The sequence below is a fragment of the Paenibacillus amylolyticus genome (assembly GCF_047302515.1).
Taxonomy (GTDB): Bacteria; Bacillota; Bacilli; order Paenibacillales; family Paenibacillaceae; genus Paenibacillus; species Paenibacillus amylolyticus_G.
The window spans coordinates 692,055-749,725 of the sequence record NZ_CP168019.1; the positions used below are offsets into that span (position 1 = coordinate 692,055).

Annotated in this window: 54 protein-coding genes and 1 pseudogene (2 of these 55 cut by a window edge); 38 read left to right on the top strand and 17 right to left on the bottom strand. The window is 43.7% G+C overall.

Going from position 1 to position 57,671, the window contains the following annotated elements:
• On the bottom strand, positions 1 to 1,591 hold the 5' portion of the coding sequence (locus ACDJ59_RS03045) for an alpha-mannosidase (protein ID WP_413407590.1). It extends 1,559 nt beyond the left edge of the window; 1,591 of the gene's 3,150 nt are visible here — the first part of the coding sequence; the start codon lies at positions 1,589 to 1,591; the stop codon falls past the left edge of the window.
• 249 nt (positions 1,592 to 1,840) lie between these two features.
• Between ACDJ59_RS03045 and ACDJ59_RS03050 the strand changes: the two genes are divergently transcribed.
• From ACDJ59_RS03050 to ACDJ59_RS03090, 9 genes are all read left to right on the top strand, one after another.
• Complete coding sequence (locus tag ACDJ59_RS03050; RefSeq protein ID WP_413407591.1) at positions 1,841 to 3,655, top strand: cache domain-containing sensor histidine kinase; 1,815 nt, start codon at positions 1,841 to 1,843, stop codon at positions 3,653 to 3,655.
• Positions 3,652 to 5,211, top strand: a complete 1,560-nt coding sequence (locus ACDJ59_RS03055) for a response regulator (RefSeq protein WP_413407592.1) — start codon at positions 3,652 to 3,654, stop codon at positions 5,209 to 5,211. The genes ACDJ59_RS03050 and ACDJ59_RS03055 overlap by 4 nt, the downstream gene beginning before the upstream one ends.
• Before the next feature lie 285 nt (positions 5,212 to 5,496).
• Positions 5,497 to 6,402: an ABC transporter permease gene (locus ACDJ59_RS03060; protein ID WP_205524889.1), complete on the top strand. Its 906-nt coding sequence runs from the start codon at positions 5,497 to 5,499 to the stop codon at positions 6,400 to 6,402.
• Between the two features lie 22 nt (positions 6,403 to 6,424).
• Positions 6,425 to 7,381 (top strand): carbohydrate ABC transporter permease, encoded by a 957-nt coding sequence (locus ACDJ59_RS03065; RefSeq protein WP_413407593.1) that lies wholly within the window; start codon positions 6,425 to 6,427, stop codon positions 7,379 to 7,381.
• Positions 7,382 to 7,439: 58 nt separating this feature from the next.
• A complete protein-coding gene (locus ACDJ59_RS03070) occupies positions 7,440 to 8,939 on the top strand; it encodes an ABC transporter substrate-binding protein (RefSeq protein WP_413407594.1) in 1,500 nt (499 codons plus the stop codon).
• A 98-nt stretch (positions 8,940 to 9,037) separates the two neighbouring features.
• A complete protein-coding gene (locus ACDJ59_RS03075; protein ID WP_413407595.1) occupies positions 9,038 to 11,695 on the top strand; it encodes an endo-beta-N-acetylglucosaminidase in 2,658 nt (885 codons plus the stop codon).
• 258 nt (positions 11,696 to 11,953) lie between these two features.
• Positions 11,954 to 12,124 (top strand): hypothetical protein, encoded by a 171-nt coding sequence (locus ACDJ59_RS03080; RefSeq protein WP_413407596.1) that lies wholly within the window; start codon positions 11,954 to 11,956, stop codon positions 12,122 to 12,124.
• A gap of 41 nt (positions 12,125 to 12,165) precedes the next feature.
• Positions 12,166 to 12,297, top strand: a complete 132-nt coding sequence (locus ACDJ59_RS03085; protein WP_413407597.1) for a hypothetical protein — start codon at positions 12,166 to 12,168, stop codon at positions 12,295 to 12,297.
• Between the two features lie 12 nt (positions 12,298 to 12,309).
• Positions 12,310 to 13,137 carry a sugar phosphate isomerase/epimerase family protein gene (locus ACDJ59_RS03090; protein ID WP_413407598.1) on the top strand — a complete coding sequence of 276 codons (828 nt, stop codon included), beginning with the start codon at positions 12,310 to 12,312 and terminating at the stop codon, positions 13,135 to 13,137.
• 70 nt (positions 13,138 to 13,207) lie between these two features.
• Here the strand turns inward: ACDJ59_RS03090 and ACDJ59_RS03095 are convergent, their stop codons facing one another.
• The gene (locus tag ACDJ59_RS03095; protein WP_413407599.1) at positions 13,208 to 14,086 is read right to left on the bottom strand and encodes an SDR family NAD(P)-dependent oxidoreductase; all 879 of its coding nucleotides are present in this window, start codon (positions 14,084 to 14,086) and stop codon (positions 13,208 to 13,210) included.
• 136 nt (positions 14,087 to 14,222) lie between these two features.
• Here ACDJ59_RS03095 and ACDJ59_RS03100 point away from each other — a divergent pair, with 136 nt between their 5' ends.
• The 4 genes from ACDJ59_RS03100 (at position 14,223) to ACDJ59_RS03115 (ending at position 16,754) form a co-directional block, all read left to right on the top strand.
• Positions 14,223 to 14,696: a MarR family winged helix-turn-helix transcriptional regulator gene (locus tag ACDJ59_RS03100; protein ID WP_413407600.1), complete on the top strand. Its 474-nt coding sequence runs from the start codon at positions 14,223 to 14,225 to the stop codon at positions 14,694 to 14,696.
• A gap of 3 nt (positions 14,697 to 14,699) precedes the next feature.
• Positions 14,700 to 15,647: a helix-turn-helix transcriptional regulator gene (locus ACDJ59_RS03105; protein WP_413407601.1), complete on the top strand. Its 948-nt coding sequence runs from the start codon at positions 14,700 to 14,702 to the stop codon at positions 15,645 to 15,647.
• A gap of 67 nt (positions 15,648 to 15,714) precedes the next feature.
• Positions 15,715 to 16,251 carry a DinB family protein gene (locus ACDJ59_RS03110; protein ID WP_413407602.1) on the top strand — a complete coding sequence of 179 codons (537 nt, stop codon included), beginning with the start codon at positions 15,715 to 15,717 and terminating at the stop codon, positions 16,249 to 16,251.
• A gap of 26 nt (positions 16,252 to 16,277) precedes the next feature.
• On the top strand, positions 16,278 to 16,754 hold the full coding sequence (locus ACDJ59_RS03115; RefSeq protein WP_413407603.1) for an EVE domain-containing protein: 477 nt from the start codon (positions 16,278 to 16,280) through the stop codon (positions 16,752 to 16,754).
• Between the two features lie 42 nt (positions 16,755 to 16,796).
• Here ACDJ59_RS03115 and yidD read toward each other — a convergent pair whose 3' ends face one another.
• Positions 16,797 to 17,303, bottom strand: coding sequence for a membrane protein insertion efficiency factor YidD (gene yidD / locus ACDJ59_RS03120; protein WP_413407605.1), 507 nt, complete (start codon positions 17,301 to 17,303; stop codon positions 16,797 to 16,799).
• A gap of 16 nt (positions 17,304 to 17,319) precedes the next feature.
• The gene (locus ACDJ59_RS03125; protein WP_036617217.1) at positions 17,320 to 17,541 is read right to left on the bottom strand and encodes a hypothetical protein; all 222 of its coding nucleotides are present in this window, start codon (positions 17,539 to 17,541) and stop codon (positions 17,320 to 17,322) included.
• Positions 17,542 to 17,806: 265 nt separating this feature from the next.
• Between ACDJ59_RS03125 and ACDJ59_RS03130 the strand changes: the two genes are divergently transcribed.
• Positions 17,807 to 18,400: a YdeI/OmpD-associated family protein gene (locus ACDJ59_RS03130; RefSeq protein WP_413407606.1), complete on the top strand. Its 594-nt coding sequence runs from the start codon at positions 17,807 to 17,809 to the stop codon at positions 18,398 to 18,400.
• Positions 18,401 to 18,521: 121 nt separating this feature from the next.
• Positions 18,522 to 18,779, top strand: a complete 258-nt coding sequence (locus ACDJ59_RS03135) for a type II toxin-antitoxin system HicB family antitoxin (protein WP_413407608.1) — start codon at positions 18,522 to 18,524, stop codon at positions 18,777 to 18,779.
• A 155-nt stretch (positions 18,780 to 18,934) separates the two neighbouring features.
• Here ACDJ59_RS03135 and ACDJ59_RS03140 read toward each other — a convergent pair whose 3' ends face one another.
• The 3 genes from ACDJ59_RS03140 to ACDJ59_RS03150 all read right to left on the bottom strand — a co-directional run bounded on the left by ACDJ59_RS03140 (position 18,935) and on the right by ACDJ59_RS03150 (position 21,086).
• Positions 18,935 to 19,681, bottom strand: a complete 747-nt coding sequence (locus ACDJ59_RS03140) for an amidohydrolase family protein (RefSeq protein WP_413407609.1) — start codon at positions 19,679 to 19,681, stop codon at positions 18,935 to 18,937.
• Positions 19,675 to 20,130: an amidohydrolase family protein gene (locus tag ACDJ59_RS03145; RefSeq protein WP_413407610.1), complete on the bottom strand. Its 456-nt coding sequence runs from the start codon at positions 20,128 to 20,130 to the stop codon at positions 19,675 to 19,677. Before ACDJ59_RS03145 ends, ACDJ59_RS03140 begins: the two co-directional genes overlap by 7 nt.
• Before the next feature lie 344 nt (positions 20,131 to 20,474).
• Positions 20,475 to 21,086, bottom strand: a complete 612-nt coding sequence (locus tag ACDJ59_RS03150) for a TetR/AcrR family transcriptional regulator (protein ID WP_413407611.1) — start codon at positions 21,084 to 21,086, stop codon at positions 20,475 to 20,477.
• A gap of 1,033 nt (positions 21,087 to 22,119) precedes the next feature.
• Between ACDJ59_RS03150 and ACDJ59_RS03155 the strand changes: the two genes are divergently transcribed.
• The 9 genes from ACDJ59_RS03155 (at position 22,120) to ACDJ59_RS03195 (ending at position 34,526) form a co-directional block, all read left to right on the top strand.
• Complete coding sequence (locus tag ACDJ59_RS03155; protein ID WP_413407612.1) at positions 22,120 to 22,554, top strand: TIR domain-containing protein; 435 nt, start codon at positions 22,120 to 22,122, stop codon at positions 22,552 to 22,554.
• A 33-nt stretch (positions 22,555 to 22,587) separates the two neighbouring features.
• Positions 22,588 to 24,123 carry a TIGR02677 family protein gene (locus ACDJ59_RS03160; RefSeq protein WP_413407613.1) on the top strand — a complete coding sequence of 512 codons (1,536 nt, stop codon included), beginning with the start codon at positions 22,588 to 22,590 and terminating at the stop codon, positions 24,121 to 24,123.
• A gap of 30 nt (positions 24,124 to 24,153) precedes the next feature.
• A complete protein-coding gene (locus ACDJ59_RS03165; protein ID WP_413407615.1) occupies positions 24,154 to 25,383 on the top strand; it encodes a TIGR02678 family protein in 1,230 nt (409 codons plus the stop codon).
• Positions 25,384 to 25,394: 11 nt separating this feature from the next.
• The gene (locus ACDJ59_RS03170; protein ID WP_413407617.1) at positions 25,395 to 29,504 is read left to right on the top strand and encodes a TIGR02680 family protein; all 4,110 of its coding nucleotides are present in this window, start codon (positions 25,395 to 25,397) and stop codon (positions 29,502 to 29,504) included.
• 8 nt (positions 29,505 to 29,512) lie between these two features.
• Complete coding sequence (locus ACDJ59_RS03175; RefSeq protein WP_413407619.1) at positions 29,513 to 30,922, top strand: DUF2399 domain-containing protein; 1,410 nt, start codon at positions 29,513 to 29,515, stop codon at positions 30,920 to 30,922.
• 107 nt (positions 30,923 to 31,029) lie between these two features.
• Positions 31,030 to 31,299 (top strand): hypothetical protein, encoded by a 270-nt coding sequence (locus ACDJ59_RS03180; RefSeq protein WP_413407621.1) that lies wholly within the window; start codon positions 31,030 to 31,032, stop codon positions 31,297 to 31,299.
• A gap of 196 nt (positions 31,300 to 31,495) precedes the next feature.
• Positions 31,496 to 32,533 (top strand): ROK family protein, encoded by a 1,038-nt coding sequence (locus tag ACDJ59_RS03185; RefSeq protein WP_413407623.1) that lies wholly within the window; start codon positions 31,496 to 31,498, stop codon positions 32,531 to 32,533.
• A gap of 305 nt (positions 32,534 to 32,838) precedes the next feature.
• On the top strand, positions 32,839 to 34,038 hold the full coding sequence (locus ACDJ59_RS03190) for an MFS transporter (protein ID WP_413409704.1): 1,200 nt from the start codon (positions 32,839 to 32,841) through the stop codon (positions 34,036 to 34,038).
• Positions 34,039 to 34,142: 104 nt separating this feature from the next.
• Positions 34,143 to 34,526, top strand: coding sequence for a hypothetical protein (locus ACDJ59_RS03195; protein ID WP_413407624.1), 384 nt, complete (start codon positions 34,143 to 34,145; stop codon positions 34,524 to 34,526).
• Positions 34,527 to 34,696: 170 nt separating this feature from the next.
• Here the strand turns inward: ACDJ59_RS03195 and ACDJ59_RS03200 are convergent, their stop codons facing one another.
• Positions 34,697 to 35,302, bottom strand: a complete 606-nt coding sequence (locus ACDJ59_RS03200) for a DedA family protein (RefSeq protein WP_211082661.1) — start codon at positions 35,300 to 35,302, stop codon at positions 34,697 to 34,699.
• Between the two features lie 836 nt (positions 35,303 to 36,138).
• Here ACDJ59_RS03200 and ACDJ59_RS03205 point away from each other — a divergent pair.
• From ACDJ59_RS03205 to ACDJ59_RS03225, 5 genes are all read left to right on the top strand, one after another.
• On the top strand, positions 36,139 to 36,441 hold the full coding sequence (locus ACDJ59_RS03205; protein WP_215076301.1) for an AbrB/MazE/SpoVT family DNA-binding domain-containing protein: 303 nt from the start codon (positions 36,139 to 36,141) through the stop codon (positions 36,439 to 36,441).
• Positions 36,438 to 36,773, top strand: a complete 336-nt coding sequence (locus ACDJ59_RS03210) for a type II toxin-antitoxin system PemK/MazF family toxin (protein ID WP_017687002.1) — start codon at positions 36,438 to 36,440, stop codon at positions 36,771 to 36,773. The genes ACDJ59_RS03205 and ACDJ59_RS03210 overlap by 4 nt, the downstream gene beginning before the upstream one ends.
• Positions 36,774 to 37,072: 299 nt before the next feature.
• Complete coding sequence (locus tag ACDJ59_RS03215; RefSeq protein WP_413407628.1) at positions 37,073 to 40,240, top strand: GNAT family N-acetyltransferase; 3,168 nt, start codon at positions 37,073 to 37,075, stop codon at positions 40,238 to 40,240.
• Positions 40,227 to 41,105 (top strand): amidohydrolase family protein, encoded by an 879-nt coding sequence (locus tag ACDJ59_RS03220; RefSeq protein ID WP_289390083.1) that lies wholly within the window; start codon positions 40,227 to 40,229, stop codon positions 41,103 to 41,105. Before ACDJ59_RS03215 ends, ACDJ59_RS03220 begins: the two co-directional genes overlap by 14 nt.
• Positions 41,106 to 41,362: 257 nt before the next feature.
• Positions 41,363 to 42,526, top strand: a complete 1,164-nt coding sequence (locus ACDJ59_RS03225) for an iron-containing alcohol dehydrogenase (RefSeq protein ID WP_413407630.1) — start codon at positions 41,363 to 41,365, stop codon at positions 42,524 to 42,526.
• 156 nt (positions 42,527 to 42,682) lie between these two features.
• Here ACDJ59_RS03225 and ACDJ59_RS03230 read toward each other — a convergent pair whose 3' ends face one another.
• On the bottom strand, positions 42,683 to 43,108 hold the full coding sequence (locus ACDJ59_RS03230) for a hypothetical protein (RefSeq protein WP_413407632.1): 426 nt from the start codon (positions 43,106 to 43,108) through the stop codon (positions 42,683 to 42,685).
• Positions 43,109 to 43,384: 276 nt separating this feature from the next.
• Here ACDJ59_RS03230 and ACDJ59_RS03235 point away from each other — a divergent pair, with 276 nt between their 5' ends.
• Positions 43,385 to 45,442 (top strand): methyl-accepting chemotaxis protein, encoded by a 2,058-nt coding sequence (locus tag ACDJ59_RS03235; RefSeq protein ID WP_413407634.1) that lies wholly within the window; start codon positions 43,385 to 43,387, stop codon positions 45,440 to 45,442.
• A 100-nt stretch (positions 45,443 to 45,542) separates the two neighbouring features.
• Here ACDJ59_RS03235 and ACDJ59_RS03240 read toward each other — a convergent pair whose 3' ends face one another.
• The 7 genes from ACDJ59_RS03240 to ACDJ59_RS03270 form a co-directional block, all read right to left on the bottom strand.
• The gene (locus ACDJ59_RS03240; RefSeq protein WP_413407636.1) at positions 45,543 to 45,929 is read right to left on the bottom strand and encodes a RidA family protein; all 387 of its coding nucleotides are present in this window, start codon (positions 45,927 to 45,929) and stop codon (positions 45,543 to 45,545) included.
• Positions 45,930 to 45,948: 19 nt separating this feature from the next.
• A complete protein-coding gene (locus ACDJ59_RS03245; protein WP_413407638.1) occupies positions 45,949 to 47,325 on the bottom strand; it encodes an amidase in 1,377 nt (458 codons plus the stop codon).
• Complete coding sequence (locus ACDJ59_RS03250; RefSeq protein ID WP_413407640.1) at positions 47,322 to 47,507, bottom strand: hypothetical protein; 186 nt, start codon at positions 47,505 to 47,507, stop codon at positions 47,322 to 47,324. Before ACDJ59_RS03250 ends, ACDJ59_RS03245 begins: the two co-directional genes overlap by 4 nt.
• An 11-nt stretch (positions 47,508 to 47,518) precedes the next feature.
• Positions 47,519 to 48,550: an ABC transporter substrate-binding protein gene (locus ACDJ59_RS03255; protein ID WP_413407642.1), complete on the bottom strand. Its 1,032-nt coding sequence runs from the start codon at positions 48,548 to 48,550 to the stop codon at positions 47,519 to 47,521.
• 34 nt (positions 48,551 to 48,584) lie between these two features.
• On the bottom strand, positions 48,585 to 49,451 hold the full coding sequence (locus ACDJ59_RS03260) for an ABC transporter permease (protein WP_413407644.1): 867 nt from the start codon (positions 49,449 to 49,451) through the stop codon (positions 48,585 to 48,587).
• Positions 49,451 to 50,227, bottom strand: coding sequence for an ABC transporter ATP-binding protein (locus tag ACDJ59_RS03265; RefSeq protein WP_036617567.1), 777 nt, complete (start codon positions 50,225 to 50,227; stop codon positions 49,451 to 49,453). Before ACDJ59_RS03265 ends, ACDJ59_RS03260 begins: the two co-directional genes overlap by 1 nt.
• Before the next feature lie 231 nt (positions 50,228 to 50,458).
• Positions 50,459 to 52,159 (bottom strand): PucR family transcriptional regulator, encoded by a 1,701-nt coding sequence (locus ACDJ59_RS03270; protein ID WP_413407647.1) that lies wholly within the window; start codon positions 52,157 to 52,159, stop codon positions 50,459 to 50,461.
• 197 nt (positions 52,160 to 52,356) lie between these two features.
• On the opposite strand from ACDJ59_RS03270, the gene ACDJ59_RS03275 reads away from it, so the two are divergent.
• From ACDJ59_RS03275 to ACDJ59_RS03295, 5 genes are all read left to right on the top strand, one after another.
• Positions 52,357 to 52,833, top strand: coding sequence for a hypothetical protein (locus tag ACDJ59_RS03275; RefSeq protein WP_413407648.1), 477 nt, complete (start codon positions 52,357 to 52,359; stop codon positions 52,831 to 52,833).
• A 156-nt stretch (positions 52,834 to 52,989) separates the two neighbouring features.
• Positions 52,990 to 53,634, top strand: a complete 645-nt coding sequence (locus ACDJ59_RS03280) for a hypothetical protein (RefSeq protein WP_413407649.1) — start codon at positions 52,990 to 52,992, stop codon at positions 53,632 to 53,634.
• A gap of 241 nt (positions 53,635 to 53,875) precedes the next feature.
• The gene (locus tag ACDJ59_RS03285; RefSeq protein WP_413407650.1) at positions 53,876 to 54,388 is read left to right on the top strand and encodes a hypothetical protein; all 513 of its coding nucleotides are present in this window, start codon (positions 53,876 to 53,878) and stop codon (positions 54,386 to 54,388) included.
• 97 nt (positions 54,389 to 54,485) lie between these two features.
• A complete protein-coding gene (locus tag ACDJ59_RS03290; protein ID WP_413407651.1) occupies positions 54,486 to 55,007 on the top strand; it encodes a hypothetical protein in 522 nt (173 codons plus the stop codon).
• Positions 55,008 to 55,080: 73 nt separating this feature from the next.
• Complete coding sequence (locus tag ACDJ59_RS03295) at positions 55,081 to 55,284, top strand: hypothetical protein (protein ID WP_047843932.1); 204 nt, start codon at positions 55,081 to 55,083, stop codon at positions 55,282 to 55,284.
• Between the two features lie 140 nt (positions 55,285 to 55,424).
• Here the strand turns inward: ACDJ59_RS03295 and ACDJ59_RS03300 are convergent, their stop codons facing one another.
• A complete protein-coding gene (locus ACDJ59_RS03300) occupies positions 55,425 to 56,030 on the bottom strand; it encodes a GNAT family N-acetyltransferase (RefSeq protein WP_413407652.1) in 606 nt (201 codons plus the stop codon).
• A 270-nt stretch (positions 56,031 to 56,300) separates the two neighbouring features.
• On the opposite strand from ACDJ59_RS03300, the gene ACDJ59_RS03305 reads away from it, so the two are divergent.
• From ACDJ59_RS03305 to ACDJ59_RS03315, 3 genes and pseudogenes are all read left to right on the top strand, one after another.
• Positions 56,301 to 56,789 carry an NUDIX hydrolase gene (locus ACDJ59_RS03305; protein ID WP_307416527.1) on the top strand — a complete coding sequence of 163 codons (489 nt, stop codon included), beginning with the start codon at positions 56,301 to 56,303 and terminating at the stop codon, positions 56,787 to 56,789.
• 244 nt (positions 56,790 to 57,033) lie between these two features.
• Positions 57,034 to 57,198, top strand: a pseudogene (gene pyrH / locus ACDJ59_RS03310) (UMP kinase); the annotation flags it as partial.
• Positions 57,199 to 57,540: 342 nt separating this feature from the next.
• Positions 57,541 to 57,671: the 5' portion of a hypothetical protein gene (locus tag ACDJ59_RS03315; protein ID WP_413407653.1), read on the top strand. 67 nt of this gene lie beyond the right edge of the window; only the first 131 of its 198 coding nucleotides appear in the window; the start codon lies at positions 57,541 to 57,543; the stop codon falls past the right edge of the window.

Genomic DNA, 57,671 nt, shown 5'->3' on the forward strand with positions numbered 1-57,671 from the left:
ACGCCTGACTGGTATACGTTCCGCGGTGATACTCCAGATACAGTTCTCCATCCCATGTGTGGATGTACGAATCAGTTTTCTCCACCGTCTCTTGCAGCTTTTCAAAATAATCATCTGCACGTCCTGTCTTGACCTTGGGCAATCCGGGCAGTTGATCCAGCCGACGTCTCATCTCCAGCATTTCGCGGTTAACGCCGCCTCCGCCATCTCCGTATCCGTACGACAGCAGCAGATCCTGGTTCATCTCCTTATCACGGTAGGCATCCCAGATGCCTTTAACCGTCTTCGGAATGATTTTTCCGTTATAGGTATAGAACCATGAACCCGGCTCGGACCAAGGCTCGGGTGTAGTAATGAAGTGGGTCAGCACCTCAGAGCCGTCAATTCCGCGCCAGTGGAATGTATCAAATGGCATACGGTTGTATTGGTTCCAGCTGATTTTGGTCGTCATGAATGTATGAATGCCGGATTTTTTCAGAATTTGCGGTAGTGACCAGCTGTAGCCGAATACATCGGGCAACCAGAGATATCGGCAATCCGTCCTGAATTCTTCTTTGAGAAAACGAGTGCCAATCAGCAATTGCCGGACCAGCGATTCGCCCGAGGTCAGGTTACAGTCAGCCTCCAGCCACATGCCGCCGCCCGCTTCCCAGCGACCTTCAGCGACACGTTCCTTGATGGATTCGTACAGTTCCGGGTAGTCCTCTTTCACATATTCGTACAATTGGGGCTGTGTCTGAAGGAAAACATACTCCGGGAACATCTCCATCAGGCGCATGACCGTAGAGAAGGAGCGGGCGCATTTCTCGCGCGTATGCTTTAACCGCCACAGCCAGGCAACGTCAATATGAGTATGGCCGATACAAGTAACGGTCACATCAGAGGCTTTGTCCATCGCATTCAGTCGAACGCTTAGGTCATCCCTTGCGTCATGCACAGAGGAATAGAAGATATCGGACTTAGGCTGCGACCAGTCAATCAGGCGGAAGGACTGTTGAAGCGCATGAAGCAGCTTTGTGCGTTCCGGTGCATGGGCATCCAAAATGTTGACCGTTTCCAGAATTGCTGTCCCTGTAAATACAAGATCATCAACAGCTTCATCCAGCCAACACAGTTCTGCTTGTCTGAACGTATGTGTCTGATTGCAGGGCTGACCGCCACCTTCCAGACCGGACCATAAGCGGAAGACCAACTCGTTGGTGCTGCCTGCGGCAGAGGCTGGAAAGAACACTTCCTTGTGGTTGGAATCCACGCCTTGAAACGGCTTGCCATCCCAGTAGAACAGGGATTCAAAGCCGGAATTGTTACCACCCCCGGTATCGCCAAAATCAAACCGTCCGACAATCCGTTTATCTTCCCAGGAAGAGGGGAAATCGACTTTTGTACGCAGCCACAAATAAAGATCTCGACCGGACCAACTTTCTCCTGTATGCATAGGCTTCCAATGGCTATCGTCTCCCGGCAGGACAGGGTTGATCTCTTCCCTGTGGTCTTCGCAGGCAAGAAAATGATTTAAAGGCAAACGATCCCGGTAACGGAGCTCGGATAATTCATAAATACGTGCGTGTAGTTTGTTTTCAGTAAGAAACATCGTTAAAAACCCCCAGTTCATTTTATCGGGGAGTGATTCATATATTGAGAGCATCCAAAGCGAGTATGTATGACATAACTTTATAGGGGAATGCGCCCATTATAGCGCTTCCATTCGCTTTTGACAAATCAAAATATAGATTGCTAGTCCTGTTCGCGAGTGATTGTCGAATTTAACCAAACGGTGATACACTGAGTTGGAAATGGGTCTGGAGGAGGTGTTTAGGCACGAATGTCCAGGATACGAACCATGTATAAGAACTACTTGAAGAAAAAAATGTTCAACAAAATCTTACTGTTTTATTCCATGGTTATGGTCCTGTTGTTCATCAGCATCGCGGTATTGGCCTACCGCTACTATGAACAGCGAGTGGTACAGGAACAAATGGATGCCAGTTTGCAGGAACTGGATATTGTAAGTATCAACCTGAATCAGCAGTACGAACGGCTGTATAATGCTGTGCAGCAGATTTATACCGACGCCATGATCGGCGATGATCTGAAGTATTTTTTGACTCATGAATACGAGGATTTTCTCAATTGGCGCCTGAATCAATACGCTTACAGCTACCGTACGGAGCGAGGGAACTTCGATTATCAATTACGTCTGCTGTTAAAGGATGAGGCTTCGATTGCAAATGTCGTGTTATACAGCACGGATCAGGAGTTCTTCTATGTTCTTAATCGGGAGACCCAGCACTTTTACTATCATCCCAAGCTGTCTGCAGGGCATCAGGGCTGGTTCCAGCGGCTGAGGAATGCACCTTGGCAGTACATGGGCAGCGAACCGCTTTTCGAAGGGAAAATGGCTGATGAGCCTACCCCGTATAGCTACGCTAATGTGCTCAAGGACTCCGTCACATTGAAGCAGTACGGTGCAATTATGTTTGAGCTGAATACAGACCGTATCAAAGGGCTTCTTCGAGACAGACCGGGCGGCAAGAACAGTCGGATCATGCTGATGACCGGGGAAGGTGAGGTGATCTTCGATTCGCAGGGAAAGTATGACCACACCGTCTACCCGTACTGGAAAAAGATGAATTTGCCGGAGGATTGGGTGGATCTGGAGGAGCGCTCCAAGGTGCAGCTGCTGAATATCGGGAATACAGGAATGGTTGTGGCTTCTATTATTCCGGAGTCGCACATCAAACAGAGCCTTCAGGCGATTCGTTTCAGCCTCATTGGGATTGTGATTCTGTGCATCATGGTTAGCATTGCAGTGACGTTCACTATCATCCGCCGTTATTCCAAAAAAATTCACAGACTCGTGCTTTACATGCGGCGCTGGCAGGAGGGTGATCTGAGTAAACGTATCGAGATGGAGGGGGAAGATGAGCTGCAGCAGATTTCGCAGAGATTTAATCATATGTGTGATCGGCTGGAGTCTTACATAGAAACGGTATATGTGTCGGAAATCAAACAAAAAAATGCGCAGCTTGTCGCGTTGCAAGCCCAGATCAATCCCCATTTTCTGTACAATACGCTCGAAAGTATCCGCATGAAAGCCATCAGTTTGGGAGCCAGGGATGTTGGACAGATGATTTATATTCTCGCCACGATGTTCCGTCATTTGATCAAAAAGCAGACCCATGTAACCTTGGTAGAGGAAATAGAGCTGTGCGGTATGTACCTGGCTTTGGTCCAATATCGATATGAGGACAAGCTGCACGTGGAGACCCATATCGAGAATGCAGCGGCGGGAAGCATGGTCGTCAAGTTGCTGGTCCAGCCGATTATTGAGAATTACATTGTGCATGGTTTTCGTACGTACGATGATGATAATCGGATCTCCATTACAGCCGAAGAAGAGAACGGCGTGATTCGTATCCGTGTGAAGGATAACGGAAAGGGGATTTCCGCGGAGAGATTGCTTGAACTGCAACAAGGGTTGCATAAAGGCGATGAAGCTGCTGAGACATCCGACCGATCTTTGGGTCTTAAGAACATCCACGACCGCATACGTCTGAATTATGGTAGTGATTATGGTCTGCACCTGAACAGTGTGGAGGGCGAAGGATGTGAGGTGACCATCAGCATTCCAGTTACAAGGGAGGAAATGGGATGAGAAGTGTAATGTTGGTCGATGATGAGCCGCTTATTGTGAAAGGAATGCAAGCCATCATTGATTGGGATCAGAATAATATGCAGATTGCCGGAACGGCTTGCAATGGATTGGAAGCGCTAGCAATAATGGACGAGGTTCCTGTCGATCTGATTATTACGGATATCATGATGCCGCAAATGACCGGACTTGAACTGATCCGGGAGACTAAAGCGCGCAATCCATATACCAAATTCATTATTTTGAGCGGTTACGAAGAATTCCAATATGTGCGGGAGGGCATCTCGCTGGGGGTCGAGAACTACCTGCTCAAGCCAGTCAATATGGATGAACTGGAAGCGACCATCAAGCATATGCAGCGGGATTGGGAGCACGAAGAGATGCGCCAGATTCAAATGGATCAGAGCTGGAGGATTCTGCGCAACAATATTTTGCAGCGGTGGGCGAACGAGACCATTGACCCCAAAGAATTCCGTGAGCGTGCGCAGCTGCTTGAGATTCCCATGAACAAGTCCACATATTGTGCGGCTTCTCTGCGGATTGTAGGCGATGACAAGGGAGATGATCCCCAGATGTATCTGCCGGGAATTGCTGAGCAGTGTGAGCAGATCGGGAACAAAGGCCTCCCGGATGGCTGTGGAATCATCTGTTTTCCCGATCAGGACGGAGACATCATGCTGCTGTTCGTTTCAGCCGGTACGGAAGGTAATGATGAATGGCAGCTTCAGGCACTCACCAGGATGAAGCAAGCGGTTACCGAGGACACAGATGCACGTGTATGGGGAATTATCGGTCAATCCGAGTCGACGTATCTGGGTTTTCCGAAGAGCTGCAAGTCCGTAAAGCTGTGGCTTCAGAATCATTTGTTTAAGGATTGTAATACCTTCATCATGCAAGTGGAGAACCAAGAAGCTACCAATCAGCATCAAGAGAAGCCTGGGCCAGTGATGGAGCAGTTCCACAAGCTGCTGCGGGATGGGGAAGGTACTGAGGTGGATCGGTTCATCGACGAATTCTTCAATGTTGAGGGTAAGGAAGTCTGCCTCCCGAGAACACCGTTCTCCAATTCTGCCATCCAGCTTATGCTGGCCGCCAAGGAACTGGAGAAAACGCCGGACTACGGGGACATCTTCGGACCACTGTCCAGAATTCATACGCTCAACAAACTGAAACAATTGGTCAGAAAAGTTGTTCATCGTACGCTGGATAGATATCATACCGTCGAGAAAACGTATAGCCCACATATCATGGCTGTGTTGGAGGTGGTGAAAAATCACTATCCGGATGAGCTTTCACTTAAGACGCTCAGTCAGAGGCTGGAGCTTCATCCGAACTACCTCGGCCATTTGTTCCAGCAAGAGGTCGGTACCACCTTTTCTGATTATGTGAACCAGTACCGAATCGAGCGTGCCACCCATTTGCTGTTATATTCGGACAAAAAGACGGCAGAAATAGCGGGCGAGGTGGGTTATTGGGACTCCACTTATTTTTACAGACAGTTTAAGAAATATGCTGGTGTTTCTCCTACGGAGCTGCGCTCAATCTACATGAAAAAGTAAGCCGGGCGCTCCGGCTGAATGAAGACATTCTCCATGTGAGGTGTCTTTTTTGTTATGGAATGAATGCACAATCTTTGATTAATCCATCAATTTATTAGTTTTTTCAACTATCTCAAAATTGGTAGCGCTTGCATAATGAAGGTAGGAGTGAACGAGGAAATCCAAAGCAACAAAAGAGCTTAGCTCCAGTGTTGATTATAGGGGATTAATGCTGGATGCAGCTCAAAGCGATAATGAACGAGATCATAAGGAGGGACAGCCGTGCAGGACATCTTCAAAAGTCTGATGAAGAACAAGGCGTTTCTTCTGCTGGTACTGCCGGGAGCAGCTTGGTTTATCATTTTTGCCTATTTGCCAATGTTCGGAACGATTATTGCTTTTAAGGACTTCCGGATTCATCCGGGCGGATTTCTTGAAAGCGTTCTAAAAAGCGAATGGGTCGGGTTCAAAAACTTTGAGTTTCTGTTCTCCACCAGTGACGCCTATATCATCACACGTAATACCATTCTGTATAACCTGGGTCTGATCTTTCTCGGGTTGGTGCTCGCGGTGACGCTTGCGATCATCATGAACGAACTGTTAAATAAACGGCTGGCGAAGATCTACCAGACCGCAATGTTTATGCCTTATTTCCTGTCATGGGTTATTATCAGTTATTTCGTCTTTTCGTTTCTGAGTGTGGAAAAGGGTGTGTTCAACCAGATCATTACCTATTTTGGTGGAGATCCGGTCAGTTGGTACAGTGAGACAGGGTATTGGCCGTATTTTCTCATTCTGCTGGGCCTGTGGAAAGGTGCAGGTTATGGCAGTGTAGTGTATCTGGCAGCTATCGCAGGTATCGATCGTTCTTATTATGAGGCAGCGATGATTGACGGTGCTACGAAGTGGAAACAGATCAGGTACATAACGCTGCCACTGCTCAGACCGCTAATGATCATCCTCACCATTCTGGCGATCGGCGGGATCTTCCGTTCCGACTTTGGACTGTTCTATCAGGTTCCGCGGGACTCTGGTGCGCTGTATCCGGTCACCAATGTCATCGACACGTTTGTATACCGCGGCTTGACCATTATGGGTGATACAGGAATGAGTACAGCTACAGGATTGTATCAATCGGTTGTCGGTTTGATTCTTGTCCTGCTGGCAAACTATGCTGTGCGTAAAATTGAAAAGGATTATGCCGTATTCTAGGCTGCGGCAAGGGGGTGCTTCCATGAGTAATTTAAGCCAACCGGTAAAGCGGGCATCTGCCCATGCGAAGAGGACCGGAAAGAAATCGAGAGATCTGAATGCCATTTCGCCGTTATCCAATGTGATTTTTAATATAGCTATCGGTCTGTTTGCCTTATCTTGTATCTTTCCGTTTCTGTTCATCGTTATCATCTCATTTACCGATGAGAAGACGCTGGCGATCAATGGATTTAAGTTATTCCCTGAAGTCTGGACGCTGGATGCCTACCGATTCCTTATGGAATCCGGGCAGCAGATGGCCCAATCGTTTGGGGTTACCTTAACGGTGGCGGTTGTCGGAACCGCGCTGACACTGTATTTGGTCACCACGTATGCGTATGCCATCTCGCGCAAAAATTTTGCACAGCGTCGGTTTTTCAGCTTTTTGGCCTTCTTCACCATGCTGTTTTCCGGCGGTCTCGTTCCCAGTTACATTGTGGTTACGCAGGTGCTGCACTTGCGGGATTCGATATGGGCGCTGATCCTGCCGTCGATTATGAACGCTTTTTACATTATCGTTATGCGTACATTTTTCACGACCACCGTGCCGGATGCGGTTATTGAGTCGGCCAAAATCGACGGAGCTACTGAATTCGGGATCTATACGCGCATCGTACTGCCGATTTCGTTGCCGGGCATTGCGACTATTGGATTGTTCAGTACGTTAGGATTCTGGAATGACTGGTTCAATGCGCTGCTCTATATCGACAATGCGAATTTGATTCCACTCCAGACATTGCTAATTCGAATACAGAACAATATGGATTTTGTTGTGCAAAACAGCAGCCGGGTCGTGTCCTATGACATTGCCGCGACACTGCCAACGGAGACCGTCCGCATGGCGATGGTTGTCTTGGCTACACTGCCGGTTGCGCTGGCGTATCCGTTTTTCCAAAAGTATTTTATACAAGGTCTGACCATCGGTTCGGTCAAAGAATAAGTCTGGTTGTGCCTGCCCTCAAAGGGCAGTAACAATAACATTAATAAGGGGGATACATATGAAGACCAAAAAAATCGCTCTGCTCATGGTTACTTTACTGCTTGCTTTTGCTACTGTTCTAGCAGGCTGCGGTGGCAGTAATACCAATGGTACAAGCGGGAATGCGGCATCCGGGGGAGAATCCGGCGATAAGGACACGGTGAAGCTCAAAGTATATCTGATTGGTGGTCCACAGCGCGATCTGCCAATGGTACAGGAAGAAATGAACAAATACTTAATGGAGAAAATAAATACAACCGTCGACATCACGATGATTGACTGGGGTGATTATTCCAAACGGATGCCAGTCATTACCGCTTCGGGCGAAAATTATGATATCGCTTTCACCTCTTCCTGGGCTTATGATTATCTGCCAAATGCCACCAGAGGAGCATTCCTGCCCATCAATGATCTGTTGGATAAGTATGGTCAGGGCATTAAAGAGCAGCTTGATCCAAGATTCCTCACAGGATCGCAGATCGATGGCCAAAACTATGCGGTGCCGGTTAACAAAGAGCTGGCTTCGCAATGGGTATGGCGCTTCAACAAGCAGTACGTTGATAAATACAACATGGACATCACCAAGATTCGCACATTAGAGGATCTGGAGCCTTACCTGCAGCAAATCAAGGACAATGAACCAGCCGACATTACTCCGCTGGCTGTTCCGAAGGGCTTTAAGCCTTATCTGGCGTTCGACTTCCTGTTGGGTGACGAATTCCCGGTTGGCATCAACATGAATGGTGACACCGGTAAATACGTTAATATGCTGGAATCTGAAGAGCTGAATAGCTCGTTGAAAACCATCCGTAAATACTATCAGGCTGGTTATCTGCGCAAGGATGTAGCGACACTGGAGGGCATCGATAACATCAAAACAGGCAAATGGTTTGTTGACCGTGAACAGACACAGCCGTACGCCGAACTGGGATGGTCCAGAAGTGCGGGCTATGATATCGTGACTACACCGATGCAGGATCCGGTTATTTTCACTGGTTCGGCAACAGGCGCTATGCATGCAATCTCGGCGAACTCCAAGAACCCGGAACGGGCCATGATGTTCCTGAACTTGCTCAATACCGATCCATATCTGCGTAACCTGATCAACTACGGCATTGAAGGAACACATTACAAAAAGATTTCGGATAATGTCATTGAGGATCTGCCAGCAATGAAGGACGGATTCCAGATGCCTGGCTTTGCCCTGGGTAACCTGTTCCTGACTTACATGCACAAGGAAGATCCAGCCGATAAGTGGGAAGCGTTCAAGGAATTCAACAATTCCGCGAAGGTTGCTCCGAGCTTTGGCTTCAACTTCAATCCTGATCCGGTGAAGACGGAAGTGGCTTCCATCTCCGCCATCGTGAAGGAATTCTACCCATCGATCATGACGGGAGCTGTTGACCCGGATGAGCATCTGCCAAAAGCGATCGAGAAGTTGAAAGCGGCTGGTCTGGATAAAGTGATTGCAGAAGCGCAAAAGCAATACGATGAATGGAAAGCTGCAAATCCAAAATAAACCTGAAATAAAGAAGACAGGGAAACGTCTGTCCGGCTTGGCGGGCGTTTCTTTTTTTACCCTGAGTGGATTGCCAAAAATGGATTGGAGGGTATGGCATGAAAAAACTTGGTGCGAGTCTCCTATTTGTAATATTGGTATGCGCTGCTCTTTCCTCGGCGGCCTTGGCAAAACAACCTTATTCATCCTATTGGCTGCCTGAGCAATTGCTTAACTGGAATCCAGCTTCCGACCCGGATGCGGCCTTCAACCGGAGCAACATTCCGCTTCAGAGCCGATTCACGGGAGAGGCAGTTAACCCGAACGCAACGAAAGATCCCAAAGTCATGGCCTTGTCTGCATTGAATAAGGGAACCAGCGGTGTTCCATCACAGGGCTCGGATATATTTTCCGCAAATACGTTCTCTTACTGGCAGTATGTCGACAAGCTCGTATATTGGGGTGGATCGGCGGGAGAAGGTATTATTGTGCCGCCAAGCGCCGACACGATTGATGCGGCACACCGGAACGGAGTGCCAATCATGGGCACAGTCTTCTTTCCGCCATCCGTATACGGTGGCAAATATGAGTGGGTGAAGCAAATGCTTCAACAGAACAGCGACGGCTCCTTTCCGGCTGCGGATAAACTGATTGAGGTAGCGGAGTACTACGGTTTTGACGGCTGGTTTATCAATCAGGAGACTGAAGGCGGAACAGCCGCTGACGCGCAGTTAATGAAGGCATTCCTCCGTTATCTTCAGGATCATAAGCCCGCGGGTATGGAGATCATCTGGTATGATTCCATGACAAAGGAAGGCAATATTTCATGGCAAAATGCGCTGACGGACCGGAATACGATGTTCCTGCAGGATAACGGGAGCAAGGTATCAGACAGCATGTTCCTGAATTTCTGGTGGAATGATCTTGGCAGTTCTGCGGCAAAAGCCAGAAGTCTGGGCAGATCGCCATTTGAACTGTTTGCGGGCATCGATGTGGAAGCTAAAGGATACGATACCAGTCTGAAATGGAATTTGCTGTTTCCTGAGGAGAAACCGGCTGTGACTTCCCTCGGCATTTACCGGCCGGATTGGTCGTTCAACAGCGCGGAGAGCGTGACCGATTTCTTTGCCCGTGAAAATAAATTCTGGGTAGGACAGAACGGCAACCCGGCCAATACGGCGACAAGCCAGGCCTGGAAAGGAATTGCGAACAATGTAGTTGAATCATCGCCGGTGGACCAACTGCCATTCACGACCAATTTCAACACGGGCAGTGGCGAGAAATTCTATGTGGATGGCACGCAGGTGCGGGAGACCGGATGGAATAACCGCAGTTTGCAGGATGTGCTTCCGACATGGCGCTGGCTGACAGAGAGTAAGGGTAAAGCACTTACGCCGTCCCTGGATTGGTCGGATGCCTATTATGGGGGCAGTTCCCTTAAGGTAGCGGGTACGCTAAGTTCGGCAAATGCCACCCATCTGAAGCTGTATCAAACCGATCTGAAGATTGAGCCAGCTACCAAGCTGTCGATCACGCACAAAACGCAGAACAAGCCAAGCATGAAGGTTGGTCTGGCTTTTGCAGACCGTCCTGATCAGTTCGTCTTTTTGGATGTAAAAGACAAAAAGGCATCGGGTTGGACGACAGACATCTTGAATCTGACGCCTTACAAAGGAAAGCGGATTGTGGCATTGTCTTTGTATTTTGACAGTAAGGAAATCATATCGGATTATGACATCCATATTGGTCAGATATCCATCCAGAACAATGCTAATCCAGTGAAGCCACTGGAAGCAGTTCAAGCATTGAATGTCATCCAATCCGATTTCCGCGGCGGTATTTATGGTGATGCAAGGTTGCAATGGACCGCGTTGGACGAGGAAGTTCAACAATATGAGATTTACCGTATACTGCCCGACGGCAAAGAGACTTGGGTGGGTGCGACAGCCAATAACGTGTTCTATGTGCCTGAGATGAAGAGAATCAACGCGGAGCAGGCGACTGTACTGAAAGTCGTGGCAGTGAATGCAAAATATGAGCACGGCCAGGCTGCCAGCGTGACGATCCAGTGGCCGGCGTATCCGAGGCCGGAAGCAGGATTCAAGGCGGATAAAACGCTGATCACACCTGGCCAGCAAGTGCATTTCACTGATCTCTCTTCCGAGGTGACGGAAGGCTGGTCGTGGACTTTTGATAATGGCAGTCCGGCTGTCAGCACGGAGCAAAATCCAGTGGTAACGTATGACAAGGAAGGCACGTACAATGTGACGCTTACAGCTACCAACAGTTCGGGGCAGGATACGGTGACGAAGGAGTCGCTGATTACCGTCAGCAAGGCTGCTTCTGGAATCCAAAATGTCGCTCTGGGCAAAAAGGCGACAGCTGACCACGCCTGTGGATCCGCGGAAGGTGCAGAGAAGGCGATCGATGGCAAGGTGACTGGCAACAGCAAGTGGTGCGCACTGGGTAACCAGCCGCATTGGCTGCAAGTTGATCTTGGCAAAGAACATCAGATCAGTGGTTTTGTCATCAAACATGCGGAGAGCGGTGGGGAGTGGTCTGGTTTTAATACAAGCGACTATTCGATCCAGGTCAGTGCTGATGGCGTGAATTGGTCAGATGTAGTTCATATACAGGGGAATACCGCGGCCGAAACCTCGGATGCAATTGCACTGGTCAAGGCTCGTTATGTGAAGCTGAATGTGCTGAAACCGACGCAGGGCGGCGATACGGCAGCCCGAATCTATGAGTTTGAGGTTTATGGAGTGCGGCCGTAATTTGCGGTTGAGAAGTGACAAGTGTAGCTGTGAAATTGGCAAAAAGGAACCATGCGGCCAATCCGGTTTCAATGACGGCTGCCTATCCTTAAAGTAGCCGTTCGTCTAACGGGTGTACCGCATTGTATCAGACTACGACTGAATAGGATGGATTGAATATGAGGCTCACAGATTATCGGATCTTGTGAGTCTTTTTACGTTTATGCTGGATTCGCTTACAAAGGTTTTAAAATCGTTGTTTTAGATAAAAAATCGGTTTTGCAATCAAAGACAAATGCGAATGAAAAGTCTTATATTGTAGTTAAAAAGAGTGGGGTTGACTATACGCTTCATGGCGGAGAAGATAAAGTAAAAGAAAAGGTAGATGCCATAACGAATGGAGCAGGTGTAGTGAATGGCGCTTCCCGGTTGAGCCGAACGAATTCGTGAAGCATTCCCTGGTGAGAAATTCAAACATTGTGTTTGAACTGATGTTAAAGAACAAGCTGCATATCGAGCCATTGATCAGTCATGTGATGAAGCCGTATCAAGCGCAAGAAGCATATGAGGGACTGAGATTGAATAAAGACCAGTATAATGGAGTACTGTTTGACTGGTCCTAGGAGGAAATTGGGATGATTAGAGGGTTAACAAGTGCAGGCTTAGGGAACATCGAGTCCAATGAACAATATATTACGAATGCTGCAAAATACGGATTTCAGTCTGTAGATTTGAATCCGCTCTCATTCATTGAAGAAGTTGGCAAGGAACAGGCTATCCACTTGTTGGAAAGCAATCAGGTGATCATCGGTTCATCCGGTCTGACCGTGGACTGGAGAACCACAGATGAACAGTTTCGTGAAGGACTTCAATCGCTGGTTCAAATGGCAGAAGCCTCCGCTTCGTTGAACTGTTACAGCTGTTGCACCTATATTTTACCTTCCACGGATCAGCCAGCAGCAGCATTTATGGCGGCAGCTACCAAACGATTGAGATTGTGTGCAGATATTATGGACGCCTATGGAATTCGACTAGGCCTGGAGTTTGTGGGTTGCCATCATCTGCGCACTCAATGGAAGAATCCATTTATTTGGAGTGTGGAGGATACGCTTGACTGGATCGAGACAATCCATGCTCCGAATGTAGGTTTATTGGTGGATTCCTATCACTGGCATACGAATGGTCTACCGATGGAAGATCTGTTAAAGCTGAAGAAAGAACAGGTTGTTCATGTTCACATTAATGATGCTTATGATTTGCCAATCGAGGAATTGAAGGATGGAGAACGCTTGTACCCCGGCGAAGGGGTCATTGATCTGGGTGGATTTCTGAGAAATCTGCAAGCGATTGGCTACAATGGCGTTGTGGCTCAGGAAGTACTGGCTCCAGCGCCGACCCTAAGTTCGAGTGAACTGTTCGCTAAGACGAAAGCAGGTTTTGACAAGGTATTTGCAGCAATCTAAGTTACTGAAAAAAAGAGGGGGTGTTCCTAGCTGTGTTTGTGGCTTATGGAGCACCCCTGTTCTTGTTCAATTAATCCAGTACGCCGTGATCTTTCATCAGTTGTGTCGTAAAGATCCACAGTCTGTTTTGCATGGCCTCATCTCCGCCAGGATGCATAGGAACAATAGATGCTCCAGTTCCCACATTGAAATATCCTCCCGATACCTCGCCATACTTCGATTCCACAGCCAAACGAGTAATGATATCAGCACCCCGGCGCGGGTCGCCAATGTGCAAAAAGGTTAAAATGTGTTCAAGCACACTTGCAAACCATAGCTCTCGTCCAAGACCCGTAACATTAAAGCCAGGATTCAAGGCATTTACGCAAATTCCGGTTCCACACCATTGTCTGGCTAGTTCACCAGTAAACATAATATTAAGCAGTTTGGTTTTGCCGTAGATTGGAGAGGATCCACGTGCAGTAAAAGGAGTGATATCCGTTAAGTCATCTGGCAATACCAGAGTGCCGTGATTCCGCGAAGCTTCAGATGCAACATTGACGACACGGGCATGGCCCGACTGAATCAGGGAAGATTGCAATGTGTGCGTTAACAGCCAAGGTGCCAAATAGTTGACGGCAATCATCTCGGCATATCCTTCGGACGTGACTCTCTGTTCAAAAGCATGAAGTCCGGCATTATTCAAAAGTACGTCTATACACGGATAAGCGGCTGCAATCTCAAGCCCAACACGTTTTACATCACTCAGTAAGGACAAGTCTCCATAGAAAAATTCAATTTTGGCAGAAGGTATGATTTCCTTGATTTTGTACCTGGTAGCATCTGCACGTTCCTTGCTTCGGGCTGTGAGTATAAGATGTGCCCCGCGTTTGGCGAGTTCCATGGCTGCAAGCTGCCCTAAACCGCTTGTTGCTCCGGTAATTACAATAATGGGATGTTTAGTTCTCATGAGAAGATCTCCTTTTGACACGAATAGATTCGAAATTATATAATGGACATAAATCAACTATAAATATTAATTGATATTTGTCAACTATATTTCAAGAAGTCTACTTTCATGTATCTGGGAGAGGGAGTTAACAATAATGAGTGAAAATCCAGTCAAAACCAAAGATAGAGCAGCCCTGGAGCTAGCGCTGGGTGAGCAGATTCATGCACTGATCAGTGCATCGCATGCGCTTAACGTTCGGTCTGCCGAGCGTTTTGATGCGAACCTACAACCTGCCGCTTTTCAACTGGTACGGTGGCTCTACTCCTACGGCCCAACAAGCGCCGCGGCTTTGGCAGAAGCGAATGCAATGGACCGCAGCTCGGTCAGCAGATTAATCAAACAACTCGAAAAGTCGGGATATGTTAGCAAAGAGCAAGACCCCAAGGATCGGCGCGGGGTATTACTGTCTCTTACGGAACTTGGTCAACAATCGACGGTTGCTGCGCTCAAGGAGAAGGAGTCAGCTTTTTATAACCGTATTTCCAGATGGGATGATAAGGAACTGGAGCGTTTCACCGCCATGCTCAGGCAGTTTAACGGATTGGATGATGAAACGGTGGAGGCTTAGAAAATGAACAAAACGGAGCGGCAGCTTGCGATTACGCTTGAATTGCAGAGAAGAAAGATGCTACGAGCAGAAGATTTAGCTGCTCAATTTGAGACAAGTGTACGTACGATATATCGAGATATTCAGGCATTAAGTGAGGCTGGTGTTCCAATTATGGGAGCTCCGGGTCATGGGTATTCCCTCATGGAAGGATATTTTCTGCCCCCGGTAAGCTTCACCGCAGAAGAAGCCGTATCCCTGCTCATGGGAGCTGATTTTATCGAACAGAGATTGGATACAGAATACGCGATGGAGGCTAAGTCGGCTCAACGCAAAATTGAAGCGATTTTACCTGAATCCGTTCGTGACAAATCCACACGTGTACGGGAAACGATGAGACTGCTTCATACGGTGGAACCATTAACCCGAGCACGGGTGAAAACATACCTTAACCAGATTCGTAATGCCATTCTGGATCAACGTAAAATCAGCTTTATGTACCTGAAAAAAATGCCAGGAACGGATGGAAATCGGTATAATATGCGTGAGGTTTCACCCTACGGACTCTCACTGGTTCAGGAGAATTGGATGTTAATTGCACGTTGTGATATGCGACAAGACATTCGTCATTTTCGTTTGTCACGCATGACTGAACTTTCCGTGCTGGAGGATCAGTTCCTTTTGCCGCCGGATTTTGATCTAAACAGTTATCGACCTCCTGACGACCGTAACGAACAAGTATTAATCAGAGCAAAACCTGAAATTGCTGACAAAGTTATGGAGGCCCTGCATTTTTATATGGATGCATTTGAGGAGCAAGAGGAAGGTGTCATTTTTCATTTTCGTGTCCGCTACCCGGAAGAAATATTGCATTATTTACTTGGCTGGGGTGGAGATATCGAGGTCTTGGAGCCGAAGTCTTTACGCTTCCGAATGCAGGAAGTAGCCAAAAACATCTTAAAACACTACTGACATACACCTGTCAGTAGTGTTTTTTTATACTTGGGTATATCACTGATCAAGAGGAGTGGGTTGAAGGGTGAAAAGTACAACGGAAGTATTGAAATCATTTGAAACGGCTGTAGAACGATATTTGGCAGAACTGAACAAATTGGATATGGGGAGCTTACATAAAAAACAGAGTGAAGAGGAATGGTCCATTGGACAGATGTATGTACATTTGATTCAATCAGCGCTTTTCTTGCATCTGCATAATATTGAGCAGTGTTTGAGCAGCAAGGATTCAACGTTAAGCTCGGGTGAGGAAAAAACAGAACTGGGTAGGCAAGTGTTCGAATTAGGACAATTCCCTCCCGTTCCAATTAAGGTTCCTGCTTCCCCGCAGTATACCCCGCAACCACCCGAGAGCATGGAGTCCTTGATCGATGGGCTTCACAAGGTCGTGGACCGGATGAGAAGCACGGCATCTGTTCTACACCAAGCATCCGTAAACAACAAAATACATCATCCAAGGCTTGGCGCTCTAAACGCTCAGGAGTGGTTTTTGTTGATAGAGATGCACTACAGACATCATTTTTTGCAATTAGACCGATTGAAATCGAATCTGGAAATGTAAATGAGAGAAGGGAATGGGATGTATCCATGAAACCAAATCAGGACAGCAGATATTGGGTTGGCGTTGTATCTGCTTCTCATGTAAATGTAGCCGTAGAGGGAGGGTTTGCGCAGCTGTGCCATGGCAAGTCAGCACTTTTGCGACAGATGTCCGCGGGTGACTGGATGATATACTACTCTCCACGTACAGACATATCAACAGGGCAACCACTTCAGGCTTTTACCGCTATTGGTCAAATTACCGATGATAGGATATACCAATATCAGATGTCGGAATCCTTTGTACCCTTTCGCCGAGATCTCCGTTATCTTCCGTGTCGAGAAGTAAAGATCGCAACGTTGTTAGACCAACTCAGTTTTACACGCGGAAATCGTAATTGGGGGTTTCCATTTCGTAAAGGTCACTTTGAAATTGGGGCTGAAGACTTCAGGATGATAGCTTCCTCCATGTTGGAAGATGAGACACAGTCACTACTGGATATTATCTTAAGCCAGAGATGTTAACCAAACCAAAAGGCCCATAGATTGTCTATGGACCTTTTGGCTTTATGGATAATCATATCCTCCACCGTTGATATTACATTTGCGAAGACGCTGGATGCCCAAGGAAAGACCTTTAATCGCCCCGTATTTCTCAATAGCTTGAATCATATACACAGAACAGCTTGGTTCAAAACGACATTTGTTCCTCACTTCAATGGGGGCAAAACGTTGATAAATTCTAATACTCCATTTCAGGATCACTCTAACACGTCGTAGAACTATGAATAACATACTTGCTATGAAAACAATCTGGGCACTTAGCAAAGCATATACTGGAATGAATGGATTCAAGAGATAGAAACATATCATAGAGATGATTAGACCTGCGAATAATGCAAGTGTAACGTTAAGCAAAGACTTCAACCAATCGATTTCTGGAATAACATGAGTTCTTATATAGAAACTGCTTCGAGGATCGTTTTCTTCATGATGTGTATGTAAGAGTCTAATAAGTTCTTCTTCGGATGGCATGTTATTAAATATCAGTTCCTCAGATTCTGAGTTTCTCATGATTGTTGTACGATTATTAAATCTCTCTGTAGAAAATCAGCATATAATGATGCGTTGTAACGGGTTGTTGGAGACAACCAGGCTTCTCAGTGACGGATAGCGACTCCATAGATTGATAGGTCCATCCAGATTGTGCTTTGTGATTAATGATATCCGCAAATAAATTAACAGCAGCCTGAGTATCACCTCGGTTTACTTGAACATTTTTTGGACCTGGAACAACTGTGTACTCTCTCATTTAAATCATCCTTTCGTATGTTGGAATTATGGCAATAGACATTCCATTATTTTACTATGGGTATAGTGAACTGTCGATTGAAACTTATTAGAAGAGATTGGATTAAACTAAATTGGACTAAACTATAGGCCATCTAATATGGTCTTTGTTGTTATTAAGGTTTAAATTCACTTGGAAAAGTCAATAAAAGCTCTGTAAGCAACGCTGTACAATCCCTTGAAAACCAGTACAATTGAAACCATGAGATAAAGAGAGGTATTTCTCCATGACGGATACAAGTGGGAATCGCAAAGTTGACGGCTATCTAAAGAAACTCAAAACGTGGAAGGAAGAGTCCACAAAGCTGAGAGAGATTATTCGGGATTTTGAACTGACAGAGGATATGAAGTGGATGCATCCTTGTTACATGCTGGATGGGAAAAACATCGTTTTAATCCATGGATTCAAAGAGTACGTGGCGATCCTGTTCTTCAAAGGTGCTCTGCTGAAGGATACACACGGCATTTTGGTCCAGCAAATGGAGAATGTACAGGCGGAACGCCAGCTTCGCTTCACCAGTCTGGAGCAGATTGTGGAGCAGGAGGCTATGATCAAAGCCTATATCCAGCAAGCGATTGAAGTAGAACAGGCCGGACTGCAAGTAGAAATGAAAAAAACTGCCGAATATAGCGTTCCCGAGGAACTTCAGCAGCAATTCGATGAGAATCCTGCTTTCCAGGCCGCATTTGAAGCACTGACACCCGGACGTCAGCGGGCATATCTCTATTATTTCTCACAACCGAAGCAATCCAAAACAAAAGTGTCACGAATCGAGAAGTACATGCAGCCGATCCTGGAGGGCAAGGGATTGAATGATTAATCTTATAACAATATATTTGAGGGAAATTAAGAGTGAAAACGAGTTGAAAGCCTTTCAGATATAATCCGAAAGGCTTTTTGCTGTTTTTGCTAAGAGTTCAGATAACAGGAGAGTGTCCCATATGATTCGAACTTACCAATACTACGCAATTTTTAATTTTGCTGAGGATGGAATTAATGTTACATTTCCTGATCTGCCCGGATGTATCACCTGTGGCGATTCAGTTGAAGAAGCATTATTGATGGCGAAAGAAGCACTTGAATTATTTTTGGATGGAGAACCTGTTGAAGATATTCCGCCACCTCAAAGGATAATGCCTGAATTATTGAACTCTAGAGATAAAGCGTATTTAATTGAAGCAAATATTACGTACTATTGATGAACTCTATGTTTACATATCTGAATTCACCAAACTGAGTTTAGAACATCGTCGACTTCTTTGATTCTTGTGACAGATGGTGCTTGAATTAGATTTCCTTTGACCATGACCATAGAGATGTCTGATATGGCCTCAATATGTTCCAGCGGATTTTGCTATATGATAATCAGATCAGCATGTTTTCCGATATCGACCGTTCCTGTAACATCGTCAACACCGAGGATCTTTGCATTGGTTCGAGTCACCATGTCGATGACCTGTTTGTTGTTCAGGTTGGCCTGTCTCATGTAATGGTCCATCTCTCTCCACATATCATAGTGAGTTACGTAAGGCATGGCGGCATCAGTGCCGATACCAATGGTGATGTCGTTTTCGATCGCTTGTTTGACACCTTTGAGCATGGAATCGTAGACGAGTCTGGAGTTCTCTTTTACCGTTGCACTTAACTTCGTTACGTTGGTATCCAGTGAAGCGGATGGATAAGCGGCTTGCAGGGTGGGGAAGAGCGCGGTGTAGCCATTCAGGGCATTGGGATTATTTCTGTACAAACGAATGATTTCGTCGTCCATCTCCGAACCGTGCTCGATGGTATCGACGCCACCCTGTAATGCAACCCGTACGCCTTCCGTGCTTTCCACATGAGCTGCCACCCGCCGGCCAATCTTATGCGCTTCATCGCAGATCGCCGCAATTTCCTCCACCGTCATCTGCAAACGGCCAGCTTCGCCGACCATTTTCGCATCCGTCACGCCGCCCGTCACACAGATTTTGATCAGATCGACACCGTGTTTCACATTGATGCGTACATTTTTTCGTGCTTCCCACGGGGAATCACCCACCAGAGCGAGGAATGGAGCACCATGTCCGCCCGTGACACTTAGGAAAAATCCGGATACTAGCAAATTGGGACCGACAAAGTCACCGTTGTTAATCTCATCCCGTAGCTTTGGACATCGGTGTAAAAGAATTCACCCACACTGCGCATCGTTGTAACACCCGCATGGAGAGCAGTCAGCGCGTTGCGTTTCATGCGTTTTTTCAAAACGTTTCTGCCAAACTTCGTGTTCAATATCCGATCATAGGCAAACTGCAACAATCCTTCACTGACCGAGAGACTGAACGGTTTACCATCTGCAAAGAGGTGCACGTGGGCATTGATCAGTCCTGGCATCACGTATTTCCCTGAGAGGTCGATTGTTGTGTAGTGACTAGGAATATTCAGAGCATGATCTCGGCCGATATCCTGGATAAGTCCTTGTTCATTGACGAGAATGGTCATGTTTTTTTGCAGATTACGGTTCAGATCACCGTGGATCAGATGGACGTTTTTCAATGCGTAAGCGGTGTTCATGTTGTGTTCCTCCTTAGAATGTGGATGGGATTATATAAGTTGAAAGAGGGTATATACACTTGCCACTCCGATGACAGAACAACCTTCGGATCGCTGTTATCCCCAGATTTTTTTGACATCCTCTTATTAGGGGGAAATCCGGTGATAAAGGCGAACGCTTCGCTTCCTCTGGTTATTTCTGTCCTCTCCGTTGTCGTGTAAATGTAGGTTCAACTTAAATAGTTTGGTAAATGGTAAATATCCAACCCAAAAATGAATTATTAATTCATTTTTGCGTGCAAACCATGTGAAGTTGATCTGATCTGCACGCTTTGTCTAACCGGTGTAAATGATGAGAAGGAGCGTTATTGGTTGAGACTCTTCATACCGTACAGTCTGTATACATACAACGCTTCGAAAATTTGCTTCCGGCTGTCCTCACTCATATCCCGCTTCAATAGATCCAGGTTCATGTCGATTACATTGTGCGCGAGAATGTTCAGCAAGATCAAATTCTCCTCGGTGCCAATCTCATACCGTTTATATTGATTCTTCAGATAGGCCTTCTTGGTTTCGATCATCAGCTCGACAAGCTCGTTCTTGGCGTTGGTGTAAATCGTACCTTTATTCTTTTCGAAGATAATGACGATCTGATTCCGGTACTTCCGCAACACATCCACCTGTTCTTGCAACAGCGCCGACTTTCGCTCGCTATCCGTTTCCTCGAACAAGGTCTGATTATCGAAGTGAATCGTCTCCACTAGCACATTTTTCAAATAATCTACCAGATCCGGCGGCACGACGGCGTAGAATAGTTCTTTCTTGTTCTTAAAATAAGTATAGATATTGCCCACGGAAATTTTGATCTCATCCGCGATATCTCTCATCTTGGCATCCACATAGCCTTTTTCAAAAAAGACTTTGAGCGCCGCGTATTCAATCTCTTTCCTGACTTCGTCTTTCTTGGCTTGCACCATCTGAAACGACTCCTTAATAGTGAATGGTTGGTTCGTTATTAGGTTAGGCTTGTTTTGGAGATTTATTTAATGAATAGGAATACATATTAATAGTTGATGGGTTGGGGATTAAAAATACAGGTAAATGAAAATAAGTACATTTATATTATGGAGGTAAACTTTGCAAAAATACAATTAAATTTAGTAAAACTAAATGAAATAGTAACTATCTTATTCATGAGTGAATTGTGTCAACAAGGTCCTTTCGTGGATTGGTACTCTTATTCTAAATATTAGTTATAAATAAATAAATAAATAGTAATAATTCAAATTAGTGTTTGTTTGCACTAATATATTCACATGGTTATTAGTATTTTAAGTTGAAAAGTAAAATAAATTTTTCTGGATTTTCTACTCAAAAAGTAGGTGGGAATCAAAGGTTAGCGGGTTTTAATCCTTTTCTCAAAGAATTGCAGAAGAAATGGAAAGGCATAGGTAATCTCTTCTCTCCATTTGTTATACGTGAGACGGCTTATATTAATCTCTTTAATGATTTGAACAGTGCTCTTTTCCGTCATATAAATTAAACAGATTAGCTTGAGCTTTTTTTCGGGATAGTAAGTATTCTGAAAAATATTTGGCATATATACGTTTGAAAAGGACTGTCCGCAGTCATTACACGATGATCGTTTCTGTAATCTTCCATTTTTCTTAGTGTTACTACTACGACATTGAGGACAATTAATGGGTATGGATTTGGTAGGGATTATACTTATTTTCTCATCAATTTGTTTTAAAAGTAACGAAGTGTTTTTACGTAATTCTTGTAGCTTTTTTTTTGAACTGCAAGTTTCTAAATATATATGTTGCTCTTTGTAATTAAACACTATTTTTCCTCCTTGTATTGTATATTCGAAGATTTAACATTCTTTTGATTTTTTTATAGCCATATTAAATTTATACTACAAAATCCTTTAAAGAGAAATACTAGAAAAGCAAAAGAAATGACTGTAAAATGTTTTTACGGAATAATTTTGGAGGGAGATTCCTTAAAATGGTGAAAATATTTCTAGGAAGCGCGGATAACCCAAGCGCACTCGACGATTTAAGAAAGATAGCAGCGCTTATTGAGCATGTGGGACATTTTGTTATCCCATGGAACTCCCCTGGTGTTTTTCCACTCGGAAAACATATGAGTGATAGTCTGGATAACATCTGCAAACAAGTAGATGCCGCAATTCTTATTTTTGGTGAGGAACATCAAGTTTTATTTGGTAATGAGTTTAGCTTACATCCTAAACCTAATCTCCTTTACGAATATGGATTATTCAAAGGGTATTTAGGGCTGGAACGTACTATTATTTGTAGAAGAGGTTCATCTTCAATTCCATCCGATCTGGCTGGAGTCATATACTGTAATCTTGACAAGGAATTTAAGGCAGAAAGGGAGCTACTTGCGTGGCTAAGGTTGTTGAGTCCTAAGAACTAAATAGATGTATAATTCTGACAACTTGGAGGGAGTATGGATAAAATACCCAGTATGCAATCACTACGAGGCATAACTGAACTAAAATATGTAAATGCGGATAATGTTACACGCTATCGGGCAATAATGCGCTATATATATCAACAGTATCAGAAATTAAATTATTGGCTTAAACCGGAACAAATTCATGAAGCTTTGATGGAGTGGGATTTACTCAAGAATTATACTCTTGAGCAATGCCAACTAGATCTTACTCAGTTAGCAGAGTGGGGAAATTTAACTGCACAGCATGATGGGGAACGCGCAGTTACTGTAGAAGAGTATCTTCGTAAAAAATTTCGTTACTTACTTACTCCATATTCTATTGAAATTGAAAGAATGCTCGAAAGTTTGGAAACCATTCGAGGTTATGGTGGTTCCTTGGAACCTACTCTATTTGATACGATTGCAAATACGTTGTTCAAAATTAGAAACAATGCTGGTGAGTATGAACAAGGAACGGCTTTAGAATACTGGAAATCCCTATTTGGTGCATTTCAAACTTTACATGAAGCATCTGTGGATTATATTGCAAGTCTTCAAACAGGAATGGCTGAAGATTTAATGGCCACGGATTCTTTTTTATTATATAAAGACTCGATTACTCATTATTTACAAGATTTTATACAAGCTCTTCAAAGACGCTCTTATAAAATTGAGGGTAACTTAAGTCAGATAACAATTGGGGTTCGTGATTTGTTTTTAAATGAAGTTCTTAATGATGAATGGAGAATTCCAAAGTTAGAACAACTAGTCACTAAATCTGAATATATGGATGGGCTCTTGGAGAAGTGGAGTAGTTTAGTGAGATGGTTTATTGGCGACGATAACTCAATTAGTGACTCATTTTTACTTGAGCGTGCTACAAAAGAAGCTATAGTTAAGGTCGTTCGAAGTGCAGTTCGAATTCAAGAAAGGAAACGTTCTATTGTCAGTAGAAAAAAAGATTTAGACTATTTAGGAAAATGCTTTTACAGAATTTCAGACCTTGATAATGCACATAAATTATCCGCTAATGTTTTTGGACTCTTTTCTGCTCGTCATCTACAAGGAGAGGATTTGCGGGAGTCAGATAGTAAAGAATTATCTATGTGGAAGGAGGCACCGATTCCACGAAAAATTCGTTCGCGTAGCAGAAAAAGAAGTGAAAGACAAGGTATATTAGCTGCTATTAATAACAGTAAATTAAAAGAACAATTTAGAGAAGCATATGTAATCCGTCAAAAGCATGAACTGGAGTTTTTGATCCGTATGGTTAACTCTGAAGAAATTTCTATTTCAGAATTTGAACCTGTTAAGGAATCGACAAGGCTTCAAATGTTAGGATGGATTAGTCGATGTAATGCTTCCTCCACTTACTCATTTCAAAATTCAGAAGGAATAAGAATAGAGTTAGGTCAACCTCCTGACAATAAACGCGCTCTACTACAGTGTGAAGATGGAACGCTTGAGCTCTTAGACTATCGACTCAAATTTGTGGTGGTTAATCGTAAAGCTTGGATGGATCAGGTGGCTTGGTTCAATGAGTTGTAATCAGAAAATGCGGCTACGGAGGAAGCGTGTATGGTAAAGATTAAAGTAGGCAAGCTCAGTGCCAGAAGACAAAGGATGAATCGTCCAGATCGCAATGAAATTCTTGAAAGAAAACAAATATGTATGAATGCTCTATTGAATCGTCCATGGGTTGATAAGGAAAAGAATGCTGAAATCTATTATTGGATAAAAGAACAATACTTCGAAATTAGGGATTGGTTTATGGAATACACAGGATATACTCTCATAATGAACAGGAATTTTGCTAAATTAAATAAATTTCCAGAGAAGTCTTTCCCGTGGATGGGTTTTCAAGAGTTTCGTGAACCATTAGATTATGCACTATTTACTTATAGTTTATGGTATTTAGAGAGCAAAATTGAAGGCGAACAGTTTCTGTTGACCCAATTAGTTATTGATATTAGACAATACATGGTGGAACAAGAAATGAATGTGGACTGGGGAAACTACTATCATCGTCTATCCATGGCTAGGGCATTAAAGAAATTAAAAAATTTGAATGTTATTCGTGCTGTAGACGGTGAAGAAGCAAATTGGGCATCAAACCATGAATATCACGATGTGCTGTATGAATCTACTCTTTACTCACGGTACATCTTAAGAAATTTTAATGCAGAACTTTCGAGTTATATCCATATAGATAAATTTAACGATACAAAGACGACTTATAGTAATGAAACTGCTGGAGTAGATGTCCGAAATAGGCATGAACTATATCGTCGGATTTTACTTGAGCCAATACTTCTTAATTACCAGTGGAGCGGGGATCCAATATATCTAAAACAAGAGTTGAATTTACTAATAAGAAATATTGGGGAAATGTTTGGTTGGCAAGGAAGCCGATATAGAGAAGGAATTTTTCTGTTTGAAAGCAACACTATTACTGAATCGGAAGTATTTCCAACACAGCTTGCTTTATCAGATTTAGCTATGCTTGTATGTGGAGAAGTAAGAAAAATGGTTATCAATTCAGAATCAAATTTAGAGGTAGATATAAATGGATTGTTGACACTAACAAAAAATGAAATAGAGCGTATTCTTATTCGTTTGAAGTCTTCCTTCTCAGAGTTTTGGACTAATGAACATAAAAAGAAGAATTCATCAGAATTAGCCGAGCAAATATGTAACCATTTAGCAGAATGGGGATTTGGATACTGGGAGGATCATATTTTTTTTGTATTGAATGGAGCGGCAGGAAGATGGGAAGTTGAATATGGTTTAGCAGAGCAGGATGACTAGGGGGTCTTAACTTGGAACGATGGCAAATGAAAAGAGCTGGAATCCTCAATTTTTGGTATTACGATGAAGAAGAATTCCTATTTGAAGATGGGAGGTTAATTTTACGGGGAACCAATGGTTCGGGTAAATCTGTTACTATGCAGAGTCTGATACCTCTCGTGCTAGACGGAGATAAGAGACCAGAGCGCCTCGATCCATTTGGATCGCGTGATAGACGACTTGAATATTATCTTTTGGGAGATGCAAATCAAGGTCACACAGATAGAACGGGTTATCTATGGCTTGAATTTTATCATCCATCAAAGAATTTGTACAAAACAATTGGGATTGGCATTAGGGCGCGTAGAGGAGCAACTCAGCTTGGTTTTTGGGGGTTTTTAATAGAAGATAGTAGAAGAATAAATGAAGATTTTTATCTTTATGATCGAAATTTATGGATAGAAGAAGGGAATAAGATACCGCTTAATAAGAAGGTTTTAGAAGAAAAAATAGGATCTGGAGGGCAAGTTGTCCAGGAGCAAACAGCATATCGAGATATGGTTAATAAAGCTGTATTTGGATTTAGGGAAACAGAATCTTATAAAGATTTATTAAAGTTACTGTTGGAGCTACGAAGCCCTAAGCTATCCAAAGATATGAAGCCTTCTGCAATTTATGAGATTCTTAATAAATCGTTGCCTCCTCTTATGGAAGAGGATTTAAGCTCACTCTCAGATGTTCTTGAAGATATGGATCAGATCACGGATCGTTTGGATGAACTACAACTACATGTGGCTGAACTTACTAATCTTGAAAAAAACTATGCCCGGTATAATGAGTTTTTATTATATGATGCGTCGACTGATGTAATTCATAGGTGGAAAGTTCACAATCAAATTATAAGTCAATTGAAACAGGCAGAAAAGCATTTAGAAGATTTAGAAGAGAGTAAGACTAATATTATCCAAAAATTTCTAGAGTGTAAGCAACGTCTAGGGATTGTTGAAGCTGACCTAGAAGTTCTAACTCAGGGGGAGGCGATAGGTAAACAAAAAGAATTAGAGATTTATGAAGAACAATTAAGAGAAGTCCGACAACAGGTTCAAACACTTGAAGAGAAGGTGTTTTCTAATCAAAAAAAAGTAACTAAATTAACTGATGATATTTCAGTATTATCTGAAACTTTACATCAATTAACTAAGGAACAAGAACAAAAGATTGATGAGATGGAGGATATGGCACGCATAATCGAATTCCATAGGCATGATATCTACCATGGTGTATGGGACCGCAGTATTCCTGAAGAAAATAACTGGTATAGAAGTTGGAGAGGTGATCTAGATTCACATAGGAAAAAATTAATATTTGCTCAGCAGATTGCAAGAAAAGAAGGAGAGGCATCTAGAGTTGCTAAGGATGTAGAAATTCAGCTTGGAGAAGTTCTACAACAACGACATCAAGTTGAAGAGGAACAAAATATATGTGAGCAGGAATTGGAAAAAATAAAAGAAAATATGAGATTAGACATAGTCTCTTGGTATAGAGGACTAGAATTTGTTCCCGTGCAAGAGGAATTATTAAGAGACAGTCTACGTGCTCTTACTGAGATCAGTACGGACAACCGTCAATTTGAGCCTGTAAAGCAACCTGCTATTCAAGCTTTTGAGAGGGAAAAAGAATTATATGCTCAGGAAAGAGCACGTTTGAATCAAGAAGTAGTGTCATTCAAAAAAAAGCAGCTTAGGCTTGAAGAAGAACTTGAGGAGTGGAAAGTTGCTAAAGAGCCTGAACCGCTAAAAACAGAGAAAAGACAATCTGCCAGAAGAAACAGGGGACCAAATTCTGGGGCACCATTATATGCGGTATGTGATTTTAATGATACTCTAACACAGATTCAACAAGCACAACTGGAAGCAACTTTAGAGCAGGCAGGATTGCTGGATGCCTGGATCTTACCTGGTGGTAAAGTAGAATTAATGGAGCAACAAAATACTGAAGAAGTGTGGATTCAAATTCAATCTTCAAATAAAAAAAATGGTAAGACACTTTGTTCGGTTCTACATGCAACGCCTACTGAAAAGAGTGGCTTGTCTATGGAAGATATCAATCAAGCATTAAATTCAATTAGTTGGAGAGAACAAACAGAACTACTGATTAATGAGTACGAAAAAAATCGGGCTTATGTTACTGAAACCGGTCATTTTAGTTTAGGGCCTCTGTCAGGAACTAATATCTCAAAATCACGTTCTGAATTTATCGGAGAAGCAAATCGATTACTTACAAAACAATTGGAAATGGCCAGAATTGAAGAGGAGATAAAGCACTTAAATGAACAAATAGATGATATTAATCAACAACTGGAAGAACTGAATATAAATCAGAAAAAAATGGAGTCTGAAATTAATTCTTTTCCTCCAGATGATCATTTGCAAATTCAACTGGAGTTATTTTCAAAAACAACAGTTCGGTTAGACAATCTAATGGAACAAGAAAAAAATATAGAGGAACGTTATAAGCTAAAAGTTTCAGAATGGAGAGCTTTACAAATGAGTTTGTTGGAACAAACAGCAGAGTGGTCTTTACTTAAAAATGAATCACAGATTAGCGAAGCAATAGAACAGTGTTCTGTTTATAATAGTTACATTTCTGAATTGTACTCAATTTGGATTCAGTACCGAAATAGCTCAGAAAATAAGAGGAGTAACGAAGGGCTGCTTGCGGATTTACTTTTAGATGTAGAAGAAGATCAAATGGAATTAGTAGCTAAAAAAAACCTTATTATAAAACGGGCAGAGCAAGTCAAATTGCTTAATCAAATCATTAAGGAATTAGGAATTGATGATATTCATAGGCAGATCTCAAACTTTAAAAAGGAAAGAGAGCTTTTAGGCAATGAAATTTCTAGAATACAAGATTTAAGAGAAGATCGAAGCACTCAAATAGGTGAAGCTAAACGTGATGTTGAAAACTGCAGTGCAAATCTGAGAGAGAGTGAAGATTTGCTTAATACTAAACTTGAAAAATGGACGAAAGAAGCACATTTAGGTCTAATACCTTTATCAAAAGAATTTATTGAGCTAGTTTCAAAGGAGACTTCTATAGCGAATATAGTGTTTTTTTGTGGTCGAGTGGAAAAAGAATATGGAAAATTATTTTCGAACGTCAATCAAGACCGCATAGTTAGTGATCTAACAAAAGAATTTCATACTTCAAAACCCAATTTGATCGAGTACGCAATTGAAATGGAATATGATACTCAAAATTCAAGTAGAATTGTAATTCTTTCTAAGATGGATCGTTTGCATCCAGTAACCCCAGGTTTGTTATTAAGTGAACTAAAACAACAAATTGAAGAGCAGCAAATCCTACTTACCGCTAGAGATCGGGAACTATACGAAGAGATTATTATCGGTAGTGTAGGTAAAGCTATACGCAAAAAGATTCATCGTGCCAGAGCTTGGGTAGATCAGATGAAAGATTTGATGAGGCAAAGAAATACATCAAGTGGTCTAAAACTTTCATTAAATTGGCTTCCATTGCAACGTAATAATGAAAATGAACTAGATACAGAAAAACTAGTCGATTTATTAATGTTAGACCAGCATCGGATGGATGACGAGCAAGTTGAGCAGGTTATAACGCATTTCCGTGTGAGGATTCTACAAGCAAAGCAAGAGGCACAACGGGAAGATGGCGTATTACGTAATTACATCTTTTCGCAATTAGATTATCGTAGTTGGTTTGAATTTAAGTTAGAGCATATAAAAGGAGATCGAACCAATTATACAGAACTCACTGATCCTAAGTTTAATGTCTTAAGCGGTGGGGAAAAGGCAATGGCGATGTATATCCCGTTATTCGCAGCAACGTACTCAAGATATAGTGAAGCTAACTTGGACGCTCCAAAAATTATTTCGTTAGATGAAGCATTTGCTGGTGTGGATGATGCCAATATGCGAGATATGTTTCATCTACTTACCGATATGGGCTTTGATTATATTATGACATCCCAAGTGTTATGGGGATGTTACGATACCGTACCAAGCTTAGCTATCTATGAGATATATAGGCCCAAAGATACTGAGTTTGTTACCCTGTTTCACTATCGATGGGATGGGGAGAGTAAAGTATTGATTAATTAGAGGTGACTATGGAACTTTTAAACCGTAAGACTGCCAAGCAGTATTATTCAGACCCTCTTTTTGAGAATTTGTTAAATGCAGTGTTCAACAAATACAAGGGGCAGAATGGTGTAAGAGGAAATATTCTTATAATAATAAAGTCAAATGAGGAAGCCGAAAGGCTGCAGGATTACTTTGGGGGTCGAGTAAAACAGTTGATCCATGTTGATTCTAAAGTTGAGATTCACTTAAGTTTTTTTGCAGAAGAGTTAGAACGAGGATATGATTTAACAATTCCTGATCTATATGAAGTATTATACAATACTCAATTGCTTACAAACTGTGAACAAAAAGAGTTGAAGTTATCAGTCTGGATTCAACTTTTTGAACAAGTTAAACGCGATTTTATTAATGAATTTAATATTCTTTCAGTAGAATATGAGGAATTTACCCAAAAAACGTTTAATTGGTTTAACAGATTGAAGAATGGAGATGGAGGAGGTTATAGAGTTTTAAAAAATGTGGTCGAAAAAGGAGAGAACCCGTATTCAAAATTGTTGGTTTGTATGAGTGCTTTATGGCATCTTCTTATGAGGAAGGAGGAGATGTTTGTCGAACGAGGTATTTCTACTGGGAAAATTAGATTACCTACTTTTGCAGCGCACGTTACAAAGGATCCTCATGCATTTGATAAAAAAAAGGCAAGCGGTAGGTTACTGTGGCATGCTCTTCATGATATAGATAACCATACATCAATAATCAATAAAATCGAAAAAAATGAGAGAACAGTGGTTCAAGAATATCTATTGGAACGTCAAATTTATAGGAATTTTGATGTATTGGATGATGATCTCAGTTCAATATCTCATATTTTTGTGCCCAATCTTATTAGAGGGACCTCTCCACGTACAATTAATTTAAGAGAAGTAGAAGAAATTCAGCAACTTCCAAAATATAAAGCAGTATATATCATCGAAAATCCTTCTATTATTTCTTATCTGGCAGATGAAACCATTCACTTTCTTAATGTGAATAAATTGTCTATGGAACAGCTTCCAGAAAATTTCCCAGTCCTTCTATGTACCACTGGTCAAGCAAGAGCCGCTTCTAAGTTATTCATAGAAAAATGCCTTGCTTCTAATCCAGATTGTGTTATTTATTATTCAGGCGATCTGGATGTACCAGGTGTTCAAATGTTATATGGGATGAAAGAACAGTTTACAGCAAAATTCAAAGCTTGGCGCATGGATTCTTATATATATCGTAAGTATGTTTCTCCCAAAAGTAGGCCTCTTTCCAAAGAAGATTTGAAATTTCTTATAGAAAATGAAGAAAATTTACACAGAGTGATGGTGCAATTGGGGGCAAAAGTCTATCAGGAATCGTTTAATAAAGAATTAGGTAAGGACTGGATCGAAGTCATTTGTGAAGCGATCTAATAATAAATTTAATATCAAAGATCAAGGATAAGTCAATGTGGTACGTGGTTACGTACCACATTGACTTAAAAGTCGTGTTACCCTCTCCTTAACAAAGGAGGGATGACATGACAAGTACCAACAGTGAGGATTTTGCTTCACAGTACGCACAACTCGTAAGGCAAGAACATGATTACGTTAACCAACTAGTCACATGCAACAAACTCATCTTAGACGCCATGGACATCATCGCAAAGCAGGCAGGTGTGCTAGACATGGGCACAGTGAAACAGGCTGCATATCACCTACATGCCATGGAACAGGATCTAAACCGAAAGTTATTTAAAGTCCGACTGGAGAAGAGCATCTTGGCAAATCAAATGAGCCAGTCTACATAAACCGCCTAACTAAAGGACAGTGCAGGATCACACAAGATGATCTTGAACTGTCTTTTTGCCTTTCCATCCAAACGTTTTCCGCTTCAATTAAGCATTGACTTTCCTCCCAAATCCCCCTAAACTTCAATTATTAAAACACTTTTAAAAACTTTCATTGAATGGTTCGAAATGAACGAAAGGAGGCATATAACTAACCATGTTACCTACATCACACAACACCCAACAGGTGAAGCGCATTAACGTTGAATTGGTGAAGAACACGCTCCGATCCATGGGCGTAGGCACAAAAGCTTCCATTGCGAACCTGACCAAACTCAGCGTGGCGACATGCGGCACGATCCTGAATGAGTTGCTTCAGACGGGTGAGATTATCGATCTGGGTCCAGACGAATCGAGCGGGGGAAGACCAGCGAGTCGGTACCAGTTTAATGCTGACTACGCGAGTGTGCTCTGTCTGATTATTCGAACGGAGGGCGGTATTCACTCAATCATGCATACATATGCCAATCTGAACGGAGAGATGGCGGACGAACAGACACTATTTTTGGATGAGATTAATGTCCCGGTGGTAGAGGGTCTAATTGCAAACCTGATTGAACAACACCACAATGTGCAGGCGATTGGTATCGGCATACCCGGTGTGGCACACAACGGCGTGATTGGGATTTGCGATGTACCGGAGCTAATGTATCAGCCACTCGGGCCAAGGCTCAAGGAGCAATATGAAGACGTGGAAGTGGTTATTGGCAATGACATGAACCTGACGGTCTATGGACTGTATAACCAGCAACAGTTTGAGGAAGAGAAGAACTTCGCGGTGGTGACTTTTCCCGAGAATCATTTTCCGGGTGCAGGCTTTATCATTGATGGTCGTCCGCTGACCGGGAATACGCAATTTGGGGGCGAGGTGTCCTTTTTACCTTTTGGCGTGTCACGAGAAGAGCAGTTGCGAATGTTGAAATCGACGGAAGGGTTGCAGGAACTGGTGGTACAGACGCTGGTATCCATCATCGCGATCATTAACCCGGCTACGATTGTGGTTACAGGTGATACGATGGACCCGGCTATGCGGGATGGACTGACGCAAGGTTGTCTGGATCGAATGATTCCACTGGAGCATATGCCGGAGTTGATCATCCAAAGAGACACCCGGCGGGAATATGTGACGGGGCTGGTCGCGGTGACGCTGGAGAGCCTGACCTACCGCATCCAGGTAATTGAGAAGCAGTGGTAAAGGACAAAGGAACTTTTACAAGTATTATTTTTAGGAATAAAGCTTAACTATGTTTCCTATTTCAAATGTACAAATCATTGACACGATAACGGAGAGGGCAGAACCAATCTGAAGAACGCCTTTATCCCTGTATTTTCGCCTTTAGGAACGATTCAAAAAAATACAGGGATAACAGCGGGCGGAAGATGGTACTGCAATCGTAGTTATAACGTGCAATCATTTTTCTGAACACAATGGAGGAACTTATTTTGAATCAGCAAGCAGGTACGCAAGGGAACAAACGAAAGTTCAACAAGCTGTACGCCATGCAGCTGGCAACAATCTTTCTGGGATTTATCGTATTTGGCATATCGGAAAATATTAAGGGCCCGGCCATTCCGCGAATTCAATTCGACTTCAATTTGGATGAGAAACAGCTCGGGACGTTATTGTCCCTGAACGCACTGGGGTACCTGATCGCTTGCGCATTCACGGCTATTTTGGTTCGCAAATGGGGTATCAAGGCGGTTAGCATCATATCATTTGCATCGATGATCTTATCGGGTGTGTTCATTTATGTGTCTCATACCTATCCACTCTTTGCTTCATCATACTTCTTCATGTATATCGGTAACGGCATGCTGGAGATTGCTTTGGCGATTCTGGGTGCGCGGATCTTTGTAAAAAACACAGGTACGATGATGAACCTGTCCCATTTCTTCTATGGGCTGAGTTCAACGGTAGCACCTTTGCTGGCGACGGGTGTCATGTCGTTGAGCGTGTTTGGACACGAACTGGACTGGCGCGGTATGTATCTGGTGATGTTGTCACTCTGTCTGCTGCCGATCATTGCGGCGCTGCGCAGCAAGTTTCCGGGGGACGATCTTCCTCATGAAGATCGGACTTCACTCAAGACGTTAACACGTGATCCTGCACTTTGGCTGATGGTGCTCATTCTTTCTTTTGGCGTCGTATCGGAGCTGGCGGTTGGGGGTTGGCTGGTTAATTTCCTGGAAAAAGCCTACACGTGGGACACGGTCAAAGCCTCCGGGTTATTATCTGCGTTCTTCCTCACGTTCTCGCTGGGACGACTGCTGCTTGGACCATTGACGGACCGGATCGGATTTGTATTGTCACTGATTCTGTTCTCGGCGTTCTCGGGAGTATGTACGTTCGTGGCGCTTGCAGGGGGAGAGCGTCTTGCGATTTTCTTTGCGATATCTGGCGCGGGTATAGCGATGATCTATCCAACAGTGATGGCGTTTATTGCACGCAGATATCCGAATGGGAGTGACACCGCGATTACATTCACGGTTACCTTGATGGGGGTTGGTAGTGTCATCGGTAACTATGTGATTGGCTGGGTGATTGAAGGCGTGAAGAATCTGTACGGTTCAACGACTCAGTTGGGACTGCTGCGCGGACTTCAGGCGGGATATGGATTCATCGGTTTATGTGCTGTGATCTGTGCGGCATCGGGAGTAGTGTTGTATGTGTATTTGAAAAGAAGGCAGGAACTGATTTAAATACTTATAAACCAAAGCAATAAATAATTTTTAATGGCTCTTTTCTCACTTAAACATTAGAGTGGGAAAAGAGTTTTTTTTATGAACAAGGAAGGAAATGCAAAATGAAAAGGATAGGATTATTGTTTTTAATTTGTTTATGTCCCCTTATCATTGTAGCTTGTAATCAAAAAAACAATGACGATGTTGTGGCAGAGATAGAATATCATAAGGAAGGAAATGTAATCAAAATCACTCAAAGAGACACTGTTAATCAAATTCTAAATATTTTAGAATCTGCTCAAAAGAACAAGAAGGTTATTGATGTAGGGAAAACAGACGAAAAAATAGTTGTTAATTACAGTAGCAATGATATCAAAATTTTTGATCTATACATCGATTTTGATAAGAGTGTCGGTATGGTCGTAATGGAATCTGACAGTAATTATGCTTATGAGCTATCAAGTCAGTCTATAAAAGACTTAAAAACAATTCTAAAAGGAACTTAAAATAGAAATTAATTTTTCTATCAGTATCTTATTAGTTAGATAGTCATTAAACCGATAAAACCCCACTGATCCTTAGGATCGAGTGGGGTCTTACATATAATCAGATGAATTTTAGCATACGACTATTTCAAAAAATCATCAAACTGCGCATCTCATTTCCTCAGGCAAACCTATGACTTGTTCAAAGCCGTTCTTCTTTTCCAACGTTTCAAAAGCACGTACAATCCAAAAGCGCCTAAGAAAACCACCGCTGCCGGAACGATATAAGGCTTAACAATCTCGTCCACGTGCTCCCATTGAGAGCCTAATTTGAAGCCTAGGTAGATATACAATGAGGTGATTGGAAGCATGGCCAAGAATGTAAAGATACTGAATTTAAACACATTCATCTTCGCCATTCCACATGGGATCGAGATCACGGTCCGAATACCGGGGACAAAACGTCCATAGAAAGCTACCCCGCTGCCATACTTCTCGAAGAACTTATCGGAAGCGTCCAGATGGTGGGGGCGAATCAAGAAATACTTGCCGAATTTTTCGACCATCGGTCTGCCGCCGTATCGTCCCAGGGCATACAACGTCAGAGGTCCAAACGTACCACCTACGGTACCAGCGAGTATAGCCAGCCAAAGTTTCATATCCCCAAGATACACCCAATATCCCGCCATGGGCAGTACGAGTTCAGCAGGTACGAATTCAAACGACAAGGCAATGACCAGACCTGCGTATGACAAATCTTTAAAAAAGAGTATAAATTGCGTGATCCATTCTGTCATGCTTTCCCTCCATGAATCTATCTTTTTTATATATAAAAGAAACACTCCTGTACAAAGAGTAACAATAGCGAATAGAGCTTGTCAAAGTTCACATGTATGTCCATTTCAGGGCACACTGCGGCAATATGTTTACCCATACATAAGGGTTGAATGGATTCATTGACACTTCATACGGAAGTGGGTACCGAAGCAATGATATAATCCTCTGAAAATGCTTCCAATTATAGTATGATAAGACTATCACTGGCTTCTTCACCATCCTGTACATAAAGAGAAGGAGATCAGAACATGACCGTAACTTCGATTATCGACCAGATCCATATTATTGAATACGCCCCCTCTTACGCTGCTGTGCGCAAGACCGTGGAGGCCGGATGGCCGACGGGAGTGTGGTTTTGATTTCTTTGACTATACGTGGAAAAAGGGAGATGTCTCCCTGCGGGCTGCATTTGAAAAGTTGGGTCGCGGGCTGACTGCCCTCGAAACACCGGATTACGAAATCTCTACAGAGGTCGATGATCAAGATCTGGTTTTCGGTTCCAGCTATAAAGTTCGCTATCGCATTAAGAACACTTCTGCGTCCGAACTGGAAGTCTGGACTTCATTTTTTTCGTCTAAGGCTTACAGCTGTTTTTCATTGTTGGGGATGATCTGACTGGGAAACCTCGTTTCGACCAAATGAGGTTTTTTTATATGCTTATTTTGCTTTATACCAATGGTATATCTATTCATAATCATAGGCTGTACAATCATTATTTTATGGTTGAATACAATGTATCCTTTTATTGTTTCATGTATATCATATAGATATACAACTGTAGGGAGGTGAGGTATAATTGGAGCATCAACCAAACGAAAGGCGTGGGATTGCCATGACTACAGCCACACTTAGCAAATGGGGAAATAGCAGTGCAATTCGCATTCCTAACCAATTGCTTAAGCGTCTTAATCTGGAAGAAGGCTCGGAAATCGAGATTTTGGTGACAGAAGATAATGAATTGTTGTTGCGTCCAAAAACCAAGCCTGTAGAGTCCAATGAGGAACTACGTAACCATCTAAAGACTTTGCTCTCTAAAGTGAAACAGGATACAAGACATGAAGAAATAGACTTTGGTACTGAAGGGAACGAGTTACTTTGATTATTCCCAAACGAGGCGATCTGATATGGCTTGACTTTGATCCTCAAGCGGGTCACGAGCAAGCCGGGAGACGACCGGCTATTGTTCTATCGGAACTTGAATTCAATGAAATAACGGGTTTTGCCGTTGTATGTCCCATAACGAGCCAAGCCAAGGATTATCCTTTTGAAGTTACACTACCAGAAGAGCTGCCATTTTCAGGTGTTGTTTTGACGGATCAGTTGAAGAGTCTTGATGTGCGGCAACGACGTATCCAAATTGCGGGGCATGCCGAACCAACCTCTGAATTTATGAAATCAGTTCTACGCAATGTCCGTTCTATATTGGCATAATTGAAAATTAGTAGCTGATCATATTCCTAAATCCATGTCTAACTAAAAGACGTGGATTTTTTCTTTCATGCCTAAATAGATTCGTCCATCCTTGACGCTTCTAACAAGAGCTTCCGAAAGGCACATATAAGTTGGAAAGAAAGATTTTTAATTCTCTGAAAATGCTTCCATTTATAGTATGATAAGACTATCGCTAGCTTCTTCAAACATGGCATGTATTATCTCTGCGGCTATCGGGCAAAGGCCATATCGAAAGTTCACAAAGACCATCCTATAGATAAAGATAAGGAGATCCAAATATGACAGTAACTTCGATTATTGATCAAATCCATATTATTGAATACGACCCCTCTTACGCTGCCGCACTCGCGGATATGTGGAACCGTAGTAATGAAAGCTGGGGAGGGGGCACCAACCTTAGAACAGAGGAAACAGTTCGCCGGGAGATGGAGAGTTCGTCCAATCTTTATGTGTTTCTAGCCGTTCATGAGAAAGAGGTTGTTGGCTTCTGCAGTTTTGCCCATTACCGCTATGATGAGAGAGCGCTATATGTACCACTGCTTAACGTACGCCCCGACTATCACGGTTATAAGGTCGGACGTAATCTGATCCTGAATGCTGTGCGCAAGACCGTGGAGGCCGGATGGCCCCGCCTGGATCTGTTCACATGGGCAGGCAACACGAAGGCTGTACCGATGTACAAGAAATGTGGATTCTTCTGGGAGAAAAAAGATGATAATGTGCATCTGATGAATTTCATCCCTACCATTTTGCAGACCGAAGCACTCACTCCTTATTTTGAGGAGTTGGATTGGTATGCAGACAGCACGCGTGAACTCGTGGTCGAGCCGGATGGCCGACGGGAGCGTGGTTTTGATTTCTTTGACTACACGTGGAAAAAGGGAGATGTCTCCCTGCGGGCTGAATTTGAAAAGTCGGGTCGCGGGCTGACTGCCCTCGAAACACCAGATTACGAAATCTCAACAGAAGTCGATGATCATGATCTGGTATTCGGTTCCAGCTATAAGGTTCGCTATCGCATTAAGAACAATTCTGCGTCCGAACTGGCGGTTGAGATCGAGGGTGAGGATAACAAAAACATTCGATTTGCGCTGGACGTTGCACGAGCAGTGGCTTCGGGAGAAACCATCATCGTGGAAGGTGAGTTCCACGTTGATCCAATTACAGAGGAACAGAATAACAATAAGACTCATCCCGTGGTTGCCAGCACCTGGTTGATCGGCGGTAAGAAAGCGGAGTTCAGGTTAGGTATTGCCCCGAAATTCCCGGCCAAGATCAAGACCATCTTGCCTGTGAAGGAACTCTATCCAGGTATTCCGGATGAGTTGGTTCTGAACGTGGAAAATAATGTGGATGCAGAAACGGAGTTCAGCTTGGACCTGCCTGCGGGTGAATTCCTTGAATGGGCAGAGCGTTCGGTGCGCTTTACAGTGCCTGCCAAAGGCAAAGTGTCTGTGCCAGTACCTTTCACCTTGCGTTCATATGGTCTCTATTCCCAAGAAGTAGAAGTGACGGCAATCCCAGCGGGGAACCATGCGATCTCTTTTACAAGCAAACTTTCTGTACTGATGAAGGGAATCGAAGGGAAATATGGCGGGCAGATTGAGGATCAATGGGTGGCTGTTAACGGCGCATTCTCGCTCCATATGAACAAGCAAGATAATAACATGTGGATTGAATATCCCGGTTCCCGTCATTCATTCTGGTGGACTTATCCGAAGCTGGGTAAGCCGTTTGCCGAAGAGTTATCCAAGAAACAAGCAAAAGAAGTGAATATTTATCCCGAAGGGGAACGTCAGGTTCTTGAAGCACTGTATGACTCGGAGGATTTCCCTGGCTTGCAGATCAAGTCGGTGGTCAAGCTGTCTGCGAATGGAGTCGCCGAATTCCACCACGAGGTTGAAAATACACGAGATACAGCCTGGGAAGAGGACCTGTATCTAATGAATAACTTTGGGTTCTATGGTAGCAGGTTAATTCTCCCGTACCAAGATCGTTTTGTGGATATGGGGGATTCTTACGCTGGCGATCCGAGCCATTGGGACAGCGCCCAAATCACGGAGAACTGGCTGTTCTGTAAGGAGGAGTATGGTGCCAGCGGTATCTATTGGGACCTTTCTCTGAAGTTGCTTCGCCCGGAATACACGCTGGGGTTTCAGCATGAGCTTGGCCGTATTCCCGCAGGAGCCGTTGTGCGGACAAAAGCAACTGTATATGCTTTGAACACGTTTGCGAAGTGGCAGGATTTCCGTGCGTTTGCACGTAAGCAGCGTAACCCGGTCATTCCGTTGCTGGACAGTCATCTGGATCTGACACTAAGTGAGGGGAATCCATTTGCACCAGACGTGCTGCAAGCAACGTTGACTGAACACAAACTGGTTCCGCTTGCGGGCAAGCTGGAGCTATATGTGCAACAGGGTGGCGAACCGGAGGTTATGGCAAATGCTAAGGAATTCAGTCCGGAGCAGAACCTAAACTCCGCCAAGCTGACATTTTCACCAGACGAAGCGGACCGAGACCAGCACGTGAGTGGTTGGAAAGTTCGTGGGCTATACCGGGGCGAAGATCGGATTCAGGAGCGAACTGCCCTTTGGTTCCCGCAGAGCGGAACAGAGGTGAAGCAGAAGATTGAAGAAGGTTCTGCTGGACCTTTGTACACTGTAGACAATGGAGTGTTGTCTATCGCTGTTGCTCCTGTATTCGGGAGTGTAGTACATTCCCTGCAATATGCAGGAGAAGAATGGCTGGATAGCTCGTACCCTGAACCGGCTCCACGCTCGTGGTGGAATCCGTGGTATGGCGGACTGGGTGTCGGGGTTCCAGGCATGAATGGTTTCAGCCGCCAGTTGGAACAAAGAGCCGCTTCCTGGACAGAGCAGAAGGATCAATACGGCAACGTCTGGAAGGGTATAAAGCTGACCACCCGGATTGAGAAGCATGAAGCGAATCGTGGAATCACGATCCACCAGCATTATCTGATGCTGCCCAGTGTTCCTGTGCTATGCACGCTGCTTGCCGTGACAAACGAAAGTGGCCTGACGCTGACGGATTACTCGCTTGCGGAGGAACGTTTCCTCCAGCCTTCATCTGTATTTGCGGAAGGTTGGATAGAGCAACCGGGTAAAGATCGATTCCCGCTGGGCAAGGTGGATGTGGGCCTGCCACTTGAAGATCTTTTGCGAGTAGGATCGGTTTCGCGTGAAAACATGCTGCATGCGGTCCATCGTTACCCGAATCAGAGTGCGTGGGGGTTTGCCAATAATCAGGTGACGGGTCTGCACGTGAATCATCATCTGACACTCCAGCACGGAGAAACGGTCTGGACGGAGCCGACATATCTGGTTCTGGGACAGATTCCGCTGAGTTCAGCGGATGTGCATGACCTTCTCAAACTGAATTTTGCAACTTCTACCGATGAAAAGGAGGCTTCACATGCCGATCATTGATATTCACATTCATCTGTCGGACATCGACAGCTTTCACCAAACAGCGATTGATCTGTCCAAAGTGGATTACTCTGCCGCTGGTCTGAAAGCGGAGTTTGATAAGAACGACGTCATACTGGGTATCGGGATGGGGGTTACGGAGCAGACGAAGGGAGCGTTCCCGGATTCCAGTTCCCCTAACCCGATGGGACTTGATCTGGAAGAGAAGGTTCCGTCATTCCTCATGGAATGCGTGGGCATCAATCCCAATGCGCTAGATGGTAAAAACGCTCAGGACGAGCTTGACCGGATTGAAGCAAGACTGCAATCCCCTGAAGTAGCCGGAATCAAACTCTATGCCGGATACTATCATCATTATGTGTATGACAAAATCTATACCCCGGTCTATGAACTCGCAGCCAAGTATAACTTGCCTGTTGTCATCCATACGGGAGACACGTATTCCATGAATGGGTTGCTCAAATATTCGCATCCACTGACGGTGGATGAATTAGCCTTGCAGCAACGCGGTGTGAACTTCATGATCTGTCATCTGGGTGATCCATGGGTGATGGATGCAGCTGAAGTGGTGGCGAAGAATCCTAACGTGTACGCGGATTTGTCTGGTCTTGTGGTGGGGGATCGGCCTCATTTTGAACGGTTCATGAACGAACCTTTATTCATGGATCATTTCCGCCGGGCCTTGGTCTATTCGGATCATTACGAGAAAATGCTGTTTGGGACCGACTGGCCGCTTGCGCCCATCGATCTGTATGCCGAATTTGTCCGCCGACTTGTACCGGAACAGCATCATGATAAAGTGTTCTACGAGAATGCCTTTGGGCTGTTTCCGCGTATTGGACAGCGGATTGCCGATCTGGGTTAGAACCTAAGTACTGAATTCTTAATATCTGAGGGGATGTAGACCATGCATGGTATGGAAGCATGCAATGGTTATATTGAATCCCTGAGATGTAAGCTCCTGCCACTTTGCTGGCAGGAGCTTTTTTGTCCAGGAGAACAGTGTTTAGCCGTGACAGACTCCATACTCATCTCCTTCTTGCCTGTATTTGTTTTTACGAATAAAGAGAACTATAATGGTGGATGCACAAAATTTCAGACTTCTTTGGAGGAACATACGTTATGAGATCTTTTCAGTTTTATAATCCGACCCGGCTGATTTTTGGCAAAGGGCAACTTCAAGCACTACAAACCGAAGTTCCAAAATACGGAAAACGTATTTTGCTTGTATATGGTGGTGGAAGCATCAAACGTAGCGGGCTGTACGATCAGGTAATCAGCCAGTTGAATGAAATCGGAGCAGAGGTTACAGAACTGGCTGGTGTGGAACCGAACCCTCGTCTGTCTACGGTTCATAAGGGTGTAGAACTATGCAGAACACATAACATTGATCTGGTTCTTGCGGTTGGCGGCGGCAGTGTACTTGACTGCGGGAAAGCCATCGCAGTAGGAGCAAAATACGATGGGGACATGTGGGATGTTGTTGTGCGTGAAGCAACCCCGGAAGGCGGACTTCCACTGGGTACAATTCTAACGATGGCAGCGACAGGCTCCGAGATGAACAACGGTTCAGTAATAACCAATCAGGACATGCAGGAAAAATGGGCATGGTTCAGCGAGTATTCTTTCCCGGCGTTCTCCATTCTTGATCCGGAGTACACATACACCGTACCACTGGATCAGACTGTATACGGCATGGTGGACATGATGTCTCATGTGTTTGAACATTACTTCCATCTGGATACCAATACACCGGTTCAGCTTGGATTCTGTGAGACGATTCTTCGTACCGTTATTGATACGGCCCCTCGTCTGATTAAAGATCCAGAAAACTATGAACTGCGTGAAACCATTCTCTACTGTGGAACAATGGCGCTTAACGATGTCCTGAATATGGGTCTTGCCGGAGATTGGGCTTCTCACAATATAGAACATGCCGTTTCGGCCGTGTACGACATTCCGCATGGGGGTGGCCTTGCAATCCTCTTCCCACACTGGATGAAGCATAATCTGGATGTGGATGTAGATCGATTCAAACGTATGGCTGTTAATGTATTTGATATTAATCCTACTGGAAAGTCGGACAAACAAGTTGCTGAAGAAGGCATTGAAGCGCTGCGTACATTCTGGACTTCGATTGGTGCCCCTAGCCGTTTGGCTGACTATGACATCGACGACAGTCAGATTGATGTGATGGCTGATAAAGCGATGCGATTCGGTCCGTTCGGATTCTTCAAAAACTTGCAGCGTGAGGATGTAGTACAAATTTATCAAGCTGCACTGTAATTGTAAAATTCACCTTCACTTTGTATAGTGAGTCACATTAAACAAGGACCTTCCTGTATTACTTAGGAACGTCCTTGTTTTTTTTATTATGACCTCACATCTTGTACGCTCAACCGTTTTTTCTGGACTTCAATGTCATGTGATCCCCTTTTCGAATTAATTCTTCGGTTCAACTACGGCTTCATTGACAGGGGTATCCTTTCGTTTCAGATACATCTTGCTTGGACGATGCAAGAGCACGATAAGCAGGGCGAAGAGATGAATCAGGGTGAACAGGTTACTCTCATTCGGAATGGAAACGAATAGCGCCAGACTCAGAAACGTCACGGTGAGCTTGAACTTTCTTTTGGTGATGAATATAACAGCGAGCAGGCTGGGACCGATGATAAACAACATTCTGGCTAAGATTACGCCAGAGGCGTAAGCCAGATCATCTCCTTTGCGTAAGAAACCCAGATAGGCCTCCATGTTCTGGTTGAAGTCAATGAGGAACACGATAAAGGACACAATCACGTAGATCAGTTTTACACTCAATAAAATGCGCACGACATTTAATAGCGTAGGTAATGCTGTTTTTGCCATATCACTTCTCCTATTCGACATTTAATAAAGTAGGCATTTTCGGATTCAATGGTAGTCCCTCTTCCTGCACGATATGTATTTTATACAATTATACGATGTTGATGTCATATTTTGTATTAACCCAAAGTCTTCATTTTCCAATCGTTTGCAGTGGCCTTTGACCTAGTATAACTGGCGAAACAGCTTACAGATTATTTGATATCGACCGATATAAAGTAGATACATAGAATTTGGACTTCATAATGATGAAAATGAAAATGGATGGTGAATGTAATCATGGTATTTAGCAAGGCAAGAGAACGCATGCGCAACATGTCGTTCAGAGTCAAACTGCCACTTATGATCAGTCTGCTGGTGTGTATCGTACTGGCGGTAACTGCAGTAGTATCCTACACTGTAGCGGCTGTCATCACACTCGACAAAAGCAAAGATGAGATTAAAGCAACCTCGGACCGGGTGGGGGCAGGTCTGTATGCTTCACTAAGTTTGGAAGAACAATCCACCTTTTTGATCACAACACATCGGACCTTCCAGGATCTGCTGGAGATTCGGAATACGGATGGGCAGGAAGGTGAGAACTTTTTCTCGGAAAACAATGAGCTGCTGGATAAGGCGAGTGGTATTCTCGCGGACAGTCTGGCAGGTATGGAAGGTAACAACAGTCTGATTTTGTTGGATCGGAATGGCATTATTATTGCAGCGAATGATCCGGCAGTTATCAAGGCAGAACGCGGAGATCGGGCATATTTCCAAGAAGCGATTCAGGGTAAAAACGTGATTAGTGAGGGGATTGTAGCCAAGTCCTCAGGACAACTAGGTACGGCTTTTGCCATGCCAATCTACAATGAGAATCAAGAAGTACAGGGAGTGCTCGTATCTGCGGCATCCACCTCGTTCTTCGTTAATCAGCTACAAAATATCAATATTAATGATGAGGGAAAAGTGATCATTCTGGACCGTGTAGGTACGGTCATCTACGATTCAGCGGATGAGAAGTTGGCAGGCCAGAAGATGGAGTCCGGCGAATACCAATCATTGATAGATCTTGTTCCTGGCGCTGAACTACAGCAAGGGGATATTAGCACAGATGAGAAAGTGGCGTATTACTCCAAAATCCCAAGATCCGACTGGACCGTCGTTGTTGAAGATAAACTGAGTGATGTGCAGAAGCCTTTGCGTGCGATGGCAAAACAGATGTATATTGTTCTGTTTAGTGCTATTGCGGTTTCCGTCGTAGCGGGTATTCTGATCTCTTTGCTAGTAACCAGACCAATTACAAGACTAACTGTGTTGTTCAGACAGCTTGCGGGCGGCGATCTGACGGTGCAGGCTCAAGGTAAATATAGCGGAGAATTCAAACAATTGGTGGACAGCTTCAATACTATGGCAGCAGGCAATAAACAGCTGATTTCCAGCATGAACCATTCCATCGGCATCCTGAAAACAAGTACATCCGAGCTGGAACAGTCCACTCAGCAAACTTCGACCACGATTGCCGAAACAACGACAACAGCATTTGAGATTTCACGAGCGATGGAGTCCCAGGCGAACGATACGGGAGCCATTGTGGACAAATTCATGAATGTTGGTAACAAGATTGCCAATGTGAATGGAATGTCGCAGGCAGTGAAGTTCAAGGCAGATGAAATTACGGATGCATTCAAAAATAATCATGAAGTTATTGATGCACTCATTGCGGTGAACGGCCAGAACGAGATTGAAGTTGGCAACATCTCCAAAATTACAGTTCAACTCGCCGAAAGCTCCTCGGGCATTCACCAGATTACAGGTACGATTGCCGAAATCGCAAATCAGACGAAATTACTTGCGTTGAATGCTTCGATCGAGGCGGCGAGAGCTGGTGATCAGGGACGTGGCTTCGCAGTCGTTGCTTCTGAGATTCGCAAGCTGGCAGAGCAGACGACAGCTCAATCGGAGGATATCAACCGAATTGTGATGCAGACCATTGATCACGTGGAGCAAAATAACCGAAGTGTCCAGGCTATTGAAGCGATTGCGGAACAGCATAAGAGCAGCGTTAGCCAGACCAAGGAGACATTCAATTTTGTCACCGAGAATATGAATGAGATGATGAGCCAGGTTCAGGCTATTGCCACTGAGATCGAATCCATTGAACGAGATAAGGATGACGTCATTGGAGCTGCACAGAATCTGTCCGCTTCCGGTGAAGAGGTGTCGGCTTCTGTTGAGGAAGTCACAGCAACAATGCAGGAGCAGTCCGGCATGACGGAACATTTGACAGATATGGTGCAGAGAATTGATGAACTGACCAAACAACTTGCCGGGGAATCATCTCGCTTCAAAACAAAATAGGAATACGAAAAGAAACCCGTTTTTCAAAAGAGAACCGGGTTTCTAGAACAAAAAGAGCACCTGTACCCATCTATGGCTACAGGTGCTCTTTGATGATGTGTTACTCTCCTCGAATGGAAGGCGCATACGCCAGCACTTCCATTTCAATTAAATAAGGACCTAACCCGCTGAATACGGTAATACGGGCGGGATAGGGTTGTTTAATCATTCGCGCATACACTTCGTTGTATTCGGACTGATCCTCGACTCGGGCCAGATGAGTGGTTACCTTCACAATATGATCAAGTGTAAGTCCGGCTTCTTGCAGGATCACCTCAATATTACGAATGCACTGCTCAGTCTGCTCCTTAATGCCGCCGATGGGCTCAAGCGTCTGTGGATCGACGCCTACTTGACCTGCGACGTAGAGGAAATCTCCTGCACGGACAGCATGGGAGAAAGGAAGGGGGAACTTGGGTGCTGTACTTGCATGTATAATGGTAGACATCGTAGCGGTCATTCCTTTCCTAATGAGTGTGTATGAATGGTGTTAACTGATGCCAGTTCGTAGCCTGCTGATAATGATGAGTGATGGACAACAGGCGGTCTTCTCGCATGAGTGGACCGGCTAGTTGCATGCCGATAGGCAATTGCTTCCCTGAGGTGGTATCAAACCCGATGGGTACGGTGATGGACGGTAGACCCGTATTGGTGAACGGTCCGTTAAAAATCGGGCTGCCTGTCTTGTAGCCATGTGGGGCCACATAGGGTGTTGATGGAGTCAATAACACATCCACTTCATCGAAAAGCATCATCATCTCGCTCCGGAATATCGTTCGGATGCGTTGTGCCTGCAAATAATCAACGGCACTCGTCTGGTAACCAAGTTCAAGCTGCTCCCGCATCGTGTGGCCGTAACGATCAGAAGCTTCTGCGAAGCGTTCCTGATGGAAGGCGGCAGCTTCTGCCCGCATAACCGTACGATGAGCAGCAATGGTCTCCCCCATATAAGAAGGCAGGTCAACTTTCTTCCATTGCATGCCCAGCTTCTCAAGCACAGCGATTGCCGACTCTACCGCTAACAAGATCGCTGGTTCATCGGTTTGGAAGAAGTTGCTCGGGAGACCGATCACCATTTCTGAAATAGGATGCTCAAGAGCATTTGTTAAATCTGGCTTGCCGTGAGGGAGCGTGAAGGGGTCCAGCTCATCTTGTCCGGCCATTGCTTCCAGAACGATTGCGTTATCTTGTGCGGATCGAGTGAAGGCGCCAATATGATCTAGGCTCCAACTGGCTGTGATGACACCATTACGGCTAACCCTGCCGTAAGTGGGTTTCATACAGGTTAATCCGTTGTATGCTGCGGGTCTAAGCAGAGAGCCGAAAGTCTGTGTCCCGAGTGTGAAGGAAGCCATACCAGCCGCTACTGCAGCGGCAGAGCCGGAGCTGGAACCGCCCGGGGTATGTTCTAGATTCCACGGGTTGCGGGTTGGCGGTTCTCCTCCCTGAAAGGCGTATTCCGTCGTTGTTGTCTTGCCGAGCAGGATAGCGCCTGCAGCTTGCAACTTATTAATCACAGTTGCATTCGTTCCGGGTACGAAGTCTGGAAAGGTACTTGATCCGGCCGAGGTGCGTATGCCAGCGGTATGGATAATGTCTTTGGCTCCATAGGGAATGCCGTGCAGAGGACCGAGATATTCGCCATTCATCAGTTTTTCTTCAGACTCTCTTGCGGCCTGCAAGGCTTGTTCGGCGGTGACTGTAACGAAGGCTTGCACAGCAGGCTCTACTTTCTCAATGCGATCCAAATAGGATTTTGTAAGCTCGACAGGAGATATCAACTTATTTTTAATCAGTGTTGCGGCTTCAGCAATCGTCAGCTCGTTAAGTGGTTTCGTAATCATCGCAGAGGCACCCTCCTATGCGGGGGATTGGGACCTACTTCTTCTGGCAACTTGAAGCTTCGAATCAGCTCCAAGTCCGCTGTAAATAGGGCAAGCTCCTCGTCTGTAATAACTCCGTCCGTATATTTGGCGCTTTCTGTACGGCGGTGTGTGGGATAGTCGTCCTGGTTCAGAGTAATCACCCTTTCTCTCTCTATTTGGTGGTGAAGCTTGAATCGATAATGTCCTCGTAAGCGAGGTCTTCCTTCAGATTGCCGATGAAGCGCTGCATATCGATTGCGGTCTTGAATGCTGATTCATTGATGAGTCCCTCCGCAGGATATACCTTGCTGTCGATCATGCGTTGTACCGCTTGCTCCACGACGTTTTTGTCCAGATTCGGGAATTCCTTCACGGCAACTGCTTTTGCGCCTTCAGGATTCGCTTGAATGTAGTCCAGGGCTTGCTCAATAGAGGTGACAAAGCGCTGGGTGAGATCAGGATTCTTTTCAATGAAGCTTGCGGTTGTATTCATCGTTGCAAAGGCAAAGTCTGGATAATCCTTCGTGAAATCATGGACAATATGCAACCCCTCTGCAATGCCTTGATCCAGCTGCGGCTCGTAAACGATAGCAATGTCGGCTTTGCCGGCTAATACAGCACCAAGCTCGGAACCATTCTGAACCTCAGTAATCGTCACATCCTTGTCAATATCGATGTTATTGTCAGCGAACAGTTTCCGCAGTAAGCTGTTCGAGCTTGTAGGGGCCAAGCCCACAACGATGGTTTTACCCTTGAAATCCGCTGTCGAGTTCACGGTTACTCCTTCTCGCGCAACTGCCCATACTGGAGCACTGCCGGATAGAAGGACCAGTGAGCGAGCATCTCCGCCCTTTGCATTAGCAAATGCGACATGTTCAGGACCGTGGAAGGAGAACGCAGACTCGCCTGAGATCACCGAAGACAATGCTGTTGGGCCGCTTCCGGCAGCACGGATGGAGGACAGCTCAATGCGATTCTCCTCTAGAAAACCTTGGTTGTTCGCTACATACAGCGGAAGGTAGAGCAGGTTGTGATAAACCTCGGACACCATAATTTTGTCCACCTGCGTATTTGCTTGCCCCCCGCTATTAGATGCACCTGCACCACTCGCGGGTGTTGTTGCATTGCTTCCACATGCACTGAGCAGTGTAGTCAAAATAACCGTCATCGCTGTTAGAATAGCTATCTTTTTGAATGTACGCATTAGTCATCAGTCCCCTTTAATCGTTGTAGGTCAGCTATACAGATGTGGATTTGCTGCTGGTCTTGTTGTCATTCCATGGAAGGAGACGGGATTCGATATAACCGACACAGGTGTAGAGGAGCATGGCGACCAGCATAAGCATGAACACGCCGACCCATACGGCCGGAAGGTTGAACAGGTTACCTTCGACGAATACCATGTGTCCAAGTCCTTTATCTGAAGAGATGAATTCTCCACCTACAACAGACACCAATGCCAAACCGATATTGATCCGGAAGGCCGAGATGATCCATGGCAGAGAGGAAGGAACGATAATTTTGCGGAAAATTTGTGATTTCTTTGCACCGAAGGATTTCATCAGATTAATCTGGGATTCGTCGATTTGATGCGTCGCTTGGTAGGCGGATAATAGCGCTACGATAAATGTTGCTACGGAGGCCAGAGCAATCTTGGAGAAGATGCCTGAACCAAACCAGATGATAATCATGGGAGCAAGTGCGATCTTCGGAATACCGTTCATCGCTACAATGAATGGATCGAGCACACGGGCAACGGACTTGGAATACCACATGAGTAGTCCTGCCAATGAGCCAATTAAGCTTCCGGCTACGAATCCGATAACGGTGGCATTTACCGTTGCAAACGCGTCTGTAAGCAGTTGCCCTGAGCTGGCCATCGTGATGGCGGCATCAAGAATGGCGCTTGGTGATCCCATGAGGAATCCGTTAACCAGTTTCAAACGAACGGCGGATTCCCAGATCACCAGGATGACCGCAACAATAATGAACCGCCACAGCATCGTCATCAGCCATTCTTTGGAGAATGTGGACTGTCTACGTTTGCTCTTCACAACTCTAGCAGGTTTTCCAGCAAGGGTAATTTCAGGTGATGTGCTCTTCATTAGCTGATCCTCCCCATTTGGATATCAAGCTCTGACCAGATCGATTCAAAATACTGCTTGAACTTCTGGTCGGAGCGGGCTTTCAGTGCTGAGCCATATTGCGAGGCGAGACCAATGTCATACACCTGTTTCACGGTTGTTGGTCGTTTACTCATAACGGCAATACGGTCGGAGATGGCGATGGCTTCCTCGATGTCATGCGTGATCAGGACGCCTGTTTTGCCCTCGGATTTGAGAATGGATAAGATTTCATCTTCCAGAATGAGTCTGGTCTGATAATCAAGTGCGGAGAAGGGTTCGTCCAGTAATATAATATCGGGCTGGGTAACGAGAGTACGTATGAGGGCTACACGTTGGCGCATACCGCCTGATAGTGTGGAGGGATAGGCTTCTGCGAATGAAGCCAGGCCGTAGCGATCCAGATAATCCATGGCAATATCACCACGATCCTTTTTGGACATGCCCTTCACTTCCAAGCCTAACGTGACATTATCCAGGATGCTTCTCCAAGGAAGTAACAGGTCCTTCTGCATCATATAACCGACATGCCCAGTGGTCTGATCGATCTCTTCGCCACAGACGATAACCTTGCCATTGGTTGGCTTAAGCAGACCTGCGATAATATTGAAAATCGTACTTTTGCCGCAACCGCTCGGTCCCACGATACTGAAGAACTCCTGTTTCTTGATTTGCATCGAAACCTCAGCCAGGACCTGAATATCTTCTCCGGTTGCACTGACAAATGATTTGGATACGCCTTGTATTTGTATAGCCATGATAGGTAGCCCCTTTCCTACAGCCTGATGTTTTTTCGTTTCTTGATGTAATTTGATGTTAATTAACATGACATTAATGAATATATTCCTAATCATATAGACTGTTTGCATAATTGTCATTAGTTACTCTGAACATAAAAATAGAATTAAATCAGTTAAAATGCACAAATGAAGATTGAACATGAATTGAATATGAAAAGAACGTGTCATTATACATGACACATTCTTGGTTTAAGACGTATGATTAGCTTCACTAGGAGCTGGATTAACATTCAAAAGGGACTCAAGTGCGAAGGCAAGTCGGAAGCGCAGGCTCTCCATCGGGTCCTTAATGTTCCTGCCGGTTAGCTTCTCGCATTTCTCCAACCTATAGATCACTGTATTGCGATGTACGAACAGCTCTTTGGCTGTATCGACGATCTGGCAATGATTCTCATAGAAGGAGGACAAAGTTTTCATCAGTTCGCTGCGCTCGTTCGGATCTCGGTCGTTGAAGGGCTTAAAGGTTTCTTGATGGAACTGCAGCATCTCATCGTGGGGAATCATGCGCAGCAGACGGCTTATATCCATGGTTTGATAGGAATGAGCGAAGCGGGTCTTACGCATCTGATAGCCGGATTGGAGCGCCTTGACTGCTTCTTTATAGGAGAGTCCAATATCCAATACATTCGTATAGGGATTACCTATTCCGAAGGATAGGCTGAGCTGCGACTCCGAATACAGATTGCTCGCCATCCGCTCAAGCTGCTGAACAACGGTGTGTTCGTCCCAAGACGATTCGGCCAAAAAGACAAGTATGCCGAACTGGTCGTTCTTAGTGAACATGACAAAGGAGAGATCCAATCTGGCGAATTCCTGTTTAATCAGCTCATAATTAGCGTCTCGTTCCGAGATGAACCGCTCTTCCCCGGAGGAAGTAGAGTTCTGTTTAGGTATGCCCGCTAAGGATTCATCCTTTTTGGCGATGATCAGAACGGAACTTCCTTTGGCTTGCAACCCATATTTCTTGCCGCGATGCAGTGCTTCTTGTTCCGAACGAATGAAGCCTTGAATGAGATCGGAGAAATATTCATTTTTGTAACGGCGGGAGCGCTCCTTGACGGCTTGCTTCTTGGTTAACTCGAGACCGATCACATTAACGGCTTGCTCCAGTGCCAGAGTGGAGAGCTTGGAGATTGCGGAGCTGTCGTATAGTGCGATCAAATAACCCTCGTGCCGATCCGTGAAGATGGGATGAAGCTCGGCATGTCGGTATTTATCAGCAGTAAGCAGGCAGATCGAGATTGCGGTATGGAAGGAAGGATTCTCATCTATAAATGTCAGTATGGGCGCGGCGAGAGACTGGTCATCCAACTGTTGTACATAGTTGGAACTTGCCGTAATCTGTTTCTTCGAGCCAAGTAGAAGTACAGGTGAGGATAGCAACTGAGACAATGTATCTACGATGGATGGTATGCCTTTTCCCTGCATCACCATCGTGGAAAATTGCTTGTGAATAGACAAGGCGTAGTGGAGCTCATGGGTTTTGTTCTGAAGGATAGCACTGATTGAATGTTGAAATATCTCACCGAGTGTATTGTCTATCTCAGACAGCTCGATGATTGGGAAGCTCAACCTGTCGGCTGTTTCAAGCAGTTGCGGAGATAATTCAAGAGAGAAACGCTGTGTCTTGACAGCAAGCGCCGCACAACCGATTGCATGCATGTCTGTAATGAATCCAAGATGAGCATCGGGACGATCTTTTAGGATATAACCGTTCGTCAGCAGCATATCTCCCGGCTTCAGGAATTGTACAATATCTGGTGCGTCCATAATATTAATCGATTGCACCAAGCGATCAAGGCCACGATGTCCGGCAATAACCTTTGCTTTCGAGAGAATGGGGATAGCCAATAACTGTTGCAGATCCATCTTCAACCCACTCACTTTCATATTGATATGTTATAAAATCTAACATTAAGTTAGGTGGGCGTAAAGAAGAGTTTGGATAAAGAGGCTAAAAGATAGATGTAAACAAATTTCTCATAAATATAAAAACTTTCCAATAATTTAATGCGTTATACTAAGTAGGTCTATATAAAATTTAATCATTATTACCAACTCTAACACTAAAAAGGAGTTCTCGATCCATGAAAGGAAAAGGATTAGTATCGCTTTTACTTGCCAGTGTTGTTGCTGGTTCTATTTTAGTAGCATCGACTACTGCTGCGGAAAGAGTCGTAGCCCAAACTCCGATGGAAGCAGCAACGGAGTACTTTCAGGCTTACATTGCTAGGGATGTTGAAGGAATGATGTTCTATTCTAAAGATACAAATTATTTGGATGAGAAAAGTCGTGAAGAAGGATATGTGAAGGATTTTAAAACCAATCCAACTACAGGGTATGAAATTGTGGAAACCAGACAAATCAACACGGATGAAGTTCAACTTTATGTAGTTCAAAAGTATGCAGGACAAGGCTACGAACAGTCACCACCACTCCCGTATAAAATTTTCAAAAGCGAAAATGGATGGAAGGTTTTAGTAGAGCCACTAGAAATCAATACAGTGACAGGTAAAGTCACTAAAGGTACACCGATTCACGCTTTGCAGTATACAGATCATTAGTTGTGATTTTGAAAAGCGATTCCGAGGAATAAATTTATCAGAAATTAAGATCGGAAAGGCGGTGTGGCAATGCCAGCGACCTGGACATTTAGTGCAAACAAGAATAGACGTGCTCCCTTTTGAGAAATAATCTTAGACAAGGGGGATATTTGTATAATGAAAATTTCAGACCGACTATTAAGACAATATTTAGATCACGTTTATTGGATATGTGGAGGCCCTTGTGGCGGCAAAAGCACGATGACAAAGTTACTTTCTTCAAAATGGGATATGAATTATTATTCCTCAGATGACCACACTTTCGATTATCAAAAAAAGGCTAATCCGCAGGATCATCCAGCAATTTTGCGACACTTCATTGATTGGGAATGGTTCTTTTTAGGGCGTGGGAACGATAGAAGTCACTGGTTGAATTCAGTGTTTGATGAAAGTGTGGAGTTTATTATTTTGGATCTGTTACAGATGGGGAAAGAGAAGCCAATCATAGTAGATACTTTTATGGAACCTGCTTATCTAAGGGAGATTGTTAACCCCAACCGAGTTGTTTATATGTTTGCAGAAGATGACCTAATTCGAGCGGAGTATCTGGATCGGGATCATCTGAGAGGCATGGAGGGTTTGTTCCCTAGTTTATCAGATCCACAACGTGCACGGGAAGAAACATTAAACACGGTGGTTAGAGCATCGAATCATTACCTGCAACAAGCAGAGCAGTACCAATTAAAATGGTTTATGAGAACATCTCAATCCAATAAAGATCAGATGTTATTGGAAGTTGAAAAGCATTTCGGTTTTCGATGACTGAAGTGTCAAATGCTATCAGTCGTCATTTGTTACACTAAAAATATACGGTAACTCAATAAAACCTCAGAAAGTAGCCGATCAATCTGATCGGCTGCTTTTGGTTCAGCTAAAGGCAGGTTAACTCAATGCCATCTTACGAATTACAGGTGTAACTTTTATTGATTGATAGCGTTGTTAATAACGAGGAACTTCTTATAGGTTTTAAGAATAACTAATAAAAGAATACGGGGATGAAGTAATGAAGAAAAAGAGACTATTTGCTACTGTTATATCATTAGCTTTAGCAACAGCGACTGTAACTGCCTGTGATTCAACAAGTCAAACTCAAGAGAATATGTCTAATCCAAAAACTGGTGTATTATCAAGCGAGTCCGAAAGTACAACCCTTTCTAATTCTTTAAGTGAACAAGAGAGTAAACCGTCCCACTTTATAGCTTCTGGAGGCGCAACGGTACAGCAACCCTTTTCCGTAAATCCGGAATTTGTACATATAAAACTGCTTATGAAAAACAATAGTAGCCATGAAGTCAATGTTAGTTTAACGCACTTAGATACTAGTAAATTGTATTTGGCTAGAACGATTGCTCCCGGGGAATCTTTGGATTGGATAGATAGTAAAGAAGGTTTCACACAGGGTATGAGTACTGGAGACTACTTGCTTCAATGGAGTGGTGGCGGTTATCGCGTTGAAGGGGAACTATGGGGATCAGCTGGTTCAGACCCGGACGATACTGTACAACTAACTTATTGAACTAAGTGGCAGTTTAGTGTAAGGACAATGGAATAACACACTATCTCATATAGAATACTTTATCTTTAAAAGGGAGGGGAACACATTGCATAATATGATGAATAAGAGACAATTTATTGAGATGACAGTTAAAGAACAACATTCTGTAGTATTTAAAGTTAATAATCGAGATGAATTTTTCCGTGGTGTTGCTAAAGGATTAAAGGAAGGCTACCTAGTTGTTGAAACAGAAGAAGGTAAAAACTTTAAATTTAATATGGATGACATCATTGAGATTTATGCTATCAAGTCTTCATCTCCAAAGCATAGTGCTATCCAATCCCACAGTTTTATGAAAGATAGCAAGGATGACCTTGAAAACCTTGTACTCCAGTTTGAAAGTTTAAATGACAATGTAAAGAAACAAATTACCTCTTCTTTATCAAAAGTGCTTAGTAAGCAAGTGATCATTTCGAAAATGGATATAACTTCATACAATGTATCTGAAATTGAAATGATTACTAACACGATAAATGGATATCTACTCACTATTAAAACACGGGATATTCATTCCGAATTTTTCGAATCATACAACCAAAAGACTTGTTTTGGGAAAGGGCTGGATAACAATCGTGAATAGCCTAAGGGAGGAAAAATTATAAACGCTAAAATAGCAGGTCGGGAACTGTCAAAAATCCCTGGGAGGTGAGTATGTGAAAGAAGGAATTAAAAATGTGCTGTTAGGTACTGTGGTTTTTGTTGTTGGCTTTTCCATTATTCTGCTTCTTACAAGCTCCGATATTGAAGCTGAACTTACATATTATGCTGCCATAGCATATGCTCTTTTATACTTAGCCAGTGTTATATCTGTTTGCACTGCGGTACTCCTGAAAAAGATGACTCAATTAAAAAAGTGAAATTACTCTTAAGCTAGCGGGAAACGTTAGCTCAATAAAAGCAGCCGATCATTTTGATTGGCTACTTTTATTGAGCTTACCAATGGCATTTGGCTGGGAAAATATCAGGGTGCCTCTTTTACTTTCTTTTGTACAAACATCTATCTTGTGTTTTTTGGCGAGTATTTAATATGGATCATATGTTTAAGAGTGCTTTTTACCTCAGGCCAGTCGTTATCCGTAATGCTATAAAAAACATTGTCATGAAATCTACCTTGAGTATCCCGCCTATGTTTCCTAAATATGCCTTCTTTAGTTGCCCCAATCCGTTCTATCGCTCGCTGTGACCTTATGTTATAGCCGCTGATGGAAAATTGCACGCGGACTAGCGCTAATTGTTCGAAGCAATAATTTAACAGTAAAAACTTACATTCCGTATTTACACCTGTACGCCAGTAAGTTGGTGTTAGCCATGTCCAGCCGATTTCCGCATTTTGATTGATCATATCAATATCTCCGATTCTTGTGGTTCCAATAATTTTTTCTGACATGAGTTCGACGATGACGAAAGGGAGTTGGGTGCCATAAAGCTGGTTTTGTATGGCTTGTTCGATTAAATGCTTAATATCATCATATGTTGCATTTTTTCTCCAAGTAAATTCCCATATGTTTGGATTCATCAGAGTTTCAAGTAAATCTTCTTTATGTTTAGATTCTAGGGGTAAGAGTTTTATTGTCTTGCCTATTAAAGTAACATTTTGATTCATCTCATTTACACCTCCGATTCCGTTGTGATTCATTATCTTATTACGTTGTGGGATTAGTATATATTTATTGGTATCGACGTTGAATGCATTAACCGTTGAATTATTGTACTTTCATGCATCACAAATTCCCTACAAGTGTTCTATTAAGTTCAACTAACGGCAAGTTAGTTCAATCATGTCGACAGTATCTTTTAGAAATTCACAAAGGCAGGAAAGTATGAGAAGTATGTGGAATAAATATACAAATTTATCTTATTTGGAGGTTGTAAAATGACGTTCCCGACACATATTGTATCTGCAGGTGGAATTGTAGAGGATGGAACTGGAAATATCCTTTTAGTAAAAGCCCATGACGATGGTTGGGTGTATCCTGGTGGGATAACTGAAGTAGGAGAAAACCTGATTGATGGTGTCATGCGTGAAATCAAAGAGGAAAGTGGAATAGACGCCACGGTTAGCTATTTGATTAGTGTTATTTCGAATACAGCCATCCATAAGTGGTATGACGGTGTGACTGATGTCCCTACGAAGGTCATGTTTGATTTCGTGTGTAAAGCTGTGGGTGGAGAGTTAGCTACTTCTAATGAAACGAGCGAATGCAGGTGGGTTCCAAAGGAAAATGTTCTGGATTTGATTACTTTACCTGGAATCCGCATGCGTTATGAAGCTTATTTGAACTTTAACGGCTCTGTGAATTATATGGAGTATGTCACTGCGTCAACGACAGAATTTAATGTCAAGCTTCAAAGGAGTGTTTAGTTGTTCGAGGGACCGTGTATTGAACTAACGGGCAGTATAGTGGCAAGGTAGCTCTTTGATACTGCTCATCGTAAATCATTCTATAACTTATTGAAATTGCTTGTAGATTTAATATTGACGGTAATTGCATTTAGCCTCAAGTAATGTGTGGAATCATAAAACTTATATTCAGTCGGCTTGTGAAATTTCATATTTCCATTCCATTAGGACACTAACGCATTTATTGCTTTAGTTTTTTTATTAATTGCCAAGGTATAAAAGAATTCTCGTTAAACTAAGTAGCGGAGCAGTCGCCGGAAACTCTGAATTTGGTTTTGAGTCGGAAAGATTGGACCAGATCGCTGATGAAATTATGTCAATAGTAAACTTAGGAGTTGAAGTATCATTAGTTATTGGTGGGGGAACGATAGTTCCACAAAAGAGAAGTTCTATTCAAAATCCCACTCGGCCATGGAGTGGGATTTTGTTCAACTAACGGCAAGGTTACGTTATTGGTAAATGAGCAAAATTATAGACTTGACTCTAAAGTACTGAGGTGGGTATCATTTCCATATATTGATGATTAGGAGAATGGCCGATGTTAATTTTAGAATTAAAACAATCTCACCATCATGAAAAGCGTTAATCCATTCCTAAAAAAATTTGGGATGGGTTAACGCTATTCGCGCTTCCCATCCTGTGATATATGACGCGCAGGACTTAGGTCTAGCGCGTTTTTTATTTTGGTTACAAAAGAAATGGAGGAGTAAAAATGGCAATCATGACAGATTCAAGAGGTAACATTTTTTTGGAATTTATTCGTATCGAGTACGATAAGGTCATTACAAGCACACTGGATGCTCCACTAACACATGCTCTAATTGTGGTGAAGTACCAAGGAAA

Coding starts and splice junctions, on each gene's coding strand:
- ACDJ59_RS03050 (WP_413407591.1), top strand. CDS start 1,841: ATGTATAAGAACTACTTGAAGAAAAAAATGTTCAACAAAATCTTACTG.
- ACDJ59_RS03055 (WP_413407592.1), top strand. CDS start 3,652: ATGAGAAGTGTAATGTTGGTCGATGATGAGCCGCTTATTGTGAAAGGA.
- ACDJ59_RS03060 (WP_205524889.1), top strand. CDS start 5,497: ATGAAGAACAAGGCGTTTCTTCTGCTGGTACTGCCGGGAGCAGCTTGG.
- ACDJ59_RS03065 (WP_413407593.1), top strand. CDS start 6,425: ATGAGTAATTTAAGCCAACCGGTAAAGCGGGCATCTGCCCATGCGAAG.
- ACDJ59_RS03070 (WP_413407594.1), top strand. CDS start 7,440: ATGAAGACCAAAAAAATCGCTCTGCTCATGGTTACTTTACTGCTTGCT.
- ACDJ59_RS03075 (WP_413407595.1), top strand. CDS start 9,038: ATGAAAAAACTTGGTGCGAGTCTCCTATTTGTAATATTGGTATGCGCT.
- ACDJ59_RS03085 (WP_413407597.1), top strand. CDS start 12,166: ATGTTAAAGAACAAGCTGCATATCGAGCCATTGATCAGTCATGTGATG.
- ACDJ59_RS03090 (WP_413407598.1), top strand. CDS start 12,310: ATGATTAGAGGGTTAACAAGTGCAGGCTTAGGGAACATCGAGTCCAAT.
- ACDJ59_RS03095 (WP_413407599.1), bottom strand. CDS start 14,086: ATGAGAACTAAACATCCCATTATTGTAATTACCGGAGCAACAAGCGGT.
- ACDJ59_RS03100 (WP_413407600.1), top strand. CDS start 14,223: ATGAGTGAAAATCCAGTCAAAACCAAAGATAGAGCAGCCCTGGAGCTA.
- ACDJ59_RS03105 (WP_413407601.1), top strand. CDS start 14,700: ATGAACAAAACGGAGCGGCAGCTTGCGATTACGCTTGAATTGCAGAGA.
- ACDJ59_RS03115 (WP_413407603.1), top strand. CDS start 16,278: ATGAAACCAAATCAGGACAGCAGATATTGGGTTGGCGTTGTATCTGCT.
- yidD (WP_413407605.1), bottom strand. CDS start 17,303: ATGAGAAACTCAGAATCTGAGGAACTGATATTTAATAACATGCCATCC.
- ACDJ59_RS03125 (WP_036617217.1), bottom strand. CDS start 17,541: ATGAGAGAGTACACAGTTGTTCCAGGTCCAAAAAATGTTCAAGTAAAC.
- ACDJ59_RS03130 (WP_413407606.1), top strand. CDS start 17,807: ATGACGGATACAAGTGGGAATCGCAAAGTTGACGGCTATCTAAAGAAA.
- ACDJ59_RS03135 (WP_413407608.1), top strand. CDS start 18,522: ATGATTCGAACTTACCAATACTACGCAATTTTTAATTTTGCTGAGGAT.
- ACDJ59_RS03145 (WP_413407610.1), bottom strand. CDS start 20,130: ATGAACACCGCTTACGCATTGAAAAACGTCCATCTGATCCACGGTGAT.
- ACDJ59_RS03150 (WP_413407611.1), bottom strand. CDS start 21,086: ATGGTGCAAGCCAAGAAAGACGAAGTCAGGAAAGAGATTGAATACGCG.
- ACDJ59_RS03155 (WP_413407612.1), top strand. CDS start 22,120: ATGGTGAAAATATTTCTAGGAAGCGCGGATAACCCAAGCGCACTCGAC.
- ACDJ59_RS03160 (WP_413407613.1), top strand. CDS start 22,588: ATGGATAAAATACCCAGTATGCAATCACTACGAGGCATAACTGAACTA.
- ACDJ59_RS03165 (WP_413407615.1), top strand. CDS start 24,154: ATGGTAAAGATTAAAGTAGGCAAGCTCAGTGCCAGAAGACAAAGGATG.
- ACDJ59_RS03175 (WP_413407619.1), top strand. CDS start 29,513: ATGGAACTTTTAAACCGTAAGACTGCCAAGCAGTATTATTCAGACCCT.
- ACDJ59_RS03180 (WP_413407621.1), top strand. CDS start 31,030: ATGACAAGTACCAACAGTGAGGATTTTGCTTCACAGTACGCACAACTC.
- ACDJ59_RS03185 (WP_413407623.1), top strand. CDS start 31,496: ATGTTACCTACATCACACAACACCCAACAGGTGAAGCGCATTAACGTT.
- ACDJ59_RS03190 (WP_413409704.1), top strand. CDS start 32,839: ATGCAGCTGGCAACAATCTTTCTGGGATTTATCGTATTTGGCATATCG.
- ACDJ59_RS03195 (WP_413407624.1), top strand. CDS start 34,143: ATGAAAAGGATAGGATTATTGTTTTTAATTTGTTTATGTCCCCTTATC.
- ACDJ59_RS03200 (WP_211082661.1), bottom strand. CDS start 35,302: ATGACAGAATGGATCACGCAATTTATACTCTTTTTTAAAGATTTGTCA.
- ACDJ59_RS03215 (WP_413407628.1), top strand. CDS start 37,073: ATGACAGTAACTTCGATTATTGATCAAATCCATATTATTGAATACGAC.
- ACDJ59_RS03220 (WP_289390083.1), top strand. CDS start 40,227: ATGCCGATCATTGATATTCACATTCATCTGTCGGACATCGACAGCTTT.
- ACDJ59_RS03225 (WP_413407630.1), top strand. CDS start 41,363: ATGAGATCTTTTCAGTTTTATAATCCGACCCGGCTGATTTTTGGCAAA.
- ACDJ59_RS03230 (WP_413407632.1), bottom strand. CDS start 43,108: ATGGCAAAAACAGCATTACCTACGCTATTAAATGTCGTGCGCATTTTA.
- ACDJ59_RS03235 (WP_413407634.1), top strand. CDS start 43,385: ATGGTATTTAGCAAGGCAAGAGAACGCATGCGCAACATGTCGTTCAGA.
- ACDJ59_RS03240 (WP_413407636.1), bottom strand. CDS start 45,929: ATGTCTACCATTATACATGCAAGTACAGCACCCAAGTTCCCCCTTCCT.
- ACDJ59_RS03245 (WP_413407638.1), bottom strand. CDS start 47,325: ATGATTACGAAACCACTTAACGAGCTGACGATTGCTGAAGCCGCAACA.
- ACDJ59_RS03255 (WP_413407642.1), bottom strand. CDS start 48,550: ATGCGTACATTCAAAAAGATAGCTATTCTAACAGCGATGACGGTTATT.
- ACDJ59_RS03260 (WP_413407644.1), bottom strand. CDS start 49,451: ATGAAGAGCACATCACCTGAAATTACCCTTGCTGGAAAACCTGCTAGA.
- ACDJ59_RS03265 (WP_036617567.1), bottom strand. CDS start 50,227: ATGGCTATACAAATACAAGGCGTATCCAAATCATTTGTCAGTGCAACC.
- ACDJ59_RS03270 (WP_413407647.1), bottom strand. CDS start 52,159: ATGAAAGTGAGTGGGTTGAAGATGGATCTGCAACAGTTATTGGCTATC.
- ACDJ59_RS03275 (WP_413407648.1), top strand. CDS start 52,357: ATGAAAGGAAAAGGATTAGTATCGCTTTTACTTGCCAGTGTTGTTGCT.
- ACDJ59_RS03280 (WP_413407649.1), top strand. CDS start 52,990: ATGAAAATTTCAGACCGACTATTAAGACAATATTTAGATCACGTTTAT.
- ACDJ59_RS03285 (WP_413407650.1), top strand. CDS start 53,876: ATGAAGAAAAAGAGACTATTTGCTACTGTTATATCATTAGCTTTAGCA.
- ACDJ59_RS03290 (WP_413407651.1), top strand. CDS start 54,486: ATGAATAAGAGACAATTTATTGAGATGACAGTTAAAGAACAACATTCT.
- ACDJ59_RS03300 (WP_413407652.1), bottom strand. CDS start 56,030: ATGAATCAAAATGTTACTTTAATAGGCAAGACAATAAAACTCTTACCC.
- ACDJ59_RS03305 (WP_307416527.1), top strand. CDS start 56,301: ATGACGTTCCCGACACATATTGTATCTGCAGGTGGAATTGTAGAGGAT.